Origin of the sequence: Hymenobacter norwichensis DSM 15439, assembly GCF_000420705.1 — a bacterium.
GTDB lineage: Bacteria > Bacteroidota > Bacteroidia > Cytophagales > Hymenobacteraceae > Hymenobacter > Hymenobacter norwichensis.
This window is the reverse complement of the sequence record NZ_ATVL01000008.1, coordinates 1-57671: the sequence shown is the minus strand read 5'-3', so window position 1 is coordinate 57671 and position 57671 is coordinate 1. Positions and strand designations below refer to the sequence as shown.

46 protein-coding genes, 1 tRNA gene and 2 rRNA genes (1 of these 49 running past the window's edge) are annotated in these 57671 nt (G+C 58.7%); 24 read left to right on the top strand and 25 right to left on the bottom strand.

Annotation, left to right across the window (positions count from 1 at the left end):
* The 3 genes from rpe to G536_RS0111255 form a co-directional block, all read left to right on the top strand.
* Positions 1 to 462, top strand: partial view of a ribulose-phosphate 3-epimerase gene (gene rpe / locus G536_RS0111265; RefSeq protein ID WP_022823699.1) — the 3' portion only. 243 nt of this gene lie to the left of the window's left edge; 462 of the gene's 705 nt are visible here — the last part of the coding sequence; the start codon falls outside the window, past its left edge; its stop codon occupies positions 460 to 462.
* Positions 462 to 3026 (top strand): TonB-dependent receptor, encoded by a 2565-nt coding sequence (locus G536_RS0111260; protein WP_245575810.1) that lies wholly within the window; start codon positions 462 to 464, stop codon positions 3024 to 3026. Before rpe ends, G536_RS0111260 begins: the two co-directional genes overlap by 1 nt.
* A gap of 79 nt (positions 3027 to 3105) precedes the next feature.
* The gene (locus G536_RS0111255; protein ID WP_022823697.1) at positions 3106 to 3681 is read left to right on the top strand and encodes a GNAT family N-acetyltransferase; all 576 of its coding nucleotides are present in this window, start codon (positions 3106 to 3108) and stop codon (positions 3679 to 3681) included.
* Positions 3682 to 3694: 13 nt separating this feature from the next.
* Here G536_RS0111255 and G536_RS0111250 read toward each other — a convergent pair whose 3' ends face one another.
* The 4 genes from G536_RS0111250 to G536_RS0111235 all read right to left on the bottom strand — a co-directional run bounded on the left by G536_RS0111250 (position 3695) and on the right by G536_RS0111235 (position 9849).
* Complete coding sequence (locus G536_RS0111250; protein WP_022823696.1) at positions 3695 to 5998, bottom strand: gluzincin family metallopeptidase; 2304 nt, start codon at positions 5996 to 5998, stop codon at positions 3695 to 3697.
* A 117-nt stretch (positions 5999 to 6115) separates the two neighbouring features.
* Positions 6116 to 6397: a hypothetical protein gene (locus tag G536_RS0111245; RefSeq protein ID WP_022823695.1), complete on the bottom strand. Its 282-nt coding sequence runs from the start codon at positions 6395 to 6397 to the stop codon at positions 6116 to 6118.
* 120 nt (positions 6398 to 6517) lie between these two features.
* A complete protein-coding gene (locus tag G536_RS27480) occupies positions 6518 to 8770 on the bottom strand; it encodes a zinc metalloprotease (protein ID WP_022823694.1) in 2253 nt (750 codons plus the stop codon).
* Between the two features lie 524 nt (positions 8771 to 9294).
* Positions 9295 to 9849 carry an NUDIX hydrolase gene (locus G536_RS0111235; RefSeq protein WP_022823693.1) on the bottom strand — a complete coding sequence of 185 codons (555 nt, stop codon included), beginning with the start codon at positions 9847 to 9849 and terminating at the stop codon, positions 9295 to 9297.
* Between the two features lie 89 nt (positions 9850 to 9938).
* Here G536_RS0111235 and G536_RS0111230 point away from each other — a divergent pair, with 89 nt between their 5' ends.
* Positions 9939 to 10925, top strand: a complete 987-nt coding sequence (locus G536_RS0111230; protein ID WP_022823692.1) for an aldo/keto reductase — start codon at positions 9939 to 9941, stop codon at positions 10923 to 10925.
* A gap of 110 nt (positions 10926 to 11035) precedes the next feature.
* On the opposite strand, the gene G536_RS0111225 is transcribed toward G536_RS0111230, so the two are convergent.
* Positions 11036 to 13603: an ABC transporter permease gene (locus G536_RS0111225; RefSeq protein ID WP_022823691.1), complete on the bottom strand. Its 2568-nt coding sequence runs from the start codon at positions 13601 to 13603 to the stop codon at positions 11036 to 11038.
* Entirely contained in the window at positions 13600 to 14310 is a 711-nt protein-coding gene (locus tag G536_RS0111220; protein WP_033370147.1) for an ABC transporter ATP-binding protein, read from the bottom strand. The genes G536_RS0111225 and G536_RS0111220 overlap by 4 nt, the downstream gene beginning before the upstream one ends.
* Before the next feature lie 254 nt (positions 14311 to 14564).
* On the opposite strand from G536_RS0111220, the gene G536_RS0111215 reads away from it, so the two are divergent.
* Positions 14565 to 15275: an arylesterase gene (locus G536_RS0111215; protein WP_026880066.1), complete on the top strand. Its 711-nt coding sequence runs from the start codon at positions 14565 to 14567 to the stop codon at positions 15273 to 15275.
* A 297-nt stretch (positions 15276 to 15572) separates the two neighbouring features.
* Here G536_RS0111215 and G536_RS0111210 read toward each other — a convergent pair whose 3' ends face one another.
* Positions 15573 to 16508 (bottom strand): ring-cleaving dioxygenase, encoded by a 936-nt coding sequence (locus G536_RS0111210; protein ID WP_022823688.1) that lies wholly within the window; start codon positions 16506 to 16508, stop codon positions 15573 to 15575.
* A gap of 216 nt (positions 16509 to 16724) precedes the next feature.
* Entirely contained in the window at positions 16725 to 17348 is a 624-nt protein-coding gene (locus G536_RS0111205; RefSeq protein ID WP_022823687.1) for an alpha/beta hydrolase, read from the bottom strand.
* A gap of 385 nt (positions 17349 to 17733) precedes the next feature.
* On the opposite strand from G536_RS0111205, the gene G536_RS0111200 reads away from it, so the two are divergent.
* Both G536_RS0111200 and G536_RS0111195 read left to right on the top strand, forming a co-directional pair.
* Entirely contained in the window at positions 17734 to 18801 is a 1068-nt protein-coding gene (locus G536_RS0111200) for an NADH:flavin oxidoreductase/NADH oxidase (protein WP_022823686.1), read from the top strand.
* Positions 18802 to 18922: 121 nt separating this feature from the next.
* The gene (locus G536_RS0111195) at positions 18923 to 20170 is read left to right on the top strand and encodes an NAD(P)/FAD-dependent oxidoreductase (protein ID WP_022823685.1); all 1248 of its coding nucleotides are present in this window, start codon (positions 18923 to 18925) and stop codon (positions 20168 to 20170) included.
* 85 nt (positions 20171 to 20255) lie between these two features.
* On the opposite strand, the gene G536_RS0111190 is transcribed toward G536_RS0111195, so the two are convergent.
* From G536_RS0111190 to G536_RS30600, 5 genes are all read right to left on the bottom strand, one after another.
* A complete protein-coding gene (locus G536_RS0111190) occupies positions 20256 to 21638 on the bottom strand; it encodes an FAD-containing oxidoreductase (protein ID WP_022823684.1) in 1383 nt (460 codons plus the stop codon).
* Positions 21639 to 21747: 109 nt separating this feature from the next.
* Positions 21748 to 22536 carry an SDR family NAD(P)-dependent oxidoreductase gene (locus tag G536_RS0111185; RefSeq protein WP_022823683.1) on the bottom strand — a complete coding sequence of 263 codons (789 nt, stop codon included), beginning with the start codon at positions 22534 to 22536 and terminating at the stop codon, positions 21748 to 21750.
* Positions 22537 to 22761: 225 nt separating this feature from the next.
* A complete protein-coding gene (locus tag G536_RS0111180; protein WP_022823682.1) occupies positions 22762 to 23628 on the bottom strand; it encodes a helix-turn-helix domain-containing protein in 867 nt (288 codons plus the stop codon).
* 89 nt (positions 23629 to 23717) lie between these two features.
* The gene (locus G536_RS0111175) at positions 23718 to 24236 is read right to left on the bottom strand and encodes a PPC domain-containing DNA-binding protein (RefSeq protein ID WP_022823681.1); all 519 of its coding nucleotides are present in this window, start codon (positions 24234 to 24236) and stop codon (positions 23718 to 23720) included.
* Positions 24237 to 24335: 99 nt separating this feature from the next.
* Positions 24336 to 25271 (bottom strand): helix-turn-helix domain-containing protein, encoded by a 936-nt coding sequence (locus G536_RS30600; RefSeq protein WP_022823680.1) that lies wholly within the window; start codon positions 25269 to 25271, stop codon positions 24336 to 24338.
* A gap of 249 nt (positions 25272 to 25520) precedes the next feature.
* On the opposite strand from G536_RS30600, the gene G536_RS0111165 reads away from it, so the two are divergent.
* Positions 25521 to 28043 carry a sigma-54 dependent transcriptional regulator gene (locus G536_RS0111165; RefSeq protein WP_026880064.1) on the top strand — a complete coding sequence of 841 codons (2523 nt, stop codon included), beginning with the start codon at positions 25521 to 25523 and terminating at the stop codon, positions 28041 to 28043.
* A gap of 17 nt (positions 28044 to 28060) precedes the next feature.
* Here G536_RS0111165 and G536_RS27470 read toward each other — a convergent pair whose 3' ends face one another.
* Positions 28061 to 30325, bottom strand: a complete 2265-nt coding sequence (locus tag G536_RS27470; protein WP_022823678.1) for a tetratricopeptide repeat-containing sensor histidine kinase — start codon at positions 30323 to 30325, stop codon at positions 28061 to 28063.
* A gap of 212 nt (positions 30326 to 30537) precedes the next feature.
* Here G536_RS27470 and G536_RS0111155 point away from each other — a divergent pair, with 212 nt between their 5' ends.
* Both G536_RS0111155 and G536_RS0111150 read left to right on the top strand, forming a co-directional pair.
* Entirely contained in the window at positions 30538 to 31539 is a 1002-nt protein-coding gene (locus G536_RS0111155) for an alpha/beta hydrolase (protein WP_022823677.1), read from the top strand.
* 61 nt (positions 31540 to 31600) lie between these two features.
* Complete coding sequence (locus tag G536_RS0111150; protein ID WP_022823676.1) at positions 31601 to 32347, top strand: alpha/beta fold hydrolase; 747 nt, start codon at positions 31601 to 31603, stop codon at positions 32345 to 32347.
* Between the two features lie 79 nt (positions 32348 to 32426).
* Here G536_RS0111150 and G536_RS0111145 read toward each other — a convergent pair whose 3' ends face one another.
* The 3 genes from G536_RS0111145 to G536_RS32160 form a co-directional block, all read right to left on the bottom strand.
* Entirely contained in the window at positions 32427 to 32894 is a 468-nt protein-coding gene (locus tag G536_RS0111145; RefSeq protein ID WP_022823675.1) for a MaoC family dehydratase, read from the bottom strand.
* A gap of 213 nt (positions 32895 to 33107) precedes the next feature.
* The gene (locus G536_RS27465; protein WP_051166935.1) at positions 33108 to 34031 is read right to left on the bottom strand and encodes a DUF2911 domain-containing protein; all 924 of its coding nucleotides are present in this window, start codon (positions 34029 to 34031) and stop codon (positions 33108 to 33110) included.
* A gap of 117 nt (positions 34032 to 34148) precedes the next feature.
* On the bottom strand, positions 34149 to 34301 hold the full coding sequence (locus G536_RS32160; protein ID WP_022823673.1) for a hypothetical protein: 153 nt from the start codon (positions 34299 to 34301) through the stop codon (positions 34149 to 34151).
* Between the two features lie 245 nt (positions 34302 to 34546).
* On the opposite strand from G536_RS32160, the gene hisG reads away from it, so the two are divergent.
* From hisG to hisIE, 10 genes are all read left to right on the top strand, one after another.
* Complete coding sequence (gene hisG, locus G536_RS0111130; RefSeq protein ID WP_022823672.1) at positions 34547 to 35398, top strand: ATP phosphoribosyltransferase; 852 nt, start codon at positions 34547 to 34549, stop codon at positions 35396 to 35398.
* 125 nt (positions 35399 to 35523) lie between these two features.
* Entirely contained in the window at positions 35524 to 36858 is a 1335-nt protein-coding gene (hisD, locus tag G536_RS0111125) for a histidinol dehydrogenase (RefSeq protein ID WP_022823671.1), read from the top strand.
* Between the two features lie 93 nt (positions 36859 to 36951).
* The gene (gene hisC, locus G536_RS0111120) at positions 36952 to 38010 is read left to right on the top strand and encodes a histidinol-phosphate transaminase (RefSeq protein WP_026880062.1); all 1059 of its coding nucleotides are present in this window, start codon (positions 36952 to 36954) and stop codon (positions 38008 to 38010) included.
* A gap of 6 nt (positions 38011 to 38016) precedes the next feature.
* The gene (locus G536_RS0111115; RefSeq protein ID WP_022823669.1) at positions 38017 to 38469 is read left to right on the top strand and encodes an AAA family ATPase; all 453 of its coding nucleotides are present in this window, start codon (positions 38017 to 38019) and stop codon (positions 38467 to 38469) included.
* Positions 38456 to 39220, top strand: a complete 765-nt coding sequence (locus tag G536_RS0111110) for a tRNA(His) guanylyltransferase Thg1 family protein (RefSeq protein ID WP_022823668.1) — start codon at positions 38456 to 38458, stop codon at positions 39218 to 39220. Before G536_RS0111115 ends, G536_RS0111110 begins: the two co-directional genes overlap by 14 nt.
* A 70-nt stretch (positions 39221 to 39290) precedes the next feature.
* Complete coding sequence (gene hisB / locus G536_RS0111105; protein WP_022823667.1) at positions 39291 to 40397, top strand: bifunctional histidinol-phosphatase/imidazoleglycerol-phosphate dehydratase HisB; 1107 nt, start codon at positions 39291 to 39293, stop codon at positions 40395 to 40397.
* 145 nt (positions 40398 to 40542) lie between these two features.
* On the top strand, positions 40543 to 41130 hold the full coding sequence (gene hisH / locus G536_RS0111100) for an imidazole glycerol phosphate synthase subunit HisH (protein WP_022823666.1): 588 nt from the start codon (positions 40543 to 40545) through the stop codon (positions 41128 to 41130).
* A gap of 87 nt (positions 41131 to 41217) precedes the next feature.
* Positions 41218 to 41934, top strand: a complete 717-nt coding sequence (gene hisA, locus G536_RS0111095; RefSeq protein ID WP_022823665.1) for a 1-(5-phosphoribosyl)-5-[(5-phosphoribosylamino)methylideneamino]imidazole-4-carboxamide isomerase — start codon at positions 41218 to 41220, stop codon at positions 41932 to 41934.
* 86 nt (positions 41935 to 42020) lie between these two features.
* The gene (gene hisF / locus G536_RS0111090) at positions 42021 to 42779 is read left to right on the top strand and encodes an imidazole glycerol phosphate synthase subunit HisF (RefSeq protein WP_022823664.1); all 759 of its coding nucleotides are present in this window, start codon (positions 42021 to 42023) and stop codon (positions 42777 to 42779) included.
* Between the two features lie 85 nt (positions 42780 to 42864).
* Positions 42865 to 43506 (top strand): bifunctional phosphoribosyl-AMP cyclohydrolase/phosphoribosyl-ATP diphosphatase HisIE, encoded by a 642-nt coding sequence (hisIE, locus tag G536_RS0111085; RefSeq protein WP_022823663.1) that lies wholly within the window; start codon positions 42865 to 42867, stop codon positions 43504 to 43506.
* An 86-nt stretch (positions 43507 to 43592) separates the two neighbouring features.
* Here the strand turns inward: hisIE and G536_RS0111080 are convergent, their stop codons facing one another.
* From G536_RS0111080 to G536_RS0111055, 6 genes are all read right to left on the bottom strand, one after another.
* On the bottom strand, positions 43593 to 44648 hold the full coding sequence (locus tag G536_RS0111080) for a hypothetical protein (RefSeq protein ID WP_022823662.1): 1056 nt from the start codon (positions 44646 to 44648) through the stop codon (positions 43593 to 43595).
* 950 nt (positions 44649 to 45598) lie between these two features.
* Complete coding sequence (locus G536_RS0111075) at positions 45599 to 46738, bottom strand: tetratricopeptide repeat protein (protein WP_022823661.1); 1140 nt, start codon at positions 46736 to 46738, stop codon at positions 45599 to 45601.
* 166 nt (positions 46739 to 46904) lie between these two features.
* Positions 46905 to 49535, bottom strand: a complete 2631-nt coding sequence (gene gyrA / locus G536_RS0111070; RefSeq protein ID WP_022823660.1) for a DNA gyrase subunit A — start codon at positions 49533 to 49535, stop codon at positions 46905 to 46907.
* A 148-nt stretch (positions 49536 to 49683) separates the two neighbouring features.
* On the bottom strand, positions 49684 to 49920 hold the full coding sequence (locus tag G536_RS0111065; protein ID WP_169515082.1) for a hypothetical protein: 237 nt from the start codon (positions 49918 to 49920) through the stop codon (positions 49684 to 49686).
* A gap of 42 nt (positions 49921 to 49962) precedes the next feature.
* The gene (locus tag G536_RS0111060; protein WP_026880061.1) at positions 49963 to 50625 is read right to left on the bottom strand and encodes an HD domain-containing protein; all 663 of its coding nucleotides are present in this window, start codon (positions 50623 to 50625) and stop codon (positions 49963 to 49965) included.
* Between the two features lie 251 nt (positions 50626 to 50876).
* Positions 50877 to 53423: a malectin domain-containing carbohydrate-binding protein gene (locus tag G536_RS0111055; protein WP_084708586.1), complete on the bottom strand. Its 2547-nt coding sequence runs from the start codon at positions 53421 to 53423 to the stop codon at positions 50877 to 50879.
* A 384-nt stretch (positions 53424 to 53807) separates the two neighbouring features.
* Here G536_RS0111055 and G536_RS30595 point away from each other — a divergent pair, with 384 nt between their 5' ends.
* The 4 genes from G536_RS30595 to G536_RS0111035 all read left to right on the top strand — a co-directional run bounded on the left by G536_RS30595 (position 53808) and on the right by G536_RS0111035 (position 56338).
* Complete coding sequence (locus tag G536_RS30595) at positions 53808 to 55217, top strand: L,D-transpeptidase scaffold domain-containing protein (protein ID WP_022823656.1); 1410 nt, start codon at positions 53808 to 53810, stop codon at positions 55215 to 55217.
* 89 nt (positions 55218 to 55306) lie between these two features.
* Positions 55307 to 55379, top strand: a tRNA-Thr gene (locus G536_RS0111045).
* A 154-nt stretch (positions 55380 to 55533) separates the two neighbouring features.
* A complete protein-coding gene (locus G536_RS0111040) occupies positions 55534 to 56145 on the top strand; it encodes a hypothetical protein (protein ID WP_022823655.1) in 612 nt (203 codons plus the stop codon).
* Positions 56117 to 56338: a site-specific integrase gene (locus G536_RS0111035; RefSeq protein WP_157530570.1), complete on the top strand. Its 222-nt coding sequence runs from the start codon at positions 56117 to 56119 to the stop codon at positions 56336 to 56338. Before G536_RS0111040 ends, G536_RS0111035 begins: the two co-directional genes overlap by 29 nt.
* A gap of 1040 nt (positions 56339 to 57378) precedes the next feature.
* Here G536_RS0111035 and rrf read toward each other — a convergent pair.
* Together rrf and G536_RS0111015 are read right to left on the bottom strand one after the other, a co-directional pair.
* Positions 57379 to 57490, bottom strand: a 5S ribosomal RNA gene (gene rrf, locus G536_RS0111020).
* Between the two features lie 85 nt (positions 57491 to 57575).
* Positions 57576 to 57671: ribosomal RNA gene (locus G536_RS0111015) — 23S ribosomal RNA — on the bottom strand; the annotation flags it as partial.

Here is a 57671-nt window from a genome sequence, read left to right as displayed (position 1 = left end):
CTGTCGGCCGTGCGCGACGCTGGGGCCCGCAACATCACGGTGCACTACGAGGCCTGCACGCACCTGCACCGGGTGGTACAGCAAATCAAGGCCCTGGGCTGCCAGGCCGGCGTGGCCCTGAACCCGCATACGCCGGTATGGCTGCTCGAAGACATTGCCGCTGACCTCGACCTGGTGCTGGTGATGTCGGTAAACCCCGGCTTTGGCGGGCAGTCGTTCATTCCGAACACCCTGCGCAAAGTAGCTGAGCTGAAAGAGCTATTGATTGACAGCGGCTCGTCGGCGCTGATTGAAATAGACGGCGGTGTGAACATCGACAACGCGGCCGCCCTGGTGGAAGCTGGGGCCGACGTGCTGGTGGCGGGCTCGTTCGTGTTCAGCTCGCCCGATCCGGTGGCTACTTTGGCGGAGCTGCGGGCCCAGCTGACGGCCAGTGTAAACCAGGAAGAAGAACTGAGCTGATGCCCCACTTTTCCGCTGCTGTGGGTCGTTTGCTGCGCCCTGTCCGTTGGAGTTTGCTGCGCACGGTGCCTTTGGTGCCGCTGGCCTTACCGCTGCTGTTGTCCGCGCCGGTGGCTGTAGCGCAGCAGAATACCATCACCATCAGCGGAACCGTGCGCGACGCCGCCGGCCAGCCCGTGGAGCTGGTAGGCGTGGGAGTGGAAGGCCAGGCCGGGGGTACCTCTACTGACAGCCAGGGCCGCTTTACGCTGCGCGTGCCGCGCACCGGTCGGCCGGCCGTGCTGGTGGTGCGGGGGCTGCGCTTCAAGCCGTTGCGCGTGCCCCTCACCCTCAACCAAGACCAGCCTACGCTACGCCTTACGCTCCAGAGCGACACCCGCGCGTTGAGCAACGTAACTGTGCGCGCCCGCACCGACGAGGCCAATACCAGCGAGCAAGTGAGCATGATTAAGCTCGACCCGCGCACCGCCAAAGTGTTGCCTTCGCCGTTCGGCGACTTCAACGCCATTCTTAAAACCCTGCCCGGCGTTTCGTCCACCAACGAGCTAACCAGTACCTACTCGGTGCGGGGCGGCAACTACGACGAGAACCTGGTGTACGTGAACGGTATTGAGATATACCGGCCTTTTCTGGTGACGGCGGCCCAGCAGGAGGGCCTGAGCTTCATCAACCCCGACTTGGTAAGCAAGGTGGAATTCTCCACCGGCGGCTGGCAGCCGCAGTTCGGCGACAAGCTCTCCTCGGTGCTGAACGTGCAGTACAAGCAGCCCACCCGGTTTGCGGCGTCGGGCACGGCCAGCCTAGTGGGCGGCGCGGCGCACGCCGAGGCTACGTCGGCCAACAAGCGCCTCAGCTACCTGGCCGGGATTCGCTACAAGAATGCTACGTATGTACTCCGTTCGCTCAAGCAACAGCAGGGCGGCTACAACCCCACGTTCTACGACGGGCAGGCTTACATCAACGCCAACCTGGGCCCGCAGGACAACCCCGAGCGTACGTCTTTGGGGCTGCTGACCACGTTTGCGCACAATGACTACCGCTTCACGCCCGAAACCGGCCAGAGCACGTTCAGCACCGCCACCAACCAGTTTACGCGCCTGTTTATTGTGTATGACGGCCGGGAGCGGATGCAGTACGATATGTACCAGGGCGGGCTCAACCTGAAGCACAATTTCAGCAGCAAGTTCCAAACCGAACTGCTGGGCGGGCTAGTGTACTCGCGTGAGCTGGAATACCGCGACGTGGAAGCCAGCTACAGCCTCGCCGACATCAACCGGGACCCCGACCAACCCGACTTCAACCTGCCCGTGCGCCAACGCGACGTGGGTACCCGCTTCGACCACTCGCGCAATACGCTCACGGCCCGTATTGCTACTGTGGAGGCCCGTGCACGCTGGACGCCCAGCGCCCGCAATGTGGTACGGTTCGGGGTGAAATCGGGGCGGGAACGGATTGAGGATGCGCTGAACGAATACAGCTTCGCCGACTCTGCCGACTACGTGCCCGACGGCCGCCGCACTCGGCAGGTATCCGACCTGGATTTGAGCAGCACCCGCACCCAGGGCTACGCTCAGCACACTATCGAGCTGGATTCGGCGCGTACGCTCACGTACGGGGTTCGGGCGCACTACTGGTCTACCAACCGGCAAGTGGTGGTGAGCCCGCGGGTGCAGTACTCATTTGTGCCGCGCAAGCATCCGAATCATTCCTATAAGGTAGCCACGGGCCTATACTACCAGCCGCCGTTCTACCGCGAACTGCGCGACCAGCAGGGCACCCGCGCCACGCCGGGCAGTCCGCTCATCATTCAGGCCAGCCTGAACCCAGAGCTGCGGGCCCAACGCTCGTTGCATCTGATTGTGGGCAACGAAATCCGGTTCCAGCAGTGGGGCCGGCCGTTCCGTTTCACCGGTGAGGCTTACGTGAAATACCTGACCGACGTGGTGCCCTACGATATTGACAACGTGCGGCTGCGCTACTTTGCCAAGAACAACGCCAAGGCCTATGTCGCCGGCTTTGATGCCCGCGTAGGGGGCGAGTTTGTGAACGGGGCCGAGTCGTGGTTCAGTTTGGGTGTACTGACTACGCGCGAAAATATTGACGGTGATTCGATTACGCGCTTCGATGCCGACGGTGCCGTGGTCGGGCGCGACGCCAAGGGCTATATCCGGCGGCCCCAGGACCAGCGCGTGAACCTAGGGATTTTCTTTCAGGACCACTTGCCTGACAACCCCTCGGTGCGGGGCTACGTGAACCTGGTGTTTGGCACGGGGCTGCCATTCAGCCCGCCCGGCTTGCCCGAGCTGCGCGGCACCAGCGCCCTCACCCGCTCCTACAAGCGCGCCGACCTGGGCTTCTCGAAAGTGGTAGCCCTGAACAACCAGCCCGACCGGCCCGCCGGTAAGCTGGAAAGCCTCTGGATTGGCCTGGAAGTACTCAACGTGTTGGGCGCCAACAATGTGGGTGGCTACAGCTACATCCAGGACCTGAACGGCCGCACGTACTCCGTACCCAACTACCTCTCGCAGCGCGTAGTTAATCTGCGGGTTATTGGCCGGTTCTAAGTGAAATAGTTTAGTGCGCGTACGCCACAGGAAAAGCCGGAAGCGCGACGTCGTTTCCGGCTTTTCCTATCTTGGGGCCATGTCTACTTCGCCACTTGCTTTCGCGCCAACGTTGTCCCAGGTTATTCCCGTGCTGGAAACTGCCCGCCTTGTGCTGCGGGGGCATCAGCTAATCGACCTGGAAGAATATACCACCATGTGGGCCGAGCCCGGTTTCTATCAGTTTCTGGGTGGCAAACCGTTGTTGGAGGAAGACGTGTGGCGGAAGATGCTGGCCCAGCAAGGGCACTGGCTGATGATGGGCTACGGGTTCTGGGCCGTGGAAGAGAAAAGCACCGGCCGCTTTATCGGCTGCGTGGGCTTCTCTGATTACAACCGCGACATCACGCCTTCCCTGAAAGGCCTGCCGGAAATAGGCTGGGTGCTGACGCCGCGGGTGCACGGGCTGGGCTACGCCACCGAGGCCATTCGGGTGGCCTTAACTTGGGGCCGGGCGCATTTCCGGGAGCGGCAAACAGTGTGCATCATTGACCCCGACAACGAGCCTTCTCTGCGGGTGGCCCGCAAGTTTGGGTATCAAGAGTGGGCGCGCACCCAATACCGAGAGCAGCCCATTGTGGTGCTGCGCGCCAACCTCGACGAGCAGCGAAACTAACGAATACGCCTCCTTACGGGACCACGCGCACAAGCACGGCAATGCCGCCGGTTATCTGCTGCGTTTTAGTGTCGCGCTGCACCACATCTAGTCGGAGCTGCTGCCCCACGCGGGCCGTGGGCGGCAGCTCAAGGCGAAGCTGGGTGAGTAGCTGGTTACCGCCGGCCAGCTCGAAGCTCATACTAGCCTGGGCGCCGGCTTTGAAGCGCAACTCCTGGGTCTGGTCGGTGAGGCCGGGGGCCGTAGCTAGCAGGTGCTCGTCGGTGAGCAGGTTGTGCTGCTGATTGGGTTGGGGCGAATGGCCGCCGCAGTCCAGTGGGTGGCTGACGGTTACCGAAGCAGCATCGGTGAGGCGGCCAGGTAGCTGGAAGGGCCGTTGCAGTTCGAAGCCGTTGAACAGCCGGGGCTGCTCGTGCAGTAAGCTCACCCGGAAGTCGGGCAGGGCGGCCGGCCGGAACACTTCCAAACTGAACTCGCGCGGTTGCAGCTGCCGCGTTATAAAATTAGCCGCCACGAAGGGCAACACCAGAAAGCCGTTCAGCTTGAGGTCGACCACCGTCAGGTTTTTCTGGGCCAGGTTGTTGTGCTGCCACACGTGCTGGCCGCTGCCCGGCTGGTCGCCGCGGCTGAGTACGGCGGCTGTGAGGCAGGCGTGTGTACCGGCGGCGGGCACCAGGTGGCGCGGCCAGCGGGCCTTTACAATAGCGCTGCCGCCGGGGCCCAGCTCGAAACCGCTGGCGGCGGCGGTACACGGCAGAAAATCGGCAGGGTAGGTGAACTGGGTGCCGGCAAACTGCTTGACGTGGAAGCTCACCACGAAATGCCGAACCGTAACGCTGCCTCGGTTGCGCACCCGGGCGTAAAACCAGTTGTCCTGCCCATATTCCGGGGCCTGATGAATGGTAACGCCGTCGTCCTGGTTGCGCACCCACACGTCGGGCGAGTCCCAGAAGCGGCCGTTCCAGTCGTTGTGGCCGGCCGTATCCAAGGCGTCGTCTTTCAACCACAAATCGGGCACGGCCACGGGGTCGGCGAAGCCATACACGAACCGGTGGAAGGCATCGACCAGCCGTGCGTTGCCCGAGCGGCACAGCAGATACTCCTCGAAATCGGTGGTGCGTACCAACTCGCCTTTGCGCAACTGGTAGAAGTCCTTCATGTAGCCGAGCAGCGCCGCATTGCCCAGCAGCGCCGACACGCCCTGCCAGAACTTGTTGCCGTCATCGTAGGCATTGCTGGCCGTAATGCGGGCGTAGGGGTTGGAGGAGCGTAGTTCGATGGGCGGCTTGGTGAAATCGAACGGTACGGATTGGGTGCCGCCGTTGTCGTTGAAATAGGTGGTCCAGGCCTCGTCCCACCAGGCGTCGGGCTGGCTGGCGGGTTTGAGGCCCCGCGCCCACCAGCTATGAAACACCTCGTGGCTCAGGGCCCCGGTGCTGGTGGTGGTGCCGCCGTCGTACTCCATGCCTCCTACGTGCAGAAAGGCCACAAACCGGTTGCCGTGGAGGTAAGGTCCCACCTTGTTTTCGTTGGCAGTCAGGTAGGTTTTCAGCAGATTCAGCTGCGTGGTAAGGTCGGCTGGGCCGGTTTGCAGCTTCCAGGCTTCCAGCGCCACGATGGTACCACTCACCGGCAGCACCACACTCGCTGACTGGGTAAGTACAGTGTTGGTGGCCCGCACTTCCAGCAAGTGCGACAAGGCCGTGAACCGCGCCGGAAACGTGACCTGCCAGTGGTTGGCCCCCAATAGGCTGGTGCTGCCGTTGGTGATGATGGAGTGCGGCACTGCCGTATTCAGCACCCGCACGGTGAGCGTGCACGCAAACTGGTCGTAAATCAGGTTGGCGGGCAGCCAGGCTTCCAGGTAGCGGCCCGCGCCCAAATCGGTAAACCCGAAATTGAACGTCAGGCGCGGGCCCGCCGCCCAGGTTAGCTGAGGCGGATAGCTGCCGGCCGTGGAGGCCTGCGGCAACCCTAGGTTGTAGGTAACGCGCAGCGTATGCGTAGTATTAGCCGGCAGCACCATATTCACCACCCGGAGCTGGGCCTGCGGGCCGCCGCCAAAATCGTGGTGGGCCACGCTGGTCACCGGAATGGCGATGCCATCCAGCCAGGCCGCCGTAATGGTTTGGCGCAAATCGAAGATGGGGCAGCCGTTTTGCCCGCCGGTCAGGAAAGTGATGGTAGCGTCGGCGCGGCCCGTGGACGTGCTGCCATCGAAGAGCAGGGTACCAGTCAGGGTCTGGATGTCGATGGGCACAGCCAGCAGCCCGGCCACCGTTTTGGCGGGCGGAGCCAGATGAAAGTTGGTAGCCATGAGGAAATGGTGAAATGGTGAGGTGGTGAAATGGTGAGTTTGATGCTCCAAAGGCGTCATTGGCGCCAGTTTGCGCATCCTTGCGCCCTCGGAACGTCAAACTCACCACCTCACCACTTAAAGCCGCCGGTAGGTTACGGTGCAGCCTTCCGGGTCGCGGAAGGTGAGGGTGTCGGCCTCCTCTGAGGCTTGGTAGTCGATAACCGCGTCGTTGGATGTGGACAGGCTCACGGTATCGTGCTGCTGCGAGAACGTGCCCACGTCCCAGGTGGGGTGCACGGCGGCTTTTGGGTCGCCCTGGGCTTCGTAGAGCCCGTTGGGTTTAAATTGGATGGCGGAAGGATATTTCTTGCCGCACTCCGAAACGGTGGTTTTCTGCCAATTGCCAATCAGGTTCATCGAAGGAATGGTGGAAGGGTGATGGGGGAATACGCAGCTTGGCCATAGCCCTCCACCCAGCAGGCAGAGCGCTATGACCAAGAACAGGGCCGGTTGGCAACGCAGGCTCACGCCGCCGGCCTACGACAGTGCCACCAGCGTGGCCGTCATCGAATCGGTGTCGGCGTGGGCTTCGGTTTTCGCCCGCAGCACCCCGGCAATCCGGCTTGGGGCGTCACCGTCGTGGCTGGCGTCACCATTGCCGTTGCCGGCGTCGGCCTGCTTCACCAGCTTGGTGCACTTACGGATTTCACCGGTGCTCATCACCGTTTCGGCATCCAGTAGGTCGGCGACGGCATTGAGGTTGGCTTTGCGCTTTTTAAAGGGCTGGGCCAGCCGCTTGGCTTCCAGGTAGGCGTAGTGCGGGCGCAGTACCTTGTCATCGAGGGCGGCCTGAATGGCGGCGTTGCCTTCCAGCAGGTGGTCACCGGTAAAGACCATGCTCAGCAGCGTATCCGGCGTGGATAGCACTTGCAGGGCGGCCCGGGCGTGGGATTTGGTTTGGGCCGTCGTCACGAACAGGTGGGCCTGGCCGCTGACGCCCACGTGGCCGCCGTTCATGTCCCAGCTTACTTCCACTTCCACGGTGTAGCTGCCAGCACTCGGGAACAAGGCCCCTTCGGCCCCGCGCAGCAGTGTGAGCGAGTCGGTGAGCTGCTCGCCGGGCTCCAGGTAGCGTAGCTGCACCTCGTCCACGCACAGCATAATGGTTTTGAAGGTGCGCACCGTGCCCGATGGGTCGATGACCCGGCCACTCACGCAGCCGTACTTCATGGCCAAACTGTCGGGGGCGGGCAGCGGGTAGGGGGCGGTGTTGGCCAGGCTGATTTCCAACCGCACGGGCGCGCCAATTGGCAGCACTTCCTGCACCGGTAGTACGTGCATTTCCAGCCCCACGGCTTCCTCGTGCGCATCATCGGGGCTGAGCGGGTGGGTGGAATAGGGCGTGCCGAACGACACGCCGCCGGGCCGCACAAACACGTCGGGCATGTGCATGAGCCGTTTTTGGTCGTCGGCGGCGTGGGCCCACTTGATATTGTCGGGGAACTGGGTGGGCGGCACGGCACTGGCCGAAATTACGTCGGTGGTGTTCATGATGCCCATGTCCACGGTGTTGTGGTAGAGGCCCATGGCGTGCCCGATTTCGTGCAGCGCGGTGCGGAAATACGGCGCTTTGGCCGCTCCAAACCGCTGCCCTTTCACCTTGCCCCAAGTGGCGGTATTGGGAATCACCCAGTGCGACGAGATGCCGATGCCTTCGCGCGGTACGTTGTTGGAGTCGGTGCCACCGGTGTCGTACATGATGCCCCGCGGGGTGGAATCGATGTTCTTGACGGCCAGCACGTGGTAGCGCCACTCCGAGTCGAGGTTGGAGGAGTCGCGGCGGGCCAGCATGGCGGCGTGCATTTCGCCGTCGCTCCACGAGTTGCCGCTGGGTTCAGCTACGTCGGCGTTGCTGGTTACCACGTTGAGCTGCCATTTCACTGAGTCGAAAATCGACTGCCAGCCGTGGCCGGCGCCGCTGTCGAGGGGTGCTTCCGAGGCGGAAACCCGGTCGATTTCCACGGTGGCCTTGCGCAAGTAGCTGGACACGCGGCCCATGGTGATGGTGCCTACGGCCACGTTGGCGGCGTTGCGCACCGTGCCGGTCAGGTAGTCGGCGCCGGCGGGGTAGCCGGCTGGGGCGGTGCCAAAGGTCATTTGGGCCTGATAGGGGCCGGCGGCTTCCTTGGTCCACATGGGCGAGGCACTAACCCCGTTGAATTTCCACATCTCGAAGCCCAGCGTGAAGGTGTTCGACAAGCTGATGGACTCTAGAATCTGGGTGATGCGCAGGTAGTAGCGGTAGCGCGAGCGGGCAAACACCGGAATGCCGTTGGCCGGGTTCGGCTCGCCGAGGAAGAAGCTGGCGTCGTTCTGCGGGGTCAGGATGCCGCCTTTAATCACCGGAATAGTGGGCAGCGGCCAAATCTGAATAGGGTTGTGCTGATACAGGTCGCCGCTGGCAATGGTGTTGCTGCCCTGGCGCTGCACCCGAATGGTGCCGTCGTAGTGGTAACTGAGGCCGGTGGGGTTGAAGCGCACCAGGTAGCAGCCCGCATCGAGGCTATAAAACTTCAGCGGAAACAGCTTTTCCAGCTCTAATTGCCGTTCCAAGGGTAGGCGCAGTAGCTCCTCGGGTAGCTTAGGCACCATCATAATTGGGTCGGGCAACTGCGGAAAGACGGGCGGGCCGTCCTGCGGTATGCGCGTGGAGTGCTCGGCCTGCTCCGCGCTGGTAGTGAATTTTCCGGCAGTGCCGTTTTTTTTGGTGTTTACTCGGGTTGTTTTCATGGGTACTGTGATAGTAAAAGGAGTGGAAAGAAGCTGAAGGGTAAAAAGCTGTTGAGGCGGAAAAGGCAAGCCGCTGGCCGTGGCCGCTGAAAAGCGGACTGAGCGGGAGGGCTGCCCAGAGGGCTGGCCAATAGGAAGCGGAAGCAGGTGTGCGTGCCGCCGAGGTAGTAGGCGGTAGGGCCTGAAGCCCTCAGCAGGATAAGCGTATTACTTGATAAGCAGCGTTCAACGGACAGCCGTTAAAACATAGGCAAGTTCTATTATTCGGGGGCCGCTGTCAATCACATATAGATGTGGTGACGAGGGGCCTCACCCCCCGGCCCCCTCTCCTAAGGGTAAGAAGGCCCCAGACGACTGGCAAGCAACCTGATGCATGAAGCAGCGCACCGCTCTTCTTTTACGTCGCGTATCAAGCGAGTGTAGGGGCCGGGGGAAGCGTCTCCTCTGAACAGAAAACGCCCCACCCAACTCCCGGCAGACAGGAAGTTGGGTGGGGCGCGTACGGTTGATTCCGTTGGAAGTAGTTACTGCCTCAGCTTCCGCAACGCCAACAGACACAGCGCAATGGAACCCGCCACCTTTATCTGGCCGCTGAAAATCATGTGCTCAATATCCGCCAGCGGCACTTTTAGCACTTCGATGTTCTCGGTTTCGTCGAGGTGCTGGGCGGCTACGAGGCGAGCGTTGCGGGCCAGGAAAAAGTAGATGCGGTTGGTGTCTTTGGTGGGGTTGTCGCTGACTTCGGCCAGTTGCTCGATATCGTCGGAAGCGTAGCCGGTTTCTTCCAGCAGCTCCCGTTGCGCCGCCGCCAGCGGCGAGGTTTCGCCTTCGTCCAGTACGCCTCCGGGTAGCTCAATCAGGATTTCACCGATGCCGTGCTTGTACTGGCGCACCATCACCACGTGCTGGTCGGCGGTGAGGGCGAATACCAGCGCCACATTGGCCCGCACGCTCACAAAGTAGTCGTCGAGCTCCTGGCCGGTGGGCAGCTGCACATGGTCGCGGCGGAGCTGGTACCAGCGGTGATTCACTACTAACTCGGAGCGGAGCGTAGTCCAGGGTTTGATTTCTTGGGCCATTTAGGTGGTTATTGATTGCGAGTCGTTAGTTGTTGGCTAAATATGCCGTATAAAACCAGCAACTAACAACCCGCAACCAATAAGTCCTCATGCAGTATCGTAAACTCGGTAAAACCAACTTCTCCGTTTCTGAAATCAGCCTCGGCACTTGGCAGGTGGGCGGCAAATGGGGCGACCCATTCAGCCACGCCAACGCCGATACCATCCTGAACGCCGTCGTGGATGGCGGTATCAACTTCATTGACACCGCCGACGTGTACGGCGACGGCGAGAGTGAAAAAGCAGTGGGCCGGCTCGTGCGCAGCCGCTCCGAGCGGATTTACGTGGCCACCAAGTGCGGCCGCCAACTCCAGCCCCACGTCAACGAGGCTTACACACCGGCCGCCATGCGTGGGTTTGTGGAAGCCAGCCTGCGCAACATGCAGCTGGAAACCCTGGACTTGGTGCAGCTGCACTGCCCGCCCACGGAGGTGTACTACCGCCCCGAGATTTTCGAGGTGTTCGACCAGCTCAAGGCGGAAGGCAAAATCCAGAACCTCGGCGTGAGCGTGGAGAAAGTGGAAGAAGGCCTCAAAGCTCTGGAGTACTCTAACGTTACTGCCATTCAGCTCATCTTCAACATGTTCCGGCAGCGCCCCACTGAACTGTTGTTCAAAGAAGCCCAGCGCCGCGATGTGGGCCTGATTGTGCGGGTGCCGCTGGCTAGCGGCCTGCTCACCGGCAAGTTTACCGCCGATACCAGCTTCTCGCCCGACGACCACCGCAACTTCAACCGCCAGGGCGAAGCCTTCGACAAAGGCGAAACCTTCTCGGGCGTGGACTACAACACCGGCCTTGAAGCCGTGGAGGAAATCAAGCAACTCTTCCCCGACCAGCCTAATCTAGCGCCCGTGGCGTTGCGCTGGGTGCTGATGTTCAATGAAGTAAGCTGCGTAATTCCCGGCGCTTCCAAGCCCGAGCAGCTCACTTCCAACCTGCACGCCGCCGAACTGCCCGCCCTCACCACCGAGCAAATGCAGCAGGTCCAAGCCATCTACGAGCGCAAAATTAAGCCCCAAGTGCATCAGATTTGGTAAGAGTCAATTAAAAATTGAGAATTATAAATTAAAAATTGGCCGCTCAACGTGTCTCGGATGAGATGTTGAGCGGCCAATTTTTAATTTATAATTCTCAATTTTTAATTGTCTTACGCTTCGCCGCGGAGCACTTCCAGCGGGGGGCGAGTCAGTACGTCGCGGCTGTTGAAGAGGCCGATGAGGGCGGTAAGGGTAGTAGTGACGGCGGCCAGTACCAGCAGCGGGCCGACCGCCGGCAGAAACGGTACTTCGAACAGGAAATATGCCAACGCCCAAGCGGCACCCACGGCCAGCACCAAGCCGGCCACGGCAGCCAGCAGCCCCAGCAGGGCGTATTCCACCAGCGTAATGCGCAGAATTTGGCGGCGGCTGGCGCCCAGGGTGCGCAGCAGCACGCTTTCTTGCACCCGCTGGTAGCGGCTCACAATCACTGAGCTGACCACCACCACGAGGCCCGTGGCAATGCTGAAGAAGGCCATAAACTGGATAACAAAGGAGATTTTGCTGAGAATATCGTCCAGGGTTTGCAGCACTAGCCCTAGGTCGATGGCCGACACGTTGGGGAAGTTCTGCACTAGGTCGCGCTGCACGGCCCCGAGCACGGTATTGTTAGGTACGCGCGTCATGAGTACCAGAAACTGCGGGGCTGGCTCTAGCACGCCGGCCGGGAATACCACCTGGAAGTTGGTTTGCACGCGGGTCCAGTCCACGGTGCGGGTGCCGCCGATGATGGTAGCCAGCGGGGCGCCCTGCACGTTGAAGGTGAGCGTATCGCCGAGGCGCAGCTTCATGCGGCGCAGAAAATCGGTGTCCACCGAAATACGGGGCGTACCATCGGGCGGGAGGTAGGGCGCGAGGCCTTCAGCCAACGTTTCGGAGCTAATGAGCTTGTTGCGGTACGTGACGCGGTATTCCCGGCTCAGTGCGCCCTTGGATAAGCCGTTGGTGGTATCCTTTTTCAGGTCGGCGGTGCGCTGGCCGTTGATGGCCGCTAGCCGCATGGTCACGACGGGTACCTGCTGCAAAATGGGCAGCTTGCGGCTGGTGAGCAGCTGCGTGACGCCAGCGCGCTGGGCGGGTTGAATATCAAACAGCACCATGTTGGGTTGCCCGTCAGAGGCCGAAATCTGCACCCGGCTCAGGAGCAAGCCTTGCAGCAACGAGAGCGTAGCCATCAGAAACACGCCCAGTCCGATGGAAACCGTGAGCAGCAGCGTTTGGTTGTTGGGCCGGTAGAGGTTGGCCAGGCCCTGCCGCCACACGTAGCTCCAGGAGGTCGGGTAGAAGCGCCGAACCAACAAGCGCAAGCCCTGGCCCAAGCCCGCCAACACGAAAAACGTTACGAGCAGTCCGCCCGCAAAGCTGACGGCCTGTTTCCACTCGCGGGTTTGCAGGTAAGCAAAGCCGGTGATAAAGAGCACAATCAGGCCGTAGACCACCACCCGCAACGGGTCGGGGCGGGCGGTGTCTTCCTCGTAGGCGGCCCGCAACGTGCGCAACGGCGACACCCGCCGGATGCTCAGCAGCGGCAGCAGCGCAAACAGCACGGCCACCACCACACCCGTCACCAGGCCCTGCGCCACCGCCGACCACGAAACCGCCACGGCTACTGTAACCGGCAGAAAACCGGCAAACAACCGCGGCAACAGCAGCTGAACCGCCGTGCCCAGGGCCGCCCCAATGGTGGCACCCACCAAGCCCATAGCGGCTATCTGCACCAGATAAATCAGCATGGCTTGGCTGCCGCTGGCGCCCAAGCAACGCAATATGGCCACCGAGGCCACTTTTTCGCGCACGTACAAGCTCACGGCGCTGGCCACGCCCACGCAGCCCAACAGCAGCGCCACAAACGCCACCAGGTTCAGGAAGCGGGTAAGGTCGGTGAAGGAGCGGCCGGTTTGGCGCTTGCGCTCGGCCACAGTGTCGGAGTTGATGTTCACTTTGTCGAGGCGGGCTTCCAGACGCTTTACCACGGCCTCCACATCGGTGCCCGGCGCGAACTGGTAGTAGGTGCGGTACTGCACCCGGCTGCCGCGCTGCATCAGGCCGGTGGCCGGCAGAAACTGACTCGGAATGAACACCGTGGGGGCCACGGCCGCACTAAAGCCAGACTGCCCCGGCGTTTTGCGTACCCGCCCGGCAATGCGGAACGTGAGCCGCCCCACCCGAATAGAGTCGCCGGGGCGGGCCGCAAACTGTACTAGTAGCGCATCATCCACGAGGGCCACTTGCTCCCGTGAGGTCATGGCCTGGCGGAAATCCGTTACGGCGGCAGCGGGTTCGGTTAGCCACTCGCCGTAGTAGGGAAAGCTGCCATTCAGGGCTTTTATCTGGGCCAAACGCACGCCCTGGCCTTTCGGAAACTGCACCAGCGAGGCAAACGCCACCTCGTCGCTGCGGTTTTGGCCGAGCTGACGCAGCGTGGGGGCCAGCGTGGAATCGAAGGGGGCACTGCCGGAAAGCACCAAATCGGCGCCTACTAGCTCGCGGGCCTGCTCATCAATGCTGCGCGAAAGGTTGTCGCCGAAGCCCCGGATACCCACCAGTGCGGCAATACCCAGCACAATGGCCGACACGAACAGCAACAAGCGGGACCGACTCCGGCGACTGTCGCGCCAGGCCATGCGCCACAGCCAGCTCAGGGCCGGCCGGGCGGAAGGAAGCGGGCCGTTGCTCATAAGGTGGCCGACGAAGAAACGGCAGCAGGCGCCGTGCGGGTATCCGAAAGCATGGCGCCGCCTTTGATGCGCACGATGCGCTGGGTGCGGGCCGCCAGCTCTAAATCGTGGGTGACGAGTACCAGCGTGGTGCCGGCTTCGCGGTTCAACTCAAACAGCAGCTCCACCACCCGGGCGCTGGTATCGGCGTCGAGGTTGCCGGTGGGCTCGTCGGCAAACAGAATCTTGGGCCGGTTGACGAACGCGCGGGCCAACGACACGCGCTGCTGCTCCCCGCCCGACAGCTGGGTGGGGTAGTGGTGGCCGCGGCCAGCCAATCCCACCCGTTCCAGTAGCTCCTCGGCGGTGCGGGTGCCGTTGCGGACGCCCCGCAGCTCCAAGGGCACCAGCACGTTTTCGAGGGCGGTGAGGGTGGGCAGCAGCTGGAAATTCTGGAAGATAAAGCCGACGTGCTCGTTGCGGACGGCCGCCCGCTGGTCTTCGTTCAGATTATCGAGCACGATGCCATTCAGCGAGACGCTGCCCGAACTGGCTCGGTCGAGGCCGGCGCACAAGCCAAGTAAGGTGGTTTTGCCGCTACCCGACGGACCGACGATGGCAAACGTGTCCTGGGCCTGCAACGCAAAGCTGACGGATTCGAGCACCGTTAGGGTTCGGCCGCCGCTGGTGTATGATTTGGTGAGGTTTTCTACTGTAAGCACAAACAAGCAAGTTGCGCCCGCCAAGGTCAGCGGGAGTGGAGAATCAGAAAGAATGTATTTCAGGAGGCCATAGGAACCGTCATGCTGAGCTTGTCGAAGCATCTCTACCGCTTCGTTGAATTGACTGTGGCGGTAGAGATGCTTCGACAAGCTCAGCATGACGTTCTTCTAACTTCTCAAAAGCCTGAGTTACTAGACGAAGTAGGGCCGGCGTTACCTTAGCCTCTTACGTACAGCCCCCATAAAGTAGCTTCGTCTCCATGAAACCTGTCCTGTCCTTGTTTAGTTGCTGGCTTCTGCTGATGCTGGCCGGTTGCAACGCCGACCCCAAAACCACCGAAGCCCCGGCTGCTACCACGCCGCCCGCGGCAACTGCGCCCGCCGCCACCGATACGCAAACCATCCTGTTCTTCGGCAACAGCCTGACTGCCGGCTACGGCGTGGAGCCCGAAGAGGCCTTCCCGGCGTTGATTGGAGAGAAAATAGATTCGGCGGGCTTGAAATACACGGTGGTCAATGCCGGCCTGAGCGGCGAAACCACCGCCGGGGGCCGCAGCCGGGTTGGCTGGGTGCTGCGCAAGCCGGTATCAGTATTTGTGCTGGAACTGGGCGGCAACGACGGCCTGCGCGGCCTGCCCCTCAGCGACACCCGCCAAAACCTGCAAGCCATCATCGATACGGTGCGCCGCCGCAGCCCCCAGGCCCGCATTGTACTGGCCGGCATGCAGATACCGCCCAACCTCGGCGCCGACTACGCTACCGATTTCAAAGCCCTGTACGGCGAGCTGGCCCGCAAAAACCAGCTGGTGTTGATTCCGTTCCTGCTAGAGGGCGTGGGCGGAGTAGCCAAGCTCAATCAGCAGGACGGCATTCATCCCACGCCCGCCGGCCACCGCCTGGTCGCCCGCACCATCTGGCCCATCTTGCAGCCGCTGCTTCAGCAGCCAGCGCAAGCAAGTAGCGCCAAGTAGTTTGTCATTATCTCAATATGACAACAGCCACGATTAACAAGCTATCCGCTTGCTGGTCGTGGCTGTTGTCATATCAAAAAAGCCTAGCAGTACTATAGCTAGTAAACCAAAAAAGGCCGTCATGCAGAGGCAGAGCCGAAGCATCTCGCGTGCTGACGTCGGGTTCTTAACTCAACATCAGCACGCGAGATGCTTCGGCTCTGCCTCTGCATGACGGTCGGTGTAGTTGCGGTTTGTTACAAGCCGTCAATGGAACTGTCTGGACAGCTTGGCACAGCAGGCCGCTAGAAGTATATGCTAGCTGATTTTGGGCAAGTGGGCCTCAATTTGGGCGCGGCGGGCTTCGTACTGGGGTGGCAGCAGCAGGTGGGTGCCTAGCTCGGCCAGTGGCTCATCTATCATGAAGCCGGGGTTGTCGGTGGCAATTTCAAAGAGCACGCCGCCCGGCTCGCGGAAGTAGAGCGAGTGGAAATACTGGCGGTCAATCTGGGGCGTGATGTTAAGCCCGCGCTTCACAACGATTTCGCGGAACCGCATCAGCGTAGCATCGTCTTTCACCCGGAACGCTACGTGGTGCACCGTGCCGCCGGCCGTAATGCTGGCTGCTTCGCCGGCTACTTCCACCAGGTCGATGATGCTGGCGCCTTCCACGGCGTCGGTGGCGTAGCGGTAGCGGTTCACCTGTTGGTCGATCAGCTTGTAGCCGAAAACCTCGGTTAGAATGGCGGCGGTGGCTTGTTGGTTTTTCAGCGTGAGCGTCACGTTGTGGAAGCCGCGGGTAGCCACGTCGGCGCCCACTTCCGGGGTAGTCCAGGGTGTACGCGGGTCGGGCGTCTTCGATACGATAAGCTCCAGTTTCAGGCCGTCGGGGTCGAGGAAGGGTAGGTACTGCTCCCCGAACCGCTCACTGGGCTTGTTGTAGGTCACGTTGTGGGCATCAAAGCGCTTCATCCAGAAATCGAGGCTGCCGGCCGGTACCGAATAGCCGATTTCGGTGGCCTGGCCCGCGCCGCGCCGACCAGGCGTGATGTGCGGCCAGGGAAAAAATGTGAGGATGGTGCCGGCCGAGCCAATTTCGTCGCCGAAGTAGAAGTGGTAGGTGCCGGGGTCGTCGAAGTTGACGGTTTTCTTGAGAAAGCGCAAACCCAGGACCTTCGCGTAGAAATTATGGTTGCGCTGGGCGTCGCTGGCAATGGCCGTAATGTGGTGCAAGCCTAAAATGCGGTCTTCCATGATGAGGAGAAAGTGAGTAGCAAAGAAAAAAGCAGAGAACAGCGTCTCGGCGGTAATAAAAAGCTCCCTTGGGGCGCCAGCGCAAAGAACGGGGGCGCGGGCAACGGCTACGATGGCCGGACCCTGTAATCCGAGGTATAAACTACGGATTTACCACCGGGTGATATTTAGATTGAATTAGCTAACGGCCGCTCAGGATAAGGCGAAGCGTGGCGGTTAGCTTTTCGTGAAAATCAAGGAGTTGGCGAGCCTGATTTCCTCCTGCGTGATGGTGTGGCCCATGTTCTTGTATACCTTTTCGGTGACGTGGGCACCCATGCCGTTGAGCAGCGTGGTAGAGGCGCGCACCCGCTCCACGGGCACGTGAAAATCCGGGTCGCTGGTGCCGATGAAGATGGGCGTTTCGGAAAAGTGGCCGCGGTAGTTTTCCGGGTAGATTCGGTCGCCAATCAGGCCGCCGGTGAAGGCCACCACGCCGCCGTAGCGGGTGGCGTTGCGGGCCACGAACTCCAGTGTGAGGCAGGCGCCCTGCGAGAAACCCAGGAAATACATGTTTTCGTGCCGGATACCTTGTTTTTCCAAGCTCTCCACTAGGCCGGATAAGGTGGCCAGCGCGGTGGAAAGGGAAGGTTCATTCTGCGCGGGTGGCGCCAGAAAGGAGTTCGGGTACCAGGTGTTTTGGGCGGCCTGCGGGGCCAGCAAAGCAAAATCCTGGACGTGCAGGTGGTTGGCCAGCGAGAGAATATCGGCGGCGCTGCCCCCGCGGCCGTGCACCAGAATCAGGGCGTTGGTGGCAGTGGCGAGCGGCTGCCCGGCGGTATGGACGGTGGGCTGTGACATAAGATAGAGAGTACGGATTGCTGATTTCGTGAAGGATGCCGGCCGCGCGGAGTGCCGAACGCAGTGGTAAACAAGGAAACGAGGCAGAAGGCTAACTAGGCCTACGGTTCTGCTACGCGAAGCGGCAAAGAACGGGGTAACGGCTTGGTCGGGCCAGGGTTAAATCCTGTAATCGGTGGTGCATTTCCAGCATCAACCACCCGTAAGCCCGCGCCTGCCGCCACCTGAAACAGTAAAATATACCACCGATTGCAGGGTTTGGCTATGGCCCGCGCTTGACGGGCCCGGCACCTTTGCCGGTGGCTTGCCCGTCAAGCGCGGGCTGCTACGAGCAAGAACAACCCGTTTTCTGCATGAAATCCTAACGTATTATCACCGCTAAGCTATGAGTGCTTCCTTGTTTTCGCCGCTGCAAATCCGCAGCCTGACGCTGAAAAACCGGCTGGTTATGTCGCCGATGCAGCAGTACAGCAGCCCCGATGGCCTAGTGGGCGCGTGGCACTTGGTGCACCTGGGTAGCCGGGCGGTGGGCGGCGTGGGCTTGATCATTACTGAGGCCACCGCCGTGACGCCTACCGGCCGCAATACGTTGTTTGATACCGGTTTGTGGAATGCAGCCCAAGTGGCAGCGTGGCAGCCGATAGTGCAGTTTGTGCAGGCCCAGGGCGCCAAAATAGCGGTGCAGCTCTGGCACTCTGGCGGCAAGGGCAGCCACGCGCACCCCACGGCAGGCTTCCACTACCTGCCCCTAAACGAGGGCGGCTGGACCACGAAAAGCGCCTCCGCTGTGTCATTGGATAAGCAGCAAACCTCCGAGGCCCTGACCGTTGCGGAAATAGAGGCGCTGGTAGCTGATTTTGCCGCCGCGGCCCACCGGGCGGTGCAAGCTGGTTTCGATGCCATTGAGCTACACGCCGGCCACGGCTACTTGTTCCACCAGTTCTATTCCGGGCTCACCAACCACCGCTCCGACGAATACGGTGGCAGCTTTGAAAACCGCATCCGGTTTTTGGTGGACACCGTGCGCGCCATCCGGGAGGCTATTCCGGCGGAAATGCCGCTGCTGGTCCGCCTGTCGGCCGTGGACTTCTCCGACGAGGAACACGCCTGGCACTTGGCTGATTCGGTACGCCTGACGGCGGTGTTGCAGCAGCACGGCGTGGACGTAGTAACGGCCTCCGCCGGTGGCTTCGGCATGCCCGACAAAACCAAAGTGGTGCCGCTCTACCAAGTGCCCTACGCCGAAAAAATCAAAGCCGATACGGGCATCATCACCGGCGCGGTGGGCCTTATTACCACCCCCGAACAAGCCAATGAGCTTGTCGTCAGCGGCCAAGCCGATTTAGTGGTACTTGCCCGGGAGCTGCTGCGCGACCCGTATTTCCCGTTACGCGCCGCGAAAGCCCTGCACACCGAAACGCCGGTACCCGTGCAGTATCTCCGCGCTTTCTAACAGCCAGCCGCCAGCTACCAGCCGGCGGCTACATGGGCACCTGACGGGCAGAGCGGCACCGGTGGGTTACGGGAAAACCTGGCTACCCTGAGCTGCGTCACTTTCATCAACCTCTCGATTTATGAACAAACTGACGCTCTACGGCACCCCCGATTCGCCGGATATTTATCCGCTGCGCGACTTTTTGCAGCGCAGCGTGGTGGCGTATGACTGGGTCGATTTGAACGAGGCCCAACAGTTGCCGGCTGGCTTGGCAGCGGGTGCGCAAGTGCCCGCCATTGCCTTCCCCGGTGGCCAACTGGTGCTCAATCCCACCGTGGAGGAGGTGGCGCAGCACCTAGGCTGGATCACCAAGCCCAGCTACCAGGAGTACGACGTTTCCATTTACGGGGCCGGGCCGGCGGGGCTGAGCGCGGCCGTATATGCCGCTTCGGAAGGCCTGCGCACCGTGCTCGTCGAGCGGGAGGCGGTGGGCGGACAGGCCGGCACCAGTTCCCTGATTGAGAACTACATGGGCTTTCCGGAGGGCATTGGCGGGGCCGAGCTGGCCGAGCGCGCCCGGCAGCAGGCGCTCAAGTTTGGGGTGGATATTTTGCTGCTGCGCGAAGGCATCAAGGGCTCGTTTTACAACCACCGTATCCACGTCGATTTGGCTGGCGGGGCTAAGCTGGTGGCGCGCGCCAACATTTGCGCCACGGGCGTGGAGTACGCCAAGCTGAATCTGCCCAACGAAGGCCGGTTTTTCAATAAGGGCGTGTACTACGGCGCGGGAGCTAGCGAGGCGCTTTTTTGCAGCAACAAGGACGTGTTTATCGTGGGCGGGGGCAATTCTGCGGGACAGGCGGCATCCTACTTCGCGGGTTTTGCCCGGCGGGTCTACATGGTAATTCGCAAGGGCAGCCTGGCCGCCACGCTTTCCGACTACCTGGTAAAGCGCGTCACGACTATTCCCAACATCGAAATCCTGTACCATTCAACGGTGCAGGAGCTAGCCGGCGACCAGCTGCTGGAAGGCATCAAGCTGCTCAACTCCGTGGATGGCACCGAAACCTGGTACCCAACCAGCAAGCTTTTTATCTGCATTGGGGGCAAGCCAAACACCGATTGGGCCGCCGAAACCGCCATTATCCGCGACCCGAATGGCTACCTCGTCACGGGCAACGACTTGGCGGGACGCCCCCAATTTCCCGAGTGCTGGCCGCTGCCGCGCCCGCCCTACCACCTCGAAACCAGCGTGCCCGGGTCCTTCGCAGCTGGCGACGTGCGCCTCAACTCTGTGAAACGGGTGGCCTCGGCCGTGGGCGAAGGGGCTATGGCCGTAACGCTGGTGCATAAATACCTGGCAGAAGTCGATAAGGCAACCAGCTAGCTACAAGCCAGTTGTTTTGTCCGTGTGGACGGGCTGCCGACCTCGCAAGCTGGCGCACTAGCCGATCTGGCGGGACGCAACTAGGCTACTTGGCCAGTGGCTTCAGCTCCCCGAACACCGTCGGAATCAGTTCGGCCACGGTGGGGTGAATGAACATGTTGCGGCGCATGAAGGCGGCGGTTTGCTGGGCGTACATGGCAGTTATGATGCAGTGAATGGCCTCGTCGCCGCCTACGCCCACGATGCTGGCTCCCAGAATCTGGTCGGTTTCGGCGTGCACTAGCACTTTTATAAAGCCTTGAGTTTCGCCTTTCTCCACGGCCCGGCCCACCTTGGTCATGGGGCGCTTGCCGAGTAGCACGGGCGTGCCGGCGGCGCGCATATCCGCTTCCGTGAGGCCAACTTTAGCGAAAGGCGGGTCCACGTAAATGGCCGACACGGGCAGCCTCTCGCTGACGCGACGCTGGCCGTGGTCGAGCAGGTTGGCGGCTACAATCTCGAAGTCGTTGTAGGCGGTGTGGGTGAAGGCGCCCCGGCCGTTGCAGTCACCCAGCGCCCAAATGCCCGGCACGGTCGTTTGCAATTGCTCATCAACGGGAATAAAACTGCGGGCATCCGCTTGCAAACCGGCTTTTTCGAGGGCCAAATCATCGGTGTTGGGCTGGCGGCCCATGGCCAGCAGCAGGTGTGAGCCCCGGCTGGAGGTGGGGTCTTGCTCGCAGCTGACGTGCACCACCGGCTGGCCGTTTTCCTGGGCCAGCGCAATGCATTCGGCCCCGAGCCGCAGCGTAATGCCTTCGTTGGTCAGGATTTCGGCTACGGCCGTTGCCACGTCCTCATCGTCGTGGGGGAGCAGGCGCGGGTTGCGCTCCACAATGGTTACTTGTGAGCCCAGCCGCCGAAACAGCTGCGCAAATTCCAGCCCCACGGCTCCTGCGCCCACGATAATAAGGTGGGCGGGCAGTTCTTCCAGCTCCAGGATCGTGCTGCTGGTGAGGTAGGGCACCTGGTTGATGCCGGGCAGCGGCGGACTGGCGGGCCGGCCGCCCACGTTCAGGAAAATGTGCTTGGCCTCCAGCACGTCGTCGTTGACCTGCATAGCCGTAGGCGACACAAACCGGGCGGTGCCCCGGAACACCGTGCAGCGCGGCATCTGGGTCAGCCAACTTTCGAGGCCCTTGCGCGACGCCGCCACAATGGCATCTTTGCGGGCTTTCACCTGCGCCAGGTCAGTTGTGAAATCCGGCACGGGCGCAAGGCCGAACTGGGTGGCGTGGCGGAGCGTGTGTGCCGCTTTGGCGCTGGCAATCATGGCCTTGGTGGGCGTGCAGCCGGTATTGACGCAGGTGCCCCCGAAGTTCTTGCGTTCCACGAAACCTACCGTCCAGCCGGCGGCGGTAAGCCGCCCCGCCAGCGAAGGACCCGCCTGTCCCGCGCCAATAATCAGTGCATCAAAGGAGTGAGTCATGGCAAAAGGGGTAGCGTGAAGGCCTGACAGCCAGTATAGATACAAAGTAACAGCCCGCGCCGAAACTCCCGGCGCGGGCTGCAAAATACCTTCCGAAACGGGGCCGCCGCTACACCGCGCTGCGGTAGATGCCACCATCCACCCGCAACGCCGCCCCGTTGATGGCCCCGGCCAAGCCGCTGCACACGAATACCGCAAAATCGGCAATTTCCTGGGGGCGAATCAGGCGGCCGATGATGGAGGTGGGCCGGTTTTCGGCCATAAAGCGCCGTTCACCTACCGCAAACTCGTCGTCGGGAAACACCTTCTTCACCAGCTCCTGCACGCCGGGCGTGAGGGTGGAGCCCGGCAGCAGGGAGTTCACCGTGACGTTGGTGCCTTGAGTACGTTGGGCCAGGCTGCGCGAAATAGAGAGCTGCATGAGCTTGGTGGCGCTGTAGGGCGCCATTTCCTCGTCGGCCGTCATGGCCGATTCGCTGGAAATAAACAGCACCCGGCCGGTATTGCGGGCAATCATGCCGGGCAGGTAGTGGCGCGAAAGCCGCACGCCACTCTGGATGTTCACTTCGAACAGGCGCTGCCAGTCGGCATCGGTGAGCGTGAATACATCGTGGTTTTCGTAGATGCCAAGGTTGTTGACCAGCACATCTACCGCGGGGTACTGCGCAATGGTTTGGGCGGCGCCTTCGGGCGTGGCATTGTCGGCGGCCAGCGGGAGAAGCTGGGCCGCGGGTAAACTTTGGCGGAGTTCGGTTATGGCTTGCTCTACGCTTTTTTCGGAGCGCCCGTTGATGATGACGGTGGCGCCTTCGCGGGCAAAAGAGCGGGCTATTTCCAGCCCAATGCCGCCGGTAGAAGCCGTAATGAGGACGGTTTTGCCTTGCAGTTGTAAGTCCATAGAAGAATGATTGGGAATGTCTGGTGGCCCGCAGCAGTCTGCGGGGGCGCTGCATTTTTGTAACGGCAAAGGTCCGGCTGGCTAGCCACCCACGGCTACGGAATGACGGGCACTTTCTACGGAATCCGGAGTTTCGAGGCGGCTGACGCGCACTTGGGTGGGGCTTTGGCCGGTGTGGCGGCGGTAGAACCGGGCAAAATAGGTGGCGCTGCCGAAGCCCAGCCGCTACGCAATTTCGCCAACCGACAGCGCGGAGCTAACCAGGTAGCCGGTAGCCGCTTTGGCCAGCGCATCGTGCACGATGGTGCCCGCCGAGCGGCCCGTATGCTGCCGTACGGTGTCGTTGAGGTGGTTTTGGCTGACGTGCAGGCGCTCAGCGTACTCACTCACGGTGTGCTGCCGGAAAGGGCGGTTGCCGGCCAGGGCGGCCAGGTCCTCGTCGAGCAGTGCCAGGAAGGCGTTGGTGATGCGCAGCCCCGCCGAGTGGGCCTGCTCGGCTTGGGGCTGCCCGGCGCGGTAAAAGGTGTAGGCCCGCTGAATGAGCAGGTTGAGCTGGGCACGCAGCAGTGCGGACCGGTCGGGCTGGCCGGAGCGGTAGTCCGTTTCCATGTCCTGCATCAAGCGCAGGAAGTAGCGGGTTTGCTCGGGTTGCAGGGGCAGCACGCTGGCCCCGCCGCCCACCCGGAAAAACGGCAGGCTGCGCAACAGCGTCTTGTCGGCGCGGTCGGCATTAAAGAAATCCTCGGAAAACGCGCAGAAATAGCCCTGGTGGTCGGCCACCGTGGTTTGCCAAGTGGTGATGGTGTTGGGCCCGATAAAGCAAAGCATGTCTTCCTTGATGTAGTGCTGCTCGTCCCCAAACGTGTGGATGCCCTCCCCGCCCGTCACAATGAAAATCAGGTAGAAATCAATGCGGTTGGCCGCAATGGTATCCTTGCACTTGTAGCGAAAGTCGTCGCGCCGATGAATCTCGAAGTGCTCGATGGTGCTGCTGCCGCTGGGCACCGGCGCCAAACTGCGGCCCTCGCCCTGGAAATAGAGCTGGTGGTAGGCCTGGCCCGAAAGCCGCGGAATATCAACGAATGAAGGCATAAGGCAAGGGAATCAGGAAGGATAGGCAAGCGGATTGCAGGGCAGCAAGCGAAGCAAGCCGCGCTGCTTGCGGCATTCCGCCAACGCAATTACAGCTTCAATACGGCCGCGCCGGTGCTTTCGTCCACCTCACGGGTGAGGCGCTGGGGCTGCACCACAATCGTAATTTCGACGGAGCCGGTGCTGACTTCCAGCGCCAGAATGTGCCCGCCATACGCCACAAAGTTCTGGTCGGTAACCACGCCGTGCACGTGCAGGGCGGGCTTGTCGTCTTTCCAGGCGATGCTGCCGGTCATGCTGGCCAGCTCGGTGTTGCGAAACGACTTAGGGTTGTAGTCTTTCTTGCTGGCATCCCAGAAGCCGAACGTGGGGTGCACGAACCCAAACCCTGTGAAGCTGGCGCTGGGAATTTTCTCGCGTACGGCCAGTTGCTCTAGTTCGTGCAGCACGTTGTCGCCGGGCCGCAGCACCATCAGAAAGCCGTTGGGCGTGCGGCTGTATTTGGGCGACGGGGAGGTGGCAGCAGTAGGCATACGGCGGGTTTGGGCGAGGAGCGGCGGCGTGAGGCCGAGGCTGAGCGTGAAAAGTAAAGCCAGTTTGTGCATCATAATAGAGAGTACGAGCGAGAGGTAGCTAGTACGCGTGGCCGGCAGTGCCCGTTAACAGAAAGGAGCTGGTTGAGGCGAAACATGCACCCGACAACAAGCCTACGCCGCCGAAAGCGGGTAGTGCCGGCTAGACGAAATACCTACGGCATGGGCGGGGTGCGCCGCATAGTCGGTGCTGTTGGAGTAGGTGCCGTACTGGGTCCAAACGTGCTCCTTGAAGCTGGAAAACGTGACGCCCGTTGAGCGTTTGAACAGCTTGCTGAAGTGCGAAACGTCCTCGAACCCCAGGTGGTAGGCCACTTCTTTCAGCGGAATGTCGCGCAGGGACACCAGCCGCTGCGCTTCCAGCACAATGCGCCGCCGGATGTGGGTGCTGGCCGGTAGTCCGGTTTCCTTTTTAATGGCGGTGCTCAGGTGATTGGCCGTGATGTGCAAGTGGGCAGCGTATTCGGCCACCGATTTCCACACTCGGTAGTGCTGCTCCAGTAGCTTCCGAAACCGCAGAAACAGGCTGGGCGCTGCGGGCGGCAGTAGCACGGGTTGCTGCTGGCTCAGATGCAGGCAATAAATCAGCAGGGTTTTCAGGTAGGAGCGGAGCAAGGCCACCCCCAGCGGCGCTTCGGCGGTGGCCTGCCGCTGCACGCTAGCCAGCAAAAACCGTAGTTCCGTGGCTTGCGCGGCGGGTACCACCAAGGGGCTGCCCGTATCGGGCCGGTGAAACAGATTGAAGAGCAGCAAATCCTGCTCATCGGCGGCCAAACCAACGAATTCTTCGGAAAAACGCAGCACCTGGCCGGTGGCCTGCACTGGTACCGTGGCCAACGCCAATTGACCGGGGGCACTGAAATATAGCCGCAAAGAGCCCGCAGCCAGTTGCTGATTGGTACCGGTTGGCGCGTCTTCAACTACTACGGTGTATTGCGGCCACCGAACGAAAGCCGCCGAGTTGGCGAGGGGCTGAACTTCCTGCCGCAAGTCAGCCAACGAACCAAGGGCAAACTGGGCGAGGGAGGAAGGGCGTGTGGAAAAAAGCATGATAGAGTAGCAGTAGGATACTCTGCCGCCAGTGCCAACGCAGTGCCGAAGGTAGAAGTAAGCTATATTATTATTGTCAACTTTCTGATTGAAAGTGTCTTGTGTAAATATGTGGGGTTCTGATAAAAGCTGCGGAAGCTCCGCTCTAGTGGAGACTCCGATATTTCGGAGGCTGTGTCGGAGGCTTTGGAGGCGTTGAGTACCTTCGCTGCATGCCGGCGTTGCGCTATGCTCCGGCTGGTTTTTCCTATGCTTACCGCTTCTGAACTTGCGCCCTTAGCCTCCATTCTCATTGTCGAGGACGAGTTTATCGTCGCCAATAACCTGCGGCGGATTCTGCTCCGGGCGGGCTACCAGGTGACGGGCCTGGCCAAATCAGTGGCCGAAGCGCAGGCCCTGGTGGCGCAGCAAGTGCCTATGGTGGTGCTGCTCGACATCTTTTTGCAAGGCGAGCAAACCGGCATCGACTTGGCGCAGTGGCTGGCCGGCCAGCGGATTCCGTTCGTGTTTCTGTCGGCCAACCTCTCCGACAACGTGCTGGAAGCCGCCAAAGTCACGCGCCCGTTCGGTTTCCTCAACAAGCCCTTCCGCGAAAAAGACGTGCTGACGACCTTGGAACTAGCGCGCTACCGCCATGCCCACGGCGAGGAAGTGCAACTGCGGCAGCAGCAGCAGATTCAGGTGGCCGTCAACAATGCCATTATCACCATCCAGGACCGCGACCAGCTGTGCCTGGCCATTGCCGCCCAGATTGATAAGCTGGTGCCGTTTTCCTTTCTCAACCTGCGCATCGGGCTGCCCGAAGAACAATCCTTTTACTGGGTGATGCTGCGCAAAACGGCCCTGGGCAACTTCGAGCGGATTCATTTGCCGGCATTGCTGGGCCCCGCGGCCTCCGATGAGCTGCTCGATAAGCTACTCCGCGAACCGCCCGACCAGCTCGGGGAGCAGCCCGGCATCTTCACTGGGCCGGCGTTCGAGGAACTGTGCGCCCACAGCCTAACGGCCCGCGCCAGCCGCGACACGTTCAGGGTGCAGTCTTTGATGGTGTTTCCGGTGCTGCTCAAGCGCCACTCGTTCACCAGCCTGCAACTGGCCTGCACCGTGCCCATCGGCTTCACGCCCGCCGATTACGCAGCTGTGGGGCTCATTATCCCGCAGATTGCGCTGGCCCTCGACAACCTGTTGGCCTGCGAGGAAATAGAAGCCCGCCGCAACTTGAAAACCGCCGAGCTGGCGGTGGCCAGCGCGTTTCAGAACGGCAAGGACATGCGCGAAATAGTGCCGCGGGTGGCCGCCGCCATCAACGAGCTGCTGCCCGGCGTGGATTTGCTGAGCATCTACCGCGTAGGCCGAATGCTGGGCGCCACCCCTTTCGACGCTACCGTGCTAAAAAAGGCCAACGGCTTTACCCTGCTAACCGACGACGAACTGCCCCTGCCGGCCACCGTATCCCCGCTGGAATGGCAGCACTTGGTGGCCGACATGGAACAATGGCTGCTGCAACCGGCCCTGAACGTGGGGCCGCAGTCCCAGGAGGTGCAGGAGCGGAGTTTGGTAGCGCAGCTGTATGGTGAGCAGCTGGGTCTGAAATCGTCTATGTACGTGCCCATCCTTATTAAGGGGCAGCCGGTGGCGGCGTTGGTGCTGGCCAGTAAGGCGGCGTATGCGTTTACGGCCAAGGATTTGCTCACGCTCCAGGAGCTGAGTGCCCAACTGGCGCTGGCGCTGGAGAACCTGCTGGCTTTCGAGCGGATCAAGCTGCTAAGCGAGCAACTGGAGCAGGAAAAAACCTACCTGAGCGAGGAAATCAAAACCAGCCACAACTTCGAGGAAATCATTGGCACGAGTCCGGCGCTGCTGAGCGTGTTCCAGAGCATTGGGCAAGTGGCCCCCACCGACTACACCGTGCTGGTGCTGGGCGAAACGGGCACCGGCAAAGAGCTGATTGCGCGAGCTGTGCACAACCTGTCCCAGCGCAAAACCCACACGATGGTGAAGGTGAACTGCGCCGCGCTGCCGCCGCAGCTCATCGAGTCGGAGCTGTTTGGGCATGAGCGGGGCAGCTTCACCGGTGCTACCGACAAGCGCCTGGGCAAGTTCGAACTGGCCCACGGCAGCACCATCTTCCTCGACGAAATTGGGGAGCTGCCTCTGGAAGTGCAGGCCAAGCTGCTGCGGGTACTTCAGGAAAAGGAGATTGAGCGCATCGGCGGCAAAGGCCCCATTGTGGTGGACGTGCGCATCATTGCGGCCACCAACCGGGATTTGCGGGCGGAAGTAGCCGCCGGCCGGTTCCGCTCCGACTTGTACTACCGGCTCAACGTGTTTCCGCTGCTGGTGCCGCCGCTGCGGGAGCGCACCGAAGATATTCTGCCGCTGACTATGCACTTCCTGCAAAAAATCAGCAAAAAGCTGGGCAAGCCGCTCACCGGCCTAGCCACTAGCATGCTGCACCAACTTCAGCACTACCCGTGGCCGGGTAACATCCGGGAGTTGGAGCACGTGTTGGAACGTGCCGCCATTCTGGCCCGCTCCAACACCCTGGAACTGGCCGAACCCTTGCTGAGTGGCCCGCCGCCCGCTGGTACGTACGCCCCGGCCGGGGCCGTGAAGCCCATGCAGGATGCCATGCGGGAAACCATTTTGGCGGCGTTGGCCCAGGCCAACAACCGCATTCGGGGCAAGGGCGGGGCCGCCGAGCTGCTCGACCTCAGGCCCACCACGCTGGAGTCGCGCATGAAAAAGCTGGAGATTACGCCGCTCAAGTAGCCGCGTACGCAACCGCCTCAGACTGGTAACAGCGCCGGATTAGCCACTTTGGCGCCTACCGCAAACTCCAGGCTGATGCGTACACCGTCCGTCTGTGAGATATGCAGCGCGCCGTTGAGCTGGCTGGCCAAGCCCTGCACAATGGTCAGGCCCATGGTGCGGTGGTCTTCCAGCATGAAGCCGGGCGGAAAACCGATACCGTCGTCGGCTACTACCAACTGGTAGTGGCCGTGGCCCAGGCTGGTGAGGGTTATGCTGATAATACCGCGCCGGGGCGGTGGAAACGCGTATTTGAGGGCGTTGGTGAGTACTTCGTTGAGGATGAGGCCCAGGGGCGTGGCCAGGTTGATGTTCAGCTCCACCGGCTCCACGGCCAGTTGCGTGCGCACGGTGTCCTGGTGGTCGAAAGAATCCAGCAGATGGTCGGTTATTTCGCGGATGTACTCGGCCATGGCTACCCCGGCGGTGCACGTGGACTGGTAGAGCTTCTGGTGGATGAGGGCCATGGCGTGCACCCGGTTCTGGCCCTCCCGCAGGGCGGCCAGCGCGGCCGGGTCGCTCAGGTAATCCGACTGCGTATCGAGCAAGCTGCTGATTACCTGAAGGTTGTTTTTTACGCGGTGATGAATCTCCTTCAGCATCCAGTCTTTCTCCAGCAGCAGGGCTTCCTTTTCGCTCAGCACGTGTTGGAGCGACTGGTTTTGCTGGTTGATTTCCTGCTGCTGCGCTTCCAGCAGCAGGTTGCTGCGCTGCTTGAGGCGGTAGCGGTTGTAGCCCAGCCCCAGCAGCAGCGTCAGCAGCACGGCCCCGGTGAGCAGGGCGTTGCGCTGAAAGTCTTTCTGCTGGAGGCTGCTTTGCTGAAGCAGGGTTTGCTTGGTGAGCAGGGCAATGTTTTGCTCTTTCTTGCGGGTGTCGTACTGCACTTGCAGGCGGGCCACCTGCTGGTTTTTTCGGTCGTTGAACACCGAGTCGTTGAGGGCCTTGTATTGCTGGTAGTGCGCAATAGCCGCCGGGAAGTTGCCCTGGGCCGAATCGGCGCGGAACAGCAGCAAATGCAGCCGCGACTTCCCCACCAGAAAGCCGCTGTGCTCACTTTCCTGGAGGGCCTGCTGGAAATACCCGCGGGCCTTGCCGTAGCGCTTGGTGAGTAGGTAAAACTGGCCTAAGGTCTGGTTGAGGTACATGCGGCTCATGTCGCTCAGGGGCTTGCTTTTTGGGAGGGCCAGCACCTTGGCATATTGCTGCTCGGCCTCCGGGTACCGTTTCAGGGCTACGTACAAGGTAGCTAAGCGCTGGGCATGGACCCGGGGCTCCAGGCTGGTCTTACCCTTGGTGGTGCGCAAGTAGAAGTCGAGGGCCTGCTGGGGCTTGCCCTGCTGGATGAGCACGCCGGCAATGTCGCCGGCCGTTGCCACCTCGGAGGAGTGCGTAAGCTGATTGTTGCGCAATACTTTCTGGTAGTAGCGCAGGGCCTGGTCGGTTTCGCCTAGCTCGTTGTAGAGGGCGGCCACCCGGGAGTAGAACCCGGCAATGGAAACGGTGTCGTGGGTGGTCTGCGCATTCTCGATGGTGGCCAGGCCGTAGCGCAGCGCCTCTTTGTAGTCGCCCAGTTGCCGGTTGGCCGCCAGCAGCAGGTCGTAGGAGTAGTGCAGCTTGGGGTGGCCCGCCGCCTTGTATAAAGCCACGGCCTGCTCAAGTTCATGCACGGCCAGCCCCGAGTGGCCTTGCAGCAAGTGCATGTCGGCGACCTGCTTGAGCATGTAGGCCGTTTCGGGCCGGCGGCCCAGTTGCCGGAACAAGTTGCCAGAACGCTGAAAGCAGACAATACTGAGCGGGAAATACTGCGCCACGCGGGGGTAGGCGTTGCCGAGGTAATACCAGCCCAAGGCCTCCAGGCGCGGGCGGTGTTGCAGCTGGCTAAGCTGAATGCCCCGCCGGATGCTACGGAGCCCGGTGGTATCGGCGGCGGCGGTGCTTTGTAGCCGGCCTTGCAGATACAGGCAGGTAATAAGGCCGGTTTGGTAGCGTAGCGTTGCACTCAGGGCCTGGGCCTGCCGATAAAAGCCCCAGGCCGGCCGGAAATCGGTATCCAGCTCTTCGCTCCGGGCCAGCACGTCGGTGCCTAGTTGCAGCAGCAGGTGCACGCGGTTGGTATCGGGCCGGCTCTGTCGCAGCTGGGCGTGCAGGCTATCCAGGGCGGCGGCGCTCAGCAGCGGGTACAGCGGCTCGGCCTGGCTGGTAAGCCAAGACCCGCAAAGCAGCAACAGCAGCAGACGCTTCATAACACAAGGCCGGGGTGATAAGGCCCCTGCAAGGTACTGCCTGCGCGGTGGCCGATGGCGGTACTGGCCCCGCCGATGCACTTAAAATACCACCGAATGCATGATTTATACCTTTTGCTGGCTGCCGGGGCCCGCTACGTTTGTGTGGTCGAGCAGGTAGTCCGCTTGCCTCCCCAACGGGAGTATCGACGTTAATCTTACGCCTTACCGCTATGAGCAGCACAGTTTCCGAAGTATTCCAGCCGCTACCCGTTGCCACCGATCCAGCCCTGTCGCGGGAAGTGAAAACCTTTCTGGCGGGCCTGAACGGCGCCGGCGGGCCGCCGCTGGAAACCCTTTCACCCAAGGAAGCCCGGCTGGGTTTGGTGGGGGCGCAGGCCTCGGTGCCAGTTGATTTATCAGGTATTGAAGTCAGTGAGAAAACCATTCGTGGCGAGGGCCTGACCGTGCCGCTGCACATCGTGCGCCCCGCAGGCACTGCCGAGCAAGTATTGCCGGTATTCATTTTCATTCACGGCGGCGGCTGGGTGCTCGGCGACTTTCCCACCCACCAACGCCTGGTGCGCGACTTAGTGGTGGAATCTGGTTACGTGGCCGTATTCGTGGATTACACCCCGAGCCCCGAAGCCCAGTACCCGCAGGCCATCCACGAAATCTACGCCGCAACCAAGTGGGTAGCTGAGCACGGCGCCGAAATCAACGTGGACGGTGCGAACCTAGCCGTGGTGGGCAACAGCGTCGGCGGCAACATGACCACCGTTACCTGCCTCATGGCCAAGGAAAAAGGCGGTCCGCACATCAAGCTGCAAATTTTGCTCTGGCCCATTGTCGATGCCGATTTTGAAACGGAATCTTACCAGAAATACGGCGAAAACCGCTTCCTGACCACCTCCCTCATGAAGTGGCTCTACGACAACTACACCACCGACCCCGCCGAGCGCCAGCAGATTTACGCCTCGCCGCTGAATGCCACCCCGGAGCAACTGCAAGGTTTGCCGCCAGCGCTGATCCAAGTGGCCGAAGGCGACATCCTGCGCGACGGGGGCGAAGCCTACGGCCGCAAGCTCGACGAGGCTGGGGTAACCGTTACCACGGTGCGCTACAACGGCATGATTCACGATTTCGGGTTGCTCAACGGCCTGGCCACGGTGCCTCAGGTCCGCTCCCTGATTGTGCAGGCCGGCGCCGAGCTGAAGAAATACCTGGGCGCCTAAGCTGTTAGGCGTTGCCCGCGCCGAAATTCATTCTATTAGTCGTCGTTTAGCTGAGTTATTTATGAGCTTCACTTCCCCCGATACTACCCCTGCGGAAGCCCCCGCAACGGCTCCGGTTGGCGTCAGGAATATCGTGTTGGTGCACGGCACCTGGGCCGATGGCTCCAGTTGGGCCAAGGTTATTCCGCTGCTGCAAACGGAAGGCTACCACGTAACGGCCGTGCAAAACCCGCTCACTTCCCTCGCCGACGACGTAGCCACCACTACGCGCGCCATTGCCTTGCAGGATGGCTCCGTGCTGCTGGTTGGGCACTCGTGGGGCGGCGTGGTTATCACCGAGGCCGGCAACGACCCGAAAGTGGTGGGCTTGGTGTACGTGGCGGCCGCCGCGCCCGAGGAAGGTCAGTCGTTTCTGGAACTGGTGCAAACCGCCACGGCCACGCCCGGCAACGACGAAATCCGGCCCGATGCGTCCAGCTTCGTGAGCATGAGCCCCAAAGGCATTATGGAGGATTTCGCCCAGGACTTGCCGAAACAGGAGCAGCAACTGCTCATTGCCACCCAGGGCCCGCAGGCCTTTGCCGCGCTGAAAGACAAAATCACGCAAGCAGCCTGGAAAACCAAGCCCTCCTGGTACATCGTGGCCAGCAACGACCGGATGATCAACCCCGATCTGGAACGCACGTTGGCCAAGAAAATGAAAGCCACTACCATTACGCTGGCTTCCAGTCACGTAGCTATGCTTTCGCAGCCCGCCGAGGTAGCCGCCGTCATCATGGATGCCGCTACCAAGCTAGCTGCTAAGTAAAGACGGCGGATAAGTTAAAAGGCCCCTTTCCCAAACACCGTGTTTGGGAAAGGGGCCTTTCGTATGCATTGGGAAGGGCTTACCCCGCGAAGTGATACAGGAATGTGATGATGCCGGTATACGCGGGTTTGGGCTGGTCCTTGATTTCCAGGGTTACTTCCAACTGGGCTTTGGCAATGCCGCGCAGGTTTTTCACGGCTACCAGCTTGGCCCGCAGCCGCACGGCGCTGTCTACGGCTACGGCTTGGTTGAAGCGCAGGCTTTCGATTTCGTAGTTGACCTGCATTTTCAGGTTCTCGATGGTGATAATCTGCTGCCAGAGGTAGGGCAGCAGCGAAACCGTCAGGTAACCGTGGGCAATGGTGGCTTTGAACGGCGACTCCGTAGCGGCCCGTTCGGCATCCACATGAATCCACTGGTGGTCGAGGGTGGCGGACGCGAAGCTGTTGATTTGCTGCTGGGTGATGGTGTGGTAGTCGGATACGCCCAATTCCTGGCCGACGTGTTGTTCGAGTTCAGCCAGGCTGCGGATAGTAAGCTTGTTCATGCAAGGGCGGGTTGAGGAAGTGAAATGGCGGTTTAATTGAGTTAGCAGGCGAAAGATACGGCAACGCGGAACAGATTTTCAGGGGTTTCTGGGTAGTGAAAACCTGCTGGCTTCATAACTGAGTGGAAAAACCAGTCAGAAAAAACGGCCTCCTGATTCTTCATCAGGAGGCCGTTTACGTTGGCCAATGGCTGGACGTTGGTGCAGGTTGGGTTAATACGCTTTCGACTGCCATTCAATCAACGCTACCCGCATGTTGGGCAGCTTGCTCTTGAAGGCGTCGTCGTCTTTGTCGCCGAGCTTGATGGCTTTGCGTCCGTACACGATGGCCGTGTCAAAATCCTGCTTGGAAGCCAGCAAACGGGCCTTAATCCAGTTGTTGGTGTACACATCCTGCAACCGAATGGACTCATTGATGTAGTTCAGGGCTTTTTCGGCGTTGAGGTTGTTTTGCACCAGGTAGTCGGCGGCCTGGGCTAGTAGTTGCCAGTCGTTGGGCCGGGCGGCCACGGCCTTCTCGATGCCGGCCACCACGCGGGCCTGCACATTAGTATCAATCAGCAAGCTCACCGTTTTCTTTTCCCAGCTCAGGTTGAAGTGGGCGCTGCCGGTGGTTAGGTCGGAAAACCAGTACAGCAGCGTTTCGTGGTGGGCGGAGGCTTCCGGCACCACTGGTACGCGCAGCACGTCATCCTTTTCCTGGTAGCCTTCCGCTCCCCAGTGGGTGGTCACGCGGTTGAAAATCAAGTCCCAGTCCTGGTCGGAGCGGGGCATTACGTAGAACGAGTACCGGCCGGCCGGCAACGATTTGCCGTTCACCCGCACCGTATCCGAAAAGGTGATAATCGTGTTTTCGTTGGCGCCCGCCCGCCATACTTGCCCGTACGGTACCAGGCCCTGCCAGATGGTGCGGCCTTTCACGCTGGGGGCGTGGTAGTCCACCGTAACAGTGGTAAGTCCGACTTCCTGCTTCAATAGCACCTGGGGACTGGCCTGGGGCAACGGAATCAATGATTCGGTGGGAGCGGAGGGCGCGGGAGTAGGGGCGGTTTGGGCCCGTGCCCCGGCTACGGGGGGCAGTGCCAGAAGCAGGGTGGTACCAGCTGCCGCTAGTAACCGGGAAAGAAAACAACACATACGCAGGCAATAGGCAGTAAGAAGAGCAGAACGGGCAACCAGCAAATCAAGCAGCTCCCAACTAAGATCAGAAGAATCGTAGAAACAATAGTGCCAAAACCAGGTTGAAACGCATGTCTAGGCGCAAAGGTCCAGGTTCGCGGCAAGTTTTTCCAGAAAAAATTTCGTTTCCTGCGCTGAGCGTGTACTTTTGCCCCACTCTTTCCAGTATATGCCTGCTTTCGCCGCGCCTTTTTCTTGCTCTATCAGCCCCCGGGCTGCTTTCGCCATGAGCGAAGCAGCGGGGCTGCGCGCGGCGCACCATCATCAGCACGGCCACCATTCCTCTTTTTAGAGGAATAACGCACCATATTGTCCCGTTGGGTGGCCCGCAAGTGGCCGCCCGGTCACCTTAGAAAGGTGGCCCCGCTCGTCGTGGCGCTTCTCGCTCGGCCTTTTTCCCGTTTTGCACGTATTCCCGCCACGGGTTCCCCTCTGAATTCAGGTTTCTGAATTTATAATTCATAACTAAACAAATGATTCGTCTTGCCATCCAGAAATCAGGCCGTCTGAGCGAAGACTCGCTGAACCTGATTCGGGAGTGCGGTATTAGCTTTGTCGCCAGCTCGTACAAGCTCAAAACCGAAGCCACCAATTTCCCCCTCGAAATCCTGTACCTGCGCGACGACGATATTCCGGGCTACGTGCAGGACGGCGTGGCCGACCTGGGCATTGTGGGCCAGAACGTGCTAGTGGAAGCCGGTTATCCGGCGCTGGAAATTCAGCCGCTGGGCTTCAGCAAGTGCCGCCTGAGCCTAGCCGTGCCCCGCGCCGCCGCCTACGACTCGGTGGCCGACTTGCAGGGCAAGAGCATTGCCACCTCATACCCCGCCATTTTGGGTAAGTATCTAGCCGAGCGGGGGGTGGAAGCCAACCTGCATACCATTAGTGGTTCGGTGGAAATTGCGCCTAGCATTGGGCTGGCCGAAGCCATCTGTGATATTGTGAGCAGCGGTTCCACCTTGCTGGGCAATGGCCTGCGCGAAGTGGAAACCGTGTTCCGCTCGGAAGCCGTGCTGATTGCCCATGAGAACCTGTCGGCGGAAAAGCGGGAATTGCTGGAGCAACTCTTGTTCCGGATGCAGGCTGTGCGCCGCGCCCGCCGCAACAAGTACATTCTGCTGAATGCCCCCACGTCCTCGCTCGACGCGGTGAAGGCGCTATTGCCCGGCATCAAGTCGCCCACCGTAACGCCGCTAGCTGAAGAAGGCTGGGTATCGGTGCAGTCGGTGGTGAACGAGGACGACTTCTGGCACATCACCGGGCAGCTGAAAGCCGTTGGGGCCGAAGGCATCCTGGTACTGCCCATCGAGAAGATGATAGCCTAGAGAAGATAGGAGGCAGGAGTTAGAAGCTAGGAGAAATTCTACGCAGATCTCAACTCCTGACTTCTCTTACTTATACGCCGCAGTATTCTAGCTCCTAGCTTCTGACTCCTAACTCCTTTCAACCCATGCAACTTATTCAATATCCGGCGCAGCAGGAATGGGCGGCCTTGCAGCAGCGAGCCGCCGCGCAGCAAGCCCAGGACGTGGAGCAGCGGGTGCAACAGATTTTCGAGGATGTGCGCCAGCGCGGCGACGCGGCCCTGCTCGACTACGCCCAGCGTTTCGATGGCGCCGACCTACGCGCCGGGCTTCGGGTGAGCCCGGAGGAATTGGCGGCAGCGGTAGCGCAAGTGCCTTCGGAATTACAAACCGCTATTCGGCAGGCCCACGCCAACATCTGGAAATTTCACGCCACCCAGCGCGAAGAAGAAAAGCGGGTGGAAACCATGCCGGGCGTGAGCTGCTGGCGCCGGGCGGTGCCCGTGCAGCGGGTGGGGCTCTATATCCCGGGGGGTACGGCGCCTTTGTTCAGCACGTTGCTGATGCTGGGAGTGCCCGCCCGGTTGGCGGGTTGCCCCGAGGTGGTGCTGTGCACGCCGCCGCAGGCCGACGGCTCCGTGAATCCGGTGATTCTGTTCACGGCTCACCTGCTCGGCATTCAAACCATTATCAAAGCGGGCGGGGCGCAGGCCATTGCGGCTTTGAGCGGCGGCACGGAAAGTGTGCCCGGTGTCGATAAGATATTCGGGCCGGGCAACCGCTACGTGACGGCCGCCAAGCAGCTGGCTACTCGCTACGGGGTGGCCATTGATATGCCGGCTGGTCCATCGGAGGTATTGGTTATTGCTGATGATTCGGCGAATCCGGTGTTTGTGGCGGCCGATTTGCTGAGCCAAGCCGAGCACGGCCCCGATTCGCAAGTGATTCTGCTTTCCGATTCGCAGGCGGTACTTGAGCAAACCAAAGCCGAGGTACTGCGCCAGCTAGCCGAACTGCCCCGGGCCGCCGTAGCCGAGCAGGCCCTGACAGAAAGCCGCGCCATTTTGCTGCGTACGCCCGAGGAAATGCTGTATTTCTCCAATCAGTACGCCCCCGAGCACTTGATTCTGGCCGTGCGCAACCCCGAGCAGTTGGCCGAGGGGGTAACTAGTGCCGGCTCGGTATTTTTGGGGCACCTCACGCCCGAAGCCGCCGGCGACTACGCTTCCGGCACCAACCACACGCTGCCAACCAACGGCTACGCCCGCAACTACAGCGGGGTGTCCTTGGATTCGTTTTTCAAGAAAATCACGTTTCAGCGCATCACCGCCGAAGGCTTGCTCAACGTAGGGCCGGTGGTGGAAACCATGGCCGAGGCGGAGGGGCTCCAAGCCCACGCCCGTGCCGTTACGCTGCGGCTCGATGCCATTCATAGTGCGAACAGTACGCCAACCGAACCCGCCCGCCCGGCGCATAGCTAGGCAAGGCTGGTGAGTTGCCGCCGTGGTGTCGGTGTTCCCCAACCTTGCCCCAGCTTCGGTTTTCCTGTTCTCTATTCTTTGATACCGTACTTCATGTTTGATTTAGAAAGTCTGGTGCGCCCCAATATCCGGGGTATGAAACCGTATTCTTCCGCCCGCGACGAATTTCAGGGCGAAGCCCGCGTTATGCTCGACGCCAACGAAAACAGCTTGGGCAGCGCGGGCCCCGAGCAGTTCAACCGCTACCCCGATCCGCAGCAGCGGGCCGTGAAGCAGGAACTGGCCAAGCTGAAACAAGTGGACCCCGCCCAAATCTTCCTGGGCAACGGCTCCGACGAGGCCATCGACTTGTTGGTGCGCCTCACCTGCATCCCCGGCCAAGACAGCGTGCTGCTTTTGCCCCCGACCTACGGCATGTACGAAGTGGCGGCCAACCTCAATGATGTGCGCATCGAGCGAATCCAGCTCACCACTGATTTTCAACTCTCGCCGGAAATCGTGGCTGGGGTGGTGGCTTCCGAAGCCAAGCTGGTGTTTTTGTGCTCCCCGAACAATCCGACGGGCAACTTGCTGCACGCCGCGGCAATCGAAGAAATCCTAGGCGGTTTCCGCGGGTTGGTGGTGGTGGATGAAGCCTACGCCGATTTCACCGACGCGCCCAGCTGGACGACTCGCCTGGCGGAATTCCCGAACCTGGTGGTGATGCAGACCTTCTCGAAAGCCTGGGGTTTGGCAGGGTTGCGGTTGGGTATGGCTTTCGCTTCGCCGGAAATCATCAGCTACCTCAACAAGATCAAGCCTCCTTATAATATATCGGAAGCCACCCAGCAGCATGCCCTGGCTGCGCTGCACGACGCGCCGCATTTCGAGCAGATGCGCCAGCAGCTCCTGGCCGGCCGCACGTGGCTGGCCGAGCAGCTGCCGACGCTGCCCATCGTGGCCGAAGTGTTTCCGTCCGACGCCAACTTCCTGTTGGCGCGGTTCCGCCCCGACGCCACGGCCGTCTACGACTACCTGCTGGAGCAGGGGGTGGTGGTGCGTAACCGTACCACCCAGCCGGGTTGCGCCGGCACGTTGCGCCTGACCGTTGGCACGCCCGCCGAAAACGAGCTGCTGGTGCAGGCCTTGCGGGAGTTCAACCTCGCTGGCTAAGTAGTTATGCAGCTAGTGGTGTTTTGCGGCATTCAGGCTACGGGGAAGTCCACCTTCTACCAGCAGCGCTTCTTCCATTCGCACGTGCGCATCAGCCTGGATCTGCTGCGCACGCGTAACCGGGAGCAACGGCTGCTGCAATTGTGCCTGGAAACGCAAATGCGCTGCGTCATCGACAATACCAACCCGACCCAGGCAGAACGGGCAGTATATATTAAGGCGGCCCGCGCCGCTCAATTCGAAGTAGTCGGCTACTTTTTCCAATCTGTGGCCGCCGAGGCGTTGGTGCGTAACCAGTTGCGCCCACTTGAACGGCAGGTACCGGACAAAGGCATCCGGGCGACGCGCAACCGGCTGGAGCTGCCGGCCCGCGCCGAAGGCTTCGATCAGCTCTACTTTGTGCAGGCCGTCGGCAACGAGGCTTTCATTGTTAACGAGTGGCAAGATGAAATTCGATGATCTGGATACGCGGTTGCGGGTGTTTGAAACTGCCCATGACCACTGTGCGCTACCCGGCCTTTATCTGGTGGCCCGCCTCGACGGCCGCGGTTTCACCCGGCTTACTAAAGAGGTGCATCCCTTCGAAGCGCCGTTCGATGTGCGCATGCGCGACTACATGACGGAAACCACGCGCCACTTGTTGGAGTGTGGCTTCCGGATGGTATACGGCTACACCCAGAGCGACGAAATATCTTTGCTGCTGCACCCATTGGAAGATTCCTTCGGGCGGAAACTGCGCAAGTACACCTCGGTGCTGGCAGGGGAGGCCTCAGCCAAGTTCTCGTTGCTATTGGGAAGCATCGGCGTTTTCGATTGTCGGGTTTCCCAGTTTCCCCGCGTCCAGGATGTCGTTGATTATTTTCGGTGGCGGCAGGAAGACGCGGGGCGCAACTCGCTCAACGCGCATTGCTACTGGCTGCTTCGCAAGCAAGGGCGGACGGTGGCCGAAGCTACTGCACAGGTGAAAGGCCAGCGCACCGCCACCAAGCACGACCTATTATTTGCCAATGGCATCAACTACAATAATCTGCCGGCTTGGCAAAAGCGGGGGATAGGGTTGTACTGGGAGGAATACTCCAAGCGCGGCCTGAACCCAGTGCGGCAGGAAATGGTGGAAACCAGCCGGCGCCGCCTTGCTACCAATCTGGAACTGCCGCTGGGCGAACCGTACAGCGAGTTTGTACAAAGTTTATTATTGGCTGGTACATAACAGGCCGCCACTTTTCCTTTTACCTCTCATCACCCTGAACCGACCCGTACGCTGGCGGTATCTTCACTTCATGAAAAAAGTTCTCTTCATTGACCGGGACGGAACCATCCTGGTAGAGCCCCCCACCGATTTTCAAGTGGATGCGCTAACGCCCGAGAAATTTCAGTTTGTACCCGGCGCCATTACGGGGCTGGCCCGTATTGCCCGTGAGCTAGACTATGAGCTGGTGTTGGTAAGCAACCAAGACGGGCTTGGCACTGCGAGCTTCCCGGAAGATACTTTCTGGCCAGCCCACACGATGATGTTGGATATTCTGCGCTCGGAAGGAGTGGCGTTTGCCCGTGAGCACATCGACCGGAGCTTTCCGCACGAAAACCTGCCCACCCGTAAGCCCGGAATCGGGATGTTACAACATTATACGGGAAAGGATAGTGAATACGATCTTGCTAATTCTTTTGTCATTGGGGATAGGCTCACAGATATAGAGTTGGCTGAAAACATTGGCTGCCAATCTGTCTTGATTAGAGAGGAGGCTGATGAGCGGGCCGCCTTAACTACTACCAGCTGGGAAAGTATATACCAATTCCTGCGTCTGCCTGCACGCACTGCCGTAGTACAAAGAGATACCAACGAAACCAAGATTCGGGTGGAGTTAAACCTCGATGGGAATGGTCGTCCGCAGATGCACACGGGGCTAGGCTTTTTCGACCATATGCTCGACCAGCTCAGCAAGCACTCGGGAGTGGACATGAAGATCGAAGTGCAGGGCGACTTACACATCGACGAGCACCACACGATAGAGGACGCGGCTATTGCGCTGGGCGAAGCCTTCACCCAGGCACTCGGCGACAAGCGGGGGCTGGCCCGCTACGGCTTCCTACTACCAATGGACGACGTGCTGGCGCAGGCGGCCATCGACTTTTCCGGTCGGCCCTGGATGGTATGGGAGGCTGAGTTCAACCGGGAGAAGATAGGGGATATGCCTACCGAAATGTTTAACCATTTCTTTAAGAGCTTCTCCGATGCTGCCCGTTGCAACCTCAACATTAAGGCTGAAGGAACCAATGAGCACCACAAGATTGAAGCCATTTTTAAGGCGGTGGCCAAAGCTATAAAGATGGCTTTAGTGCGTGACGCAGGCAAGATGGAAATTCCAAGCACCAAAGGCATCCTGTAGATTTTATCCATATGTTTATACAAATGAGTAAGCCGATGTAGGTGTTCAAGTTCTGACTAAAATCAGGAAGGAAGTGTTTTAAATCATGGTTTACCATTTGTTTAAACATATGAGTAAAGCGAAGTATGCCTCTAATAACTAGCAAATGGAAATAGCTGTAATAGATTACAAGGGGGGCAATGTGCAGTCTGTTCTATTTGCCCTCGACCGGCTAGGCGTGCGGGCCACTCTTACGGCCGACCCCGAGGTTATTCGTCGGGCCGATAAGATCCTTTTCCCTGGTGAGGGGGAGGCTGCTTCTGCTATGCAGGAGTTGCGGGCCCAGGGCCTCGACCAGTTGCTGCCAACTCTCACGCAGCCCTTTCTGGGTATCTGCCTGGGTATGCAGTTGCTGGGTCAGCACAGCGAGGAAAACAATGCTGATCTGTTGGGGATTCTGCCCTTCGATGTAGTGCGTTTTCCAGTGAGCCCCGGCTTCAAGGTGCCGCATATGGGGTGGAATACCTTGCAACAGCTCCGCTCTCCTTTGTTTGCCGGGCTGCGGGAAGAAGACTACGTGTACTTCGTGCATAGCTACTTTGCCCCGGTAGGAGAGTACACCATTGCGGAGGCGGCCTACCCGACTCCCTTTAGCGCCGCCGTGCAGCACAAGAACTTCTATGCTGTGCAATTCCACACCGAAAAGAGCGGCCCAGTTGGGAACCGCATCCTGGAAAACTTTCTGAATCTGTAGGCTGATAAAAGCAAGGGATGGCAGAAGCTTCTGTGACTGCCATCTTAGCCAACACAGCAACTACGGCATCTACTATCAACAACAACCATGGAAATAATACCCGCCATTGACCTCATCAACGGGCAATGTGTCCGCCTGACGGAAGGAGACTTCTCACAGCAGACCACGTACGACTCGGACCCAGTGGCCGTAGCGCAGCGTTTCGAGCAGCAAGGTGTCAAGCGGCTGCATCTGGTAGACCTGGATGGCGCCCGGGCCAAGCGCCCAGTGAATCTGCCGATACTGGAGCGCATTGCGGCCACCACGTCGTTGGTGATTGACTACGGGGGGGGCTTGCAAAGTGAGCAGGCCGTGCGGCTAGCGCTGGACGCCGGGGCTCGGCAGGTAACGGCTGGCAGTATTGCCGTGCGTGAGCCCGCGCTGGTAGGAGAGTGGCTACACTCGTTTGGGGCAGAGCAGATCATTGTGGGGGCCGACTTTCGCGACAATCACATTGCTATCAATGCTTGGTTGGAGCAAAGCGAGCGGACGCTACAAGAATTTCTGGCGCATTACCTGGCTGCTGGTGCTACCACGTTCATTTGCACCGATGTTAGCAAGGATGGTAAGCTGCAAGGACCCGCGCTGGATACGTACCGGACGTTGCGGCAGGTTCTGCCCGAGGCCCGTCTGATTGCCAGCGGCGGGGTTACCACCCTGGCTGATGTCGAGGCCCTGGCGGAAGTAGGGATGCACGGGGCTATTATCGGTAAGGCACTCTACGAAGGCACTATCACGCTCACAGAACTGCAACCCTGGCTGTAGGCTCGTTTTCCGATGTTGGCTATTCGGTGTAAAGAAGCATCAACCAACACGAAAAGCGAGCAACCCACAATGAAAAACGAAATCCAATGCTGACCAAACGTATTATTCCCTGCCTCGACGTAAAAGATGGCCGGACTGTGAAAGGGGTGCGCTTCGAAGGCCTACGTGACGCCGGCGACCCGGTGGCGCTGGCGTCACGTTACGCCCGCGAGGGGGCCGATGAACTGGTCTTTCTCGACATCACAGCCACCAACCAGAAACGGGCCACGCTAGTGGCGCTGGTGCGGGACGTAGCCCGGGAACTGGACATTCCGTTCACGGTAGGTGGGGGTATCGGCACGGTGCAGGACGTAGAGGCCTTGCTGATGAATGGGGCCGACAAAGTCAGCATCAACTCCGCCGCCTTGGCCCGCCCCGAGCTTATTGATGAGCTTGCCCGCCGGTTCGGGTCGCAGTGCATTGTGGTGGCCGCCGATGCCCGCTACCATGCCCCCGACGGCTGGCAGATCTATACCCGGGCCGGCACCCACAACACCGGTTTCGATGCCGTACAGTGGTGCCGGGAGGCAGCCGACCGGGGGGCGGGCGAAATCCTGCTCACGAGCATGAGCAACGACGGCACCAAGGATGGTTTTGCCCTCGATATTACGGGGGCCGTCAGCCGGGCGGTATCGGTGCCGGTGGTGGCGTCGGGGGGGGCGGGTTCTAAGCAGGACTTCACTAACGTATTCCAGCAGGCCGACGCCGACGCGGGGTTGGCGGCCAGTATCTTTCACTTCGGCGAAATCGGTATTCGGGAGTTGAAGCAACATCTACGCCAGGACGGTATTCCGGTCCGGCTATAAGCTTGTTTTCGGTTGTTGGCTTCGTCCGGGTCACTAGCGGCCCCCCGCAACCGAAAAACTATAAACCAATAACGAACAATCAACTATGGATTTCGCTAAAATGCCCGACGGTTTGCTGCCGGTTATCGTGCAGGATGCCCATACCGGGCAGGTGCTGATGCTGGGCTATCAGAACGAGGAAGCCTTAACGAAAACGCAGCAGGAGGGACGAGTAACGTTTTTTTCCCGCTCCAAGCAACGGCTCTGGACCAAGGGTGAAACCAGTGGCAACTTTCTCACCGTAGTCAGTATCCACCCCGATTGTGACCAGGACGCCCTACTCATCCTGGCCATCCCCGACGGGCCCACCTGCCACCGGGGTACCACCAGTTGCTTTGAGCAGCCAGAACAGCAGGCGTATCCGGCGCCGGCTATCAGTTTTGTGGCGGAACTGGAGCGGCTGGTGCAGCGGCGGCATCAGTTTCCCGAGGAGGAGCCTAATTCCTATACAGCCTCGCTGTTTCGGAAAGGACTCCTGAAAATGGCCCAGAAAGTAGGAGAGGAGGCTGTGGAAACGGTTATTGATGCCGTAGCTGGTAATGTGGAAGGACTAAAAGGCGAGGCAGCGGACCTGCTGTACCATTTAGTGGTACTACTCACCGCCTCCGGTCTCAGTCTGGAAGATATTGTAGCAGTGCTCCGTCAGCGTCACAGCGTTATCTCGCAAGGAATACGCCGTGAAGGATAGTTAAGTCAGTTTGCCCGCCACAGAAAAAGCCTCGCCCGTATACGAGCGAGGCTTTTTAATTTATATATGAAATTTACTATGTAATACTAGGTTAACTGCCTACGAATCTTGTCCAACAGGATGCGCGCAATCTCTAGGTCGTCGGTATCCTGAATATGGAGTTGGGTGTCTAGCCCCGGACCGCTGATGTGGATCATGAAGGTAGGAGAGCCCGAAGTGGAGGGAGCAGGCGGCGTTGGTGCCGCGACCGGAGTTGGGCGGTAAGTGGGAGGAGTTTCCGCTGGAGATGCTTCCGTAGCCGGAGGGGTATAAGACGGTGCTTTATTATATGCTTCAGGCGCAGGGATTGGAGTGGAGCTGTTTACCGAAGCTGGAGCCGAGCCATGAAGGCCAAATAAAGCAGATATAGGGTCCATGTCCGCACTTTCAGGAGCAGCAGGTCTGCTGACAGCTGGGTTAGGTACAAATGCCCTGTTGGAGCTTATACTAGGGGAAGCAGTATCCTGGTCTAAATCATCATCCGTCGGTTGTGTTCCGTCAGATTCGTCGGTAGTATTCAGGTCACCTGCTGGTGCCGGCGCTGCTTTAGACTCAGTAGCTCCCTTAAACAGATTTAGTGGCATCTCCCCGCTGGCCAGTTCCCGCCGGGGACCTTGTTGTGCTGAAAGCTGGTCGATATCAGCAATTACATTCCGTTCATCAATAATACCCGTCATGCGTGCACCTTCCACAAATGCTTTGGATACATTCTGAGCATTGATTTCTTCGACACCAAACTCTCGGATAAGCATGATGTCAAACATGTGTACTGGTAATTCCCGGTTACGAAACTTGCGACATATCTGGGTGAAGAGTGGTGGGTGGAGGAAAGCTTCCCGGTGGTACAGTATCTCTTCCTGTTTGTCGTAGGCATGTTTGATGCGCCGAAACAGGTTCGTAGTTGTTAGTAACTCCCGTTTACTGGTAAGCAAGCCAAACTTAACTGCTGAACCTAGAATAGCTTTAAAGGAGCCACTGACTTTACGATTAAGCTTACGGGCACACGTTTCAATGGAACATTTACCTCCTGTATCATCTACCACTTCAGATACCTCCCAGGCACTCTGGTATGTGGTCCTTGGGTAGTCTATGGTTTTAGGCATAAAGCTAGTTGAATAAGTGAAAAGCAAGTATAAGAAAAATAAGTATGTAAAAGTAGATCAGAGTATAAAATAGCCTAAATAATTTATACTTTCTTATACTTTTTATGCTTTTATTTACTATTGTATCTTTATTAGCCTCCCTGTTTAATGACTTTCACACTATTTCTTACTGTAGTAGATTATATACCAAACTATCGTCACGCGGGCTGGCGGGCCGGGATGGATAAGCACCTATTTGAAACAGGTATTTAGCTCTTATTACACCTTGCACTGAATAGCCTGACAATTTGATCCTGTAGTAATCAGGTGTCCTTATAACAGCCAAAACAAAGCAAACAGATGGCCATGCGCAAATCAGTTGCGCAGCTAAAAGAGGAGAGGAGCAAAGAAGGTTATGTTCATAGAAGCTTATGTGCAACTGGCTGCTATGTGTTTCAGATTACACCAGAGCTTTGTTCTCTAGATGATACGCATGTATGTTTCTACAAGCGCTTTATTACTGCTGGCTCAATGTCGCTTCAGCGGTAAGCAAGCCGACCCAAAGCCAGCTCTAGGTTGCTAGTCAACGATACTAGCTACCACCCGGCACTTGGAATTGAGAGGACTTGGGAGGCTACTATAGCTTCGGTTTCTTTATGCTGTTTGGCAATTACATTGAAGCAAACGAAATGGTTGGTGGTCGAACCACCGAGGCCAGTTTTTCTTGTCGAGCCAAATACTATAAAACTGACACCCGGCATCCTGGAACACTAACAATTGCACGGTTGGATTCAGTACAGCCATTGTAGTTCATGCCAGTGGACAGTCTCAGTTTCGGTCAGGCAATTCAATCCGTAGTAGACGTAGACCACGTACTAAAGCAAACCATATTTGTCTTATAATTTATATTATGTTAAGTAGAGCTTTCAAAAACAAACCTCTCCTGTTGTATGAGAGGTTTGTTTACTTAGTTAGTTGGCTCCTGACATCTGCGTGTTCATCCGGTTTGCATCAGCCGTGCGCCCTAGCTGGGTGTATGCTTTCTGCAAAGCAGTCATTGAAGCTCTGTCTTTCGGATTGACTGCAAGACCAGCTTCGAAGTAAGGAATTGCCTGCTGGAAATACTTCTTCGATTCAGCCTCCTTGGCTTTACCTACTTTTTGGTAGGTCGCCAAGCTCATACCATTCAGCGCCTTGCTTACTTCAGCACCTTTATTGAAGTAATATACCCCAGCGTTATACTGAGCATCAAAGTTCTTCGGATCCAGTTCAACGGCTTTCTGATATGCCGCCAATGCCTGCTCCGGCTGCTTCAGCTTATCATATACTGAGCCAAGAACGGTTTGCAAGTTGGAGTTGCTTGGATCCAACTCAATGGCGTGCTTCAACTTATCAATTGCCTGCTTATCTTGACCAGCGCTGATAAGGCGGTTCAAGTCTTCGAGTACAAAGTTCTTGTTGTTCGGATACGCAGCCAGCGCGCCTTGTAGCACTTTGCTGTATTCTGCTTCGTTTTTTTCCTGACGGGCAATTTCCAGCATACGGCCGTACATCTGGGCCGACTTATAGTTCATACCCTGTAGCTGACTGTACGTCTGCTTGGCAGCGGCATAGTCTTGCTTTGCTTCAGCAGCATAAGCAGCATATAGATACGCCGTGGTATCCTGCGGACGGATTTGCTGGGCCATTTTGTACGACTTCATTGCTTCGTCGTAGTTTTTGCCATTGTAGCTTTCCACGCCGGCGTTCAGCGCCAAACCATACAAGTTATCCAACTTAGCGGCGGCCTGCTTACCGAACTCGCCATCTTTACCGTCCAGCTCAATAGCTTTCTTATACGAATCATAGGCAACGCTAGTACCTTCACCCGGCTTCAGCCCTTTGCTGTAAATCGGGTTGCTGGTCATGGCGTCGTAGATTTCGCCGCGCGTATACCAGGTTTTGGCCTTAGTGGAGGTTTTTTCGTTGGCAATGGCCTTATCAATCTCAACACGGGCTTTGTCGAGCAAGCCCTGGCGCTGATTCAGGATGGCATTGGTTACAGCCGAGTTTTGGGCCGAAGCAGAAGTTAAAGCTGCAGCAGCTACAAGCGTCAGAAAAATCTTCTTCATGGGGAGGTTTGCGTGAAGAATGTGGTGGAAAGGAATTGCTGAACAAACGGGAGAAGCCGGCGCAAAGTTCAGCTTGCCGGTTTTCTATAAATATGGGTCAAAGCAGAAGGAACACCTCTATAAATTCAGAGAAGCATCCCTCCTGCTCAGACCGCAAAACTACTATTTACTCATTATCATCGGCCGAGTCGTCATCTTCCTCTTCCGGCTCATCAGTATCGTCGTCGTCTGTGTCGTCCACATCCACAGTGTCCTCAACGTCGGCAGCCATACCAGCTACCCCATCAAGGCTACCTTCTGTTCCGGCGAGTATACCAGCAACGACTGCTTCATCAGCAAGCTCTTTCTCGTCTTCGGCCGCTACCTTGGCTACCGACGATATAGCGTCGCCGTTGCTCAACCGAATCAAGCGCACCCCCTGGGTGGCCCGCCCGATGGAACGCAGTTCCTTGGCCACGCTCATCCGGATAGTGATACCCGACTTGTTGATGATCATCAAATCGTCAGAGTCTGAAACAGCTTTAATAGTAACCAAAGCGCCGGTTTTCTCGGTAATTTTCATAGCGCGCACGCCTTTACCACCACGGTTGGTGATGCGGTATTCCTCCAGCGGGCTACGCTTACCGTAGCCGTTCTCAGAAACTACCAGCAATTCTTCCTGGCTGTCGTTAGCAATGCACACCATCCCAACTACCCGATCCTGCTCGTCGCCGAGGGTGATACCGCGTACCCCGGCAGCCGTGCGGCCCATCGAGCGCACTTTGCTTTCCGGGAAGCGCACCGCCCGACCCGAGCGCAGGGCTACTACCACTTCCGAGTTGCCACTCGTCAACTGCACGTCGAGCAGCCGGTCACCTTCGTTAATGGTAATGGCGTTGATACCCGCCGTCCGGGGCCGTGAGTAGGCTTCGAGCGGCGTTTTCTTCACCGTGCCCTGCTCGGTGCAGAACATCAGATAAGTGTTTTCCAGATAATCTGGGTCGCGCAAACCGCGCACGTTCAGCACCGACCGAACGCTGTCTTCCCGCGGAATTTCAATCAGGTTCTGAATCGGCCGACCTTTGGCGGCTTTACCAGCCTCGGGCACTTCGTACACTTTCAACCAGAACACCCGACCTAACTCGGTGAAGAACAGCAGGTACTCGTGTGTAGTAGCCACAAACAGATGCTCCGTGAAGTCGTCCTGCTTGGAAGCGGCACCCCGGGCCCCTACTCCTCCCCGACCCTGCGTACGGTATTCCGCTAGTGCCGTGCGCTTGATGTAACCGTCGTTGGAGATGGTAATCACCATGCTCTCATCAGCAATCATGTCTTCCATCGAGAAGTCGCCGCCGGCGTACTCGATGCCCGTACGCCGCTTGTCGCCGTACCGCTCCCGAATATCGAGCAACTCGTCGCGGATGATTTGCCGCTGCAAGTCATCCGACGCCAGCACTGACTTCAGGTAATCGACCAGCTTCATCAACTCGTCGTATTCCTGCACGATTTTGTCACGTTCCAGACCAGTCAAACGCTGCAAACGCATGTCCAGAATAGCGCGGGCCTGCACTTCACTAAGCGAGAACCGCTCCACGAGTTGCGCCCGTGCTACTTCTCCGTCGCGGGAACCGCGAATCAGCGCAATAACTTCGTCCAGATGGTCAAGGGCAATAAGTAAGCCCTCCAAAATGTGCGCCCGCTTCTGCGCTTCCGCCAGTTCGTAGCGAGTCCGGCGCACGACTACGTCGGCGCGGTGCTCCACGAAATAGTGAATCAACTCCTTGAGGTTGAGCGTCATCGGGCGGCCTTTTACCAGGCACACATTGTTGACACCAAACGAGGATTGCAGCTGGGTGTAACGATAAAGCTGGTTGAGCACCACGTTGGGCATGGCGTCGCGCTTGAGCACGTACACAATACGCATCCCGTCCCGGTCCGACTCGTCGCGCAGGTCGGCAATGCCTTCAATGCGCTTCTCGTTGATCAGGCTGGCGGTTTTTTCGATCATCGAGGCCTTATTCACCATGTAGGGAATTTCGGTCACCACAATCTGCTCTTTACCGCTATCCAAGGTTTCTACGTGCGCTTTGGCCCGCACAACCACCCGGCCACGGCCCGTTTCGAAGGCCTGCTTCACGCCTTCGTAGCCGTAGATGGTACCACCCGTCGGGAAGTCCGGCGCCGTTACGTGCTCCATGAGCTCGGCAATCGTCACCTCGGAGTTATCCAGGTAGGCAATGATGCCGTTTACCACTTCCGTCAGGTTGTGGGGCGGCATGTTGGTGGCCATACCCACTGCAATACCCGTGGTGCCGTTTACCAGCAGGTTCGGAAACTTGGAGGGCATTACGCTGGGCTCTTCCAGCGAGTCGTCGAAGTTGGGCTGAAAGTCAACCGTATCCTTGTCCAGGTCGCCGAGCATTTCGTCGGCCAGCCGCTTCAAACGGGCCTCAGTGTAACGCATGGCCGCCGGCGAGTCGCCATCAACCGAACCAAAGTTACCCTGCCCGTCCACAAGCGGATAGCGTAAGCTCCAGTCCTGAGCCATGCGCACCATGGTATCATACACCGACGAGTCGCCGTGCGGGTGATACTTACCTAGTACTTCGCCCACGATACGGGCGCTTTTCTTGTAGGATTTGTTGTAAGAGACGCCCAGCTCGCTCATGCCGTAGAGCACGCGCCGGTGCACAGGCTTGAGGCCGTCGCGCACGTCAGGCAAGGCCCGGGAGATGATAACCGACATCGAGTAATCGATGTAGGCGCCACGCATCTCGTCTTCGATGTTAATCGGAATGATTTTTTCGCCTTCCGCCATAGGGAGAACTTAGTCGGCCGGCCGCTGCTTGGAAGGCAGTTCCGGCACCGTGAATGATGGTTGCGTTAAGCCTGCAAGATAGGCAAAAAAACCCGTTTTATTTAGATTTAACCCCGATTTCGGTGGTTCATCAGCCTTGTTATCCTGCTTAGCGCAAGGTCTTGCTCTTGTCGGCTTTACGCTTCTTCGAACGGGGATTATACACCTTGATTTTCTCCCCAATAGCGGGGTTCTGTTTCTTGAAAATCGGCTGCCCCCGGTACTTCACTCCATCATGAAAGTGCACCTTGCGGGTGTGGCACGACAGGATGGGGCAGGTGCGGCACGAAGAAACGACAACCAGCAGCAGCAACGGCCAGAGCAGCCGCAGGAATAGCGTATACATTTTCATGGCGGCAAAGATATTCAAACCCAAGGGCCCCGGCATCTACCCTACGTCCTGGCCGTTCCACTCCCGCAGAAACTGGGCAAGAAACTGCTCCATAAAGGCGTGGCGCTCCTCAGCTACCCGGCGGGCTGCAGGCGTGTGCAGCCGCTCGCGCAGGTGCAGCAGCTTTTCGTAGAAATGGTTGATGGTGGGCGCCGTGTTTTTCTTGTAGCTCTCGAACGACGCGTGCTGCACTGGCGCAATGCTGGCATCGTGCAACGGACGACCTTTGTGGCCACCGTAGGCAAACGCCCGCGCCACCCCAATAGCCCCAATGGCATCAAGCCGGTCGGCATCCTGCACCAACTCGCCCTCCACGGTACTCATGGGTGTGGGCACCCCAACGCCCTTAAAGCTGATTTCACGGATAATGGCCTCCACGGCGTGAATAACCCGTTCCTCCGCCTGCTGGCTTTCCAGCCAGGCGCGGGAAGCACGTGGGCCGGCTTCCTCGTCGCCATCATGAAACTTCCAGTCGGCTACGTCGTGGAGCAGAGCGCCCAGCTCGGTCACCAGTGGGTCGGCATGGGGCGTGTCGCGGGCTAGGGCGCGAGCCACCTGCCATACCCGCCGGATATGCTCCCAGTCGTGGCCAGAACCTTCATGCAGGAATTTTTCGCGAACAAAATTAGCGGTACGGGTAACCAGGTCAGGGGTAGTCACAAGGCGGAAAATGGGAGGTAAGACGCCGACCGCAAAATAGCGGAGCACCACAAAGCAACACCACAGCCGCGAGAAACCCGGCACTTCCCTCCTATTTCCCTCACTCGTCCTATAATTTCCACAGAGACTACACCGGCGCATAGTCGGCTAGCCACGCACCATTGCCAGACAGATAAAACACGTATCCCGCCGTCTAACATTTCCGCAGCATCTACCACCAGCACAGCCGGTCCACGCCGGTTACGACGCCACTATTGACGCACATGCAGCCGGAACATCTTGCTGGCATTACCAGTAATTAGCTGAATCAGGTACATTCCGGAGCTTAGGTTGCGGCTGCTAATGGCGTAACTGTAGCGCGTACCGGCTTGCCCGGTGCCGGAGGCTATGCGCTCAATTAACCTACCTTCCTCGTTGTAGAGCATAAGCGCGTAACGCTCTGCCGTTGGCAGCGTGAAAGCCACAGTAGTTTGTTTTGAGGCCGGATTCGGATAAACACTCACCTCAGCCTCACCAGACTTCAATTTCTGCGGAGCGGTGCTTGCACCTGCTGTCTTGATCTTCGCCGTAGTGGTTGACTCGGTGCCGACCACCGCACCAGTTGTTCCCCGCGTGGCCGTCAGGGTTGCTACATTAAGCTTGGCAATATTGACCAAGCCCGTAACCACATTCGCCGAGAAACTGTCGGCCCCAGTAACCGAAACGTTCTGTAAGCCCTCGGTCGGAATCAGCAGGGAGGCATCCTGATACAAGCTATACGAGGGCAGCGCCGACTTATCCACGGTCCAGGTTAGTGTGTTCCCGTTCGCCACGGGCGCACTAATGGGGCATTTCTTCTTCATTTCTTCGTACTCGGCAAATTCCTGCAAGTTGGCGAACCAAACATTATCGCCACCTACATTCAGCGGATGACGTTGAACATAGGCGTAAAAGGCCGCTAAATTGGCCGTCTGGCTCTGCGGAAAATGGTCAAAGCCCGAGAGCATCACCCGACGGCCAGCATTGTATTCTTCGGTGGCTAGTTGAAACTTCTCGTCGACCCATGCTTTAGCAGGGGTTCCCCAATCCTGGTTGAAAAAATAACGGGTAAGAATTAGCACTGTTGGCGGATCGTAGGGCACCGAGACCTTATCCAGGTAACGCACCTCACTGAAATGCCCATCGGCACTTTCCCCATTAGAACCATAACCCTGCGAAATAACCGCTAGTTTTTTAGGATCAGCAATAGTAGCGGCCACAAACCCGGGAAATCCGCCGGGCACTGTTACGGTCCGTGGAATAAGGTCGAGCTTTTGCAGAAACGTAGCGTCGGCATCGGCCAGCTGAGTGGCCGGGTAGTCGGGGCCGTGGTTAGAGGAATGGTTGGAGAAACCAATGGTCCGTTGAGCCCGGAGTGGTTGTAATTCAGCCCACGTAGCATACGCCGCATTTGGTGCCCCGTCGCGCCCTGGCTGGCCATTGATGAGCGTAGTTACCGCAAAGGTAAAGCCCGGCCGTAAGCTACGGCCAGCGCCATCGGTATAAGTAATACCGGGGTACGTCACCCCATCCGCGGCTGTTCCTCCATGAAGCACCTGCGGAATGCAAGTAACGTCTACTTTGCCACCGTCGTCGTCGGTGAGTTGCAGCCCAATACGCTTGTTGTATTTAAGTAGCGCATGGGTGGCCGTACGGGCAGCTGGCAAGGCCGAGTAGGTAGCCGTAATGGTATAGGTGCCGGTGGTGGAAGGAGGAGAAGGTGGCGTAGTAGGGGCCGTAATAGTAACCACTACTGCCTCACGGCCACTTTCACACCCCTGCACTACTTGCGCCACATAGTACGTTACGCTCCCTACGGTGTTGGTTGGGGGCTGGAAGGTAGCAGGTAGCGCCGTACCGCCGCTGGCCGTAGTATAGATGCGCAACGCCGCGCCAGCTGCCAGCGCTACGCTATTGCTTAGAGGAGCCGAAACAGTTCCTTGCACGTATGCTAGCGGAGTGGTTACACCAGGCTTGGCAGGCTCATTGACCGTTACAGCAATGGCAGTCCGGCTGCTTTCACAGCCTCCGGCCACCTGCGCAACATAATAGATACTAGTGCCCGCAATGCTAGTGGACGGCCGAAAATCGGGTATCGGACTACCTTGGGTGGCACTCGTATAAATCAGCAACGTAGCCCCACCACTTAGCGTGACATGACTGCTTAACAGCGCTGCCATACTGCCAACACAATACACGTTGGGCGCAGCAACAACGGGAGCAGCTAGGGAACAAGCCGGTGCCGTCGAGAGAACCTCAATAGCGCACACTTTTGGTACGCTGGCCTTACCTGCAATAAAAGCTAGCGTCAGCGCCCCATCCGCTACAGTTACTGTCAGCCGCTCGGTGGTGGCCGATAGGGCTCCAACTTTACGCGCAATATCATAGTTAGCCAGCACTTTCCTGCCCTCGGCATTTACATCGAACACCCGCTGGTTGTTTCGCGTGAAGGTCAATTCAGCAAAGTGAAGCACCACGGTGTAAGTACCGTTGGCTACTGGCAAAGCGTACGTGAATGCGCCGTTCCGGTCACTACGGTACAGCGCAGGGTCACTAGTACCCGCAATACTCACGCTAGAGCTAGCTGTAGCTGTACTACCGCCTGAAAAGTACTGATCAGCACTGAAGCTACCGATAGAAGTTGGTAAAGCTGCTCCGCCCGCACTTATCCGATAGATTGCGTTTTGCGTGAACCCATACCGGGGAAAGAGTACACTAAATAGTAACAAGCATGCCCATGCTGCTTGCTTATAGGCGTGGTGAAGAGGTGTTAGTTTCATACAGGATAGTCAGGTAAGTGTTAAATAACAGAACTCGCTGGATAGAGCAGAAAGAGAAAGGCAGCTAGTGTCTCCCTTCTTTATGACTATGTAGATACTACCCCAAATAGGAGGCGTATGTCAGTTGCATCGCAAGTAAACTATCAATTATAATACAAATATTTATTGATATAGCAATAAATATTTTACAAAGGCATTATACTTACAGAAAACCAGTTACATAGCTATTGTTTTCACATACCGAGAGTGGTATCTTTTAGTAGGCAAAGAGCGTGTAGACGTTGCTGGTGTATCCTGTCCGTTTCTCGCTATTGCTCCTGTGCTATGGAACGGTTGAGAAGGAATGTACGGACCACTTTACTGTGGCTAACTACTACAAGCAGTTTGTTTTCACTAGCAAACCTGCCAGCCCGAGCCACCATCCCCCAGCTACTAGCCACCCCAGCCGCCCGTTCGCTTCGTATGGCGCTTGATACTGTGGCATTGGGCTCGACAGCCACATACTCGCAGCTTCATTTGGTAGCTGGCCCAGTCGTGCAGCAATTCTATGCACAACGCAACTTCGCTCCTGCCTGGACCCACTTAGATTCACTCACCTGGAATCAACAGGCCCGACAAGCCCTAGCGTTGCTACGTAGCGCCCCCGAGTTTGGTCTTGACCCGCTAACCTATTCATGGTCGGCGCTGTCCGCCCTCCCCGACTCGTTGCAGCTACCGCCCACCAAAACCGCTACTACCGCTACTCTAGCTGGCTTCGAATTGCGCCTCACCGATGCACTGCTGCGCTTTTCCACGCACTTACGCTATGGCCGCCTGCATCCGCTCACGCTTACACCTACCGAATTTACCCAACCGCATGCACAGGAAGCAATCAGCGGGCTACTCCAGGCTTTAACCAGCCCTAATTTCTCTCCAACTTTTCTTACCTGCCAGCCAACCAGCCGGGCGTATCAGCAGCTTCAGCAGGCTTGGAGCCATACCCTACGCCTCTACCCCGACTCGCTACGCCCGACCACCGGCAATGCCGCCGACTTCCGGCGCGTAGCCCTTAACCTGGAGCGCCTGCGTTGGGATGTACACCTCCCCGACTCCGGCGACTACGCCTTGGTCAACATTGCCGCCTATCAGCTCCATCTGGTTCAGAGAGGGCAGGTGGTACAAACTCACCGCATCGTGGTAGGCAAACCCGCCACCCCCACTCCCACCCTCGACAGCCGGATTACTGTGTTTGTTACAGCCCCAGAATGGCGCGTACCTTATAGCATTGCAGTCAATGAAATTCTACCGGAACTTCAACATAACCCAGGATTTCTATCCGACAATAACTACTTTCTGCTCGACTACCGAGGACGGCGCGTAAATCCTTGGCGCGTGAATTGGCAGCGCCTCACGCCCCAAGCTTTTCCTTACACCATTCGACAAACGGCTGGCCGGCACAATGCATTAGGGAATATGGTGTTCTATTTCACCAATCAGCATGGTATTTACCTCCACGACACTCCCGCCCGAGCGTTATTCCGAGAGCCTAAGCGCGCCCGCAGTCACGGCTGCATCCGCATTGAGAAACCACTAGACCTAGCTACTTTCCTGCTAAAGCGCGAAGCCCAGCAAGGTGCCTTACCCGATATCCACCGCAATATTGCCTCTCATGAACGGTGTCGTTACGATTTAGCTCAGGGTCTGCCAATTCGGGTGCGATACTACACCTGCGATGTACAAAACAAACAGATTCGCTTTTACGCCGATATCTATTGCCAAGATGAAGCAGTAGCCACCGCATTTTTCAAGCCTTGACAATCAGGCATTTCCTGTTTTTGCGACATAAAATTTTTTAAATAGGCTTGGAAAACGCATTTGCTGACTTAGTTTTGCATCATCAGCACGCCTCCTTAGCTCAGCTGGTAGAGCAACTGACTTGTAATCAGTAGGTCGCTGGTTCGATCCCGGCAGGAGGCTCTTATAATTACAACCCGGAGTACCCGGAAAATGGCTTCTCGCGTAGCAGAGGCAGTTTTCCGGGTTTTTTGCGTCTAAGCCGCTCGGTGGTCTACGACGCGAAATCGGGGGTTTACGACGCGAGTCACGCCCCCCCTAACGCCCCCCTCCGGCAATGACTACCCAATTCGTACTCCGCACCGATAAAAAAGACAGCGTAGGGCGCTGTCCGGTGCATCTGGTGGTGTACCTCGATGGTGCCCGCCTCAAATGTGCTACCGGCGAGAAATGCAAGCCCGCCGAATGGAACGCAGACCGGCAGCAGTTCCGACGCTCATTCACGGGAGCCGACGAAGCCAATCAGTATCTGACGCTGCGCATCGAGCAAGTCAATGACTGGTGGCGTAAGCTCCGGGCTGCCGGCGAAACGCCGACTGTGGAAGGCTTGCGCAAAGCGCTGGCGCCCCCAACTGAAGAGCCGGTGGTTGAGAAACAGCAAGGGCTGGTGACGCTGATGGATGACTTTCGGACGGTGCTGCGCGGGCGGGGCTACATGTACGAAACCCTGCGGCATTACCTGGTCGTGCGCAACTGGCTGGCCGGTTATGAGAAAAAGCTGGGCCGGCCCCTGACCGTAAGCGGGTACGATCTGGCGGCTCATGACGGTTTTCTGGCTTTTATGACGATGGAGCGCAAGCTGTCGGCTAACTCCGTGTACACGGCGGTCAAAGCAATAAGCGAGGCTATACGCTGTGGATATGAAGCAGTTGAAAGTCACTTCTGCTGACGTGTATAAGGTGTATTTATCGGCGGCGGAACTGGAAAAGTTGCGCGTAGCGGTGCTGCTAGCCAATCTGGTGCCGGTACGGGAGGTGTTTCTGTTTTGCTACTACATGGGGTTACGCTACTCCGATTCATTGCTGCTGCACTCGGGCAACGTGAAAACCTGGTACGGTGGACGGGTGTTGCGCCTCACCTAAAGCAAAACGCGCAAGCGGGTCAGAATCTGCTGACGTCGGACGCGGCCTTAGTGATAGACCGGCACGCTGATGGCCAGCGCACCCGCTTGCTACCAATGCGGAACAATAAAGTGATGAACCGCTACCTGAAGCGGGTGCTGCGGCTGGCTGGGCACCCTCAACCGTGGAGTTGGTGCAGGTAATGGCCGGAAGCTTGGTTGAGACGCCGCTACATAAGTATGAGCTGGTGACCATGCACACCGCCCGCCACACAATTATTGCCGTACAGCTTGCATAACATCCTCAAGCAATTGGCGAGCATCTTCGTTGTGGCCATCGATTTCAATGACTTGATTGGGCATTACCGTTAGCCTTTGCAGATTGACAGTAGGAAGAGCTTTGCGCATGTTCTGCCCGCAGCTGACGGGTACCGTAGCGCTGGCCGTGGCGGGCAAACGCTTGTCGCACAGCGACTTGTTCAGGCGGGCTTAAGCACTAGGGTATTGTGTTCCGTCAGGCATTGCGAGAAGCTCCGCTGTAGCCGGGGTATGCAAGTGTGGAGTGCAACGGCTAATTGAACAGGTTCGGTATAGGACCGCCCAACTTGAGGCCGGCTTCCACAATAAGTTAACGGCCCGCGTACACAAACTGGGCAACAAATAATAAATGCAGGCCGCGAACAACGACCTTACCTTTGTTGTCTACGCGGTAGATGTAGCCTTACTATTGCTAGTAGATAGCAAGGCACCGCGCTGGCGTCCATGGTAGGTAGGATCCAGACGCGTTTAGTTTTTTCGGAAAGAGAGGTCGATGATCTTATCGTTGAACGTGGCATAAAACGACTTATTGCCACCGAGCAACAGGATTCTCATAGAACCTTCTCGTCTATCATCTCCAGTCTTCATTACAACTCTGTGAGATCAGAATTCCTTCTTCCAACATAATTGAATAATTAACTAATACCATACTATTTCTTTACCTCTTCTCTAAGTAGGCCGAGTTATAAAACAACACCGCCCCTCAACGGCGCGGGGCCGGAGGGGCGGTGTGGGGTACAGTAAGGTTGGCGGCGACCGACTCTCCCACCGATGAAGGCAGTACCATAGGCGCTCCGGGGCTTAACGACTCTGTTCGGAATGGGAAGAGGTGAACACCCGGGCTAAAGCCACCATTACTGGTGTCGCAGTTCGTGTTCCGAAACCGCGTCATGTTGTTGACACAAGGGCAAGAAAGAAAACCAGCGGTACAGCGTGCGTTGTTGGTAGAAGCGTTCGGGTCATTAGTACGGGTCAGCTGTGCGATTTCGCGCTCTACACTTCCCGCCTATCTACGTCGTCATCTCCGACGACCCTTC

Coding starts and splice junctions, on each gene's coding strand:
- G536_RS0111260 (WP_245575810.1), top strand. CDS start 462: ATGCCCCACTTTTCCGCTGCTGTGGGTCGTTTGCTGCGCCCTGTCCGT.
- G536_RS0111255 (WP_022823697.1), top strand. CDS start 3,106: ATGTCTACTTCGCCACTTGCTTTCGCGCCAACGTTGTCCCAGGTTATT.
- G536_RS0111250 (WP_022823696.1), bottom strand. CDS start 5,998: ATGGCTACCAACTTTCATCTGGCTCCGCCCGCCAAAACGGTGGCCGGG.
- G536_RS0111245 (WP_022823695.1), bottom strand. CDS start 6,397: ATGAACCTGATTGGCAATTGGCAGAAAACCACCGTTTCGGAGTGCGGC.
- G536_RS27480 (WP_022823694.1), bottom strand. CDS start 8,770: ATGAAAACAACCCGAGTAAACACCAAAAAAAACGGCACTGCCGGAAAA.
- G536_RS0111235 (WP_022823693.1), bottom strand. CDS start 9,849: ATGGCCCAAGAAATCAAACCCTGGACTACGCTCCGCTCCGAGTTAGTA.
- G536_RS0111230 (WP_022823692.1), top strand. CDS start 9,939: ATGCAGTATCGTAAACTCGGTAAAACCAACTTCTCCGTTTCTGAAATC.
- G536_RS0111225 (WP_022823691.1), bottom strand. CDS start 13,603: ATGAGCAACGGCCCGCTTCCTTCCGCCCGGCCGGCCCTGAGCTGGCTG.
- G536_RS0111215 (WP_026880066.1), top strand. CDS start 14,565: ATGAAACCTGTCCTGTCCTTGTTTAGTTGCTGGCTTCTGCTGATGCTG.
- G536_RS0111210 (WP_022823688.1), bottom strand. CDS start 16,508: ATGGAAGACCGCATTTTAGGCTTGCACCACATTACGGCCATTGCCAGC.
- G536_RS0111205 (WP_022823687.1), bottom strand. CDS start 17,348: ATGTCACAGCCCACCGTCCATACCGCCGGGCAGCCGCTCGCCACTGCC.
- G536_RS0111200 (WP_022823686.1), top strand. CDS start 17,734: ATGAGTGCTTCCTTGTTTTCGCCGCTGCAAATCCGCAGCCTGACGCTG.
- G536_RS0111195 (WP_022823685.1), top strand. CDS start 18,923: ATGAACAAACTGACGCTCTACGGCACCCCCGATTCGCCGGATATTTAT.
- G536_RS0111190 (WP_022823684.1), bottom strand. CDS start 21,638: ATGACTCACTCCTTTGATGCACTGATTATTGGCGCGGGACAGGCGGGT.
- G536_RS0111185 (WP_022823683.1), bottom strand. CDS start 22,536: ATGGACTTACAACTGCAAGGCAAAACCGTCCTCATTACGGCTTCTACC.
- G536_RS0111180 (WP_022823682.1), bottom strand. CDS start 23,628: ATGCCTTCATTCGTTGATATTCCGCGGCTTTCGGGCCAGGCCTACCAC.
- G536_RS0111175 (WP_022823681.1), bottom strand. CDS start 24,236: ATGATGCACAAACTGGCTTTACTTTTCACGCTCAGCCTCGGCCTCACG.
- G536_RS30600 (WP_022823680.1), bottom strand. CDS start 25,271: ATGCTTTTTTCCACACGCCCTTCCTCCCTCGCCCAGTTTGCCCTTGGT.
- G536_RS0111165 (WP_026880064.1), top strand. CDS start 25,521: ATGCTTACCGCTTCTGAACTTGCGCCCTTAGCCTCCATTCTCATTGTC.
- G536_RS27470 (WP_022823678.1), bottom strand. CDS start 30,325: ATGAAGCGTCTGCTGCTGTTGCTGCTTTGCGGGTCTTGGCTTACCAGC.
- G536_RS0111155 (WP_022823677.1), top strand. CDS start 30,538: ATGAGCAGCACAGTTTCCGAAGTATTCCAGCCGCTACCCGTTGCCACC.
- G536_RS0111150 (WP_022823676.1), top strand. CDS start 31,601: ATGAGCTTCACTTCCCCCGATACTACCCCTGCGGAAGCCCCCGCAACG.
- G536_RS0111145 (WP_022823675.1), bottom strand. CDS start 32,894: ATGAACAAGCTTACTATCCGCAGCCTGGCTGAACTCGAACAACACGTC.
- G536_RS27465 (WP_051166935.1), bottom strand. CDS start 34,031: ATGTGTTGTTTTCTTTCCCGGTTACTAGCGGCAGCTGGTACCACCCTG.
- G536_RS32160 (WP_022823673.1), bottom strand. CDS start 34,301: ATGGCGAAAGCAGCCCGGGGGCTGATAGAGCAAGAAAAAGGCGCGGCG.
- hisG (WP_022823672.1), top strand. CDS start 34,547: ATGATTCGTCTTGCCATCCAGAAATCAGGCCGTCTGAGCGAAGACTCG.
- hisD (WP_022823671.1), top strand. CDS start 35,524: ATGCAACTTATTCAATATCCGGCGCAGCAGGAATGGGCGGCCTTGCAG.
- hisC (WP_026880062.1), top strand. CDS start 36,952: ATGTTTGATTTAGAAAGTCTGGTGCGCCCCAATATCCGGGGTATGAAA.
- G536_RS0111115 (WP_022823669.1), top strand. CDS start 38,017: ATGCAGCTAGTGGTGTTTTGCGGCATTCAGGCTACGGGGAAGTCCACC.
- G536_RS0111110 (WP_022823668.1), top strand. CDS start 38,456: ATGAAATTCGATGATCTGGATACGCGGTTGCGGGTGTTTGAAACTGCC.
- hisB (WP_022823667.1), top strand. CDS start 39,291: ATGAAAAAAGTTCTCTTCATTGACCGGGACGGAACCATCCTGGTAGAG.
- hisH (WP_022823666.1), top strand. CDS start 40,543: ATGGAAATAGCTGTAATAGATTACAAGGGGGGCAATGTGCAGTCTGTT.
- hisA (WP_022823665.1), top strand. CDS start 41,218: ATGGAAATAATACCCGCCATTGACCTCATCAACGGGCAATGTGTCCGC.
- hisF (WP_022823664.1), top strand. CDS start 42,021: ATGCTGACCAAACGTATTATTCCCTGCCTCGACGTAAAAGATGGCCGG.
- hisIE (WP_022823663.1), top strand. CDS start 42,865: ATGGATTTCGCTAAAATGCCCGACGGTTTGCTGCCGGTTATCGTGCAG.
- G536_RS0111080 (WP_022823662.1), bottom strand. CDS start 44,648: ATGCCTAAAACCATAGACTACCCAAGGACCACATACCAGAGTGCCTGG.
- G536_RS0111075 (WP_022823661.1), bottom strand. CDS start 46,738: ATGAAGAAGATTTTTCTGACGCTTGTAGCTGCTGCAGCTTTAACTTCT.
- gyrA (WP_022823660.1), bottom strand. CDS start 49,535: ATGGCGGAAGGCGAAAAAATCATTCCGATTAACATCGAAGACGAGATG.
- G536_RS0111065 (WP_169515082.1), bottom strand. CDS start 49,920: ATGTATACGCTATTCCTGCGGCTGCTCTGGCCGTTGCTGCTGCTGGTT.
- G536_RS0111055 (WP_084708586.1), bottom strand. CDS start 53,423: ATGAAACTAACACCTCTTCACCACGCCTATAAGCAAGCAGCATGGGCA.
- G536_RS0111040 (WP_022823655.1), top strand. CDS start 55,534: ATGACTACCCAATTCGTACTCCGCACCGATAAAAAAGACAGCGTAGGG.
- G536_RS0111035 (WP_157530570.1), top strand. CDS start 56,117: ATGAAGCAGTTGAAAGTCACTTCTGCTGACGTGTATAAGGTGTATTTA.